Raw genomic sequence first — 41,088 nt, forward strand, 5'->3', positions numbered from 1 at the left:
CTTTCGAAATTCAGGATAAATATCATTATGGATGTGCGGATCGACAAGTATCTTTACCTTATATGTATCAAGAGATTCTCTCCCTGATTTAGGCGGACCTCTGAACTTTCATCACAAGCTGCTTGATCCATGATTTGCAAGGAGGCTCTAAAATGGAGAAAGAAGAAAAGGAAATCCTCACACCGGAAGAAATCGAGGAAATCATCCGCAAATTGGAATCCGATTGTTCACATTCGTCAAATACTGGACGAACCGAACGATCGACAGAGGACTAGTAATACGCATGAAAATGAAAAACAGGCCGAATGGAGGGCTGCAGCTCACCTATACGGCCTGTTTGCTTTATGTCTTTGCGGGAAAAATCGGGATAATCTTTGGTATAATGTTTGTGTCTTAGACGATAATACAAATCGGGAGGTTGAAAATGGTACGGTCGCCAAAGTATATTGAAAAGTCACAGGGAACGCTGTGGTTGACCGAGGATGAAAGGGATCATTTGAAAATCAGCTACCGGATCAAGGACATTCTGCACGAAGAAACGAGTCCTTACCAGCATGTGATGGTGTTGGACTCGCATGATTTCGGCCCTATGCTCGTACTGGACGGGGTCGTGCAGACGACTTCGATGGACGGTTATATATATAATGAGATGATTGCTCATGTCCCGCTGTCCGTTCATCCTCATCCTCGAAACGTGCTTATCATCGGAGGCGGCGATTGCGGCGCTGCGAACGAAGCTGCGAAATACGACCGGGTCGAACGCATCGATCTGGTGGAAATCGACGAGGCCGTCGTCCGGGCGAGCAAACGTTACATGCCGGAAGTATCGGGGGGCTTGTCCGATCCCCGCGTACGGTATCATTATGAGGATGGCGTGAAGTTCGTGCAGCAGGCCGCGGCCGAATATGACGTCATTATTGTCGATTCTTCCGACCCGGTCGGACCCGCGAAGCAGCTGTTCGAATTCGATTTTTATCAAAATGTGCACCGGGCATTGAAAGAAGACGGTTTGATGGTTTGCCAGAGCCAATCGCCGATTTTTCATGCGGACGTCATGCTGAAATCGTATGAACGGATCGGCCGATTATTCCCCCACCGCAAACTGTATACGACCGTCGTTCCTACTTATCCGGGAGGGCTGTGGAGCTTCACTATCGGCTCGAAACGCGCGCTTCCCGCTCCGGAGAGCATCCGCTTCGACAAGAAGGCGCGGTATGCCAATGAGGAAATACTGCGCCAATGCTTTGCTTTGCCCACTTTCTTGCAAGAAATGCTGAAAAATCAAGGGTAGCCGTATCCCTTGGAGATTGTAAAACAACCGACCCGATTGGGATCGGTTGTTTTGCTTTGGTTTTGAACTTGGCAGTTCCGTTGACGATTTTGCGATCAAATCATAATGTGCAGTGACTGTATATTGTAAATAAAACAATAAACTATTAATAAAAATATTAACAAAAAAATGAGGCGTTCCGAAAAATCCATTCAAATCGCGAGTTTGATTGAATTTTAGTTTGATGTTGGCGCAATGCTATTGACATATCATTAATATATAAATTAAAATGTTAATAACAACATAAATTATGTTTGCCTGGTTTCCTTGCCGACTCCGCCTATCCTTTTTTATAACAATGTAAGCGATTTCAGTCATAATGGCTTATCGGTACGGGACAGTACAAGCGAACGCGAGGAGGGACGCATAACTGCCGATTTCCAGAGGGGGCTGCCATTCGCAAGTTATCTTTGTTTCGGTCTTTTGGTTTACGTACGCAAGTCCACCAATTTCATGAGGAGCGTGTGAAGCATGAAATCCGCATTTATGGCAAGGACTTTGGCTATATTGCTGGCGATGGTACTGATCTTGACCGCGTGTTCGGGAGGAGGCGGCAGCAATTCCGAACCGCCAGCACCCAGCGCCCCTTCGGCGGCAGAGGAAGAGGAATCCGCTCAAGAGCCCGGGGAACAGACTGTCGTCCAAGACTTCGGGAAGGACGTCTCAGGTGAAGTGACGATCTGGGTGTTCAACGAGAATGTGTTTGAGGAAATTGCAGACGCTTTCATGGCGGAGTATCCGAAAATCAAAGTCAATACGATATTCGTTCCATTCGCGGAGCTGCATGACAAGCTGCAGACGGCTCTGGCGAGCGGCACAGGCGCGCCGGATATCGCGGAAGTGGAGCAAGGCCAGTTTACCCGCTATGTCACAGGAGGCGTACTGGAGAATTTGCTTGCAGAGCCTTACGATGCCGGACAATACAAGGATCTGGTTCCGGAATACAACTGGGAGAGATGGATGTCTCCGGACGGCAAGCAACTGCTGGGTATGCCTTGGGATTCCACGCCGGGCGTATGGTATTACCGTGCGGATATATTCGAAGAATTGGGACTGCCGAGCGATCCGGCGGAACTGGGCGAATATATCACGGACGGCGAGAACTTCCTTGCGTTGACCCAGGTGCTGACAAGCAACGGCAAATATCTGTTTGAATGGCGGGACGGTCCGATTCACTGGGCCGGCGATGAAATCGGTTACTTCGACGACAACCTGAACTGGATCCGCGACAATGACAGGCTGGTACAAATATTGGATTACACGAAGCGCGGTAACCAGATGAACTGGGCTCCGCATATGGGCATTTTTACCGACGAAGGCAAGCAGCTTGTCCTCTCCGGCCAAGTGGCCGGCGTAGCGCTGGGCTCGTGGGGAGCGCGCGAACTGGCCGTCAGCTTCCCCGAACTATCCGGCAAATGGAGGGTGACAAACCTGCCTTTCGGACTGAACTTCCCGATCGGCGGTTCCAGCTTTGTCATTCCGTCCCAAAGTCCGAATAAAGAAGCGGCTTGGGTATATTTGCAATGGGCTATGCGTTCCGAGAACGCCTGGAAAATTTGGACGAAGTACTCCATTCAACCGGGTTATTCGGATATCGCGCAGATGGAATGGTATGCCGAGCAAGCCAATGCATTTCTGGGCGGTCAGCAGGACTACAAGATGTATGAAGAGCTGGCTCACCTCATTCCGACCAAGCGTCTGAACCCGCTGGACGGCCGGGGCTGGGAGCTGTGGGTGCCCCGCATTCTGGATGCGCTTGACAAGAACATCGACTCCCGCACAACGTTGCAACTGGCCAAGGAGGATGCCGAGAACATCCTGAAGGAAGACATCGAGAAGCTGCGGCAGCAATTGCAGCAACCGTAAATTCCCGGCGTTGATTGACGGGATCCGAATCAAGCCGCACCGGCTTGGTTCGGATTCATTTATCCACCGATTACTTTGAGTAGGGGGAACGCCCTTATGCTCAGTTACTTGAAGAAATATAAAGGAACCATACTTATCATGATCCTGTTATCCGCTTTGCTTGTATCGTGGTACAACAATCGGGGGTTTGATGATGAGGCGATGGCGAGCGTCCCGAAGTATTCCGATGTAGACGAGCAATCGATTTTGCTTCAGGAGGATTCAAGCAGTTTGCTGGAGCCGTCCTACTATAAATATATGGAACGTCTGCGTCAGGAGGGGGCAAAGGATTCGGAAGGATTTCACGAAGTCATTCCATCCATGGACTACACGGCGGTCAGCCCGGTGGGAGTGAGCGTCGAATCGGACTTGGGCGATCGTGCCGGCAGCGTGTTGGCGCTGGTTGAAGAAGACAGCTGGGTAGAATATGAGATTATCGTCCCCGAGGATGGCTTCTACCAGATGGGGATGAGCTACTACGCAATGCCGGGCAAACGTTCCAGCGTCGTAAGGAACGTGCAGATCGACGGAGCGTATCCGTTCTTTCAGGCGAAGAAGATGGATTTCCAACGGATGTGGCGCGAATCGGGTAAATCGTGGTACGACAACCGGAACAACGAGTACAACCCGAAGAGGGAGGAAGCGGCAGGATGGCAATACCGGGATTTTCAGGATTCCGAGGCCAAGGTGGAGGAGCCTTTTCGTTTCTATTTGAGCAAGGGCCGGCATACCGTCCGCATCCAGGCGGTCCGGGAGCCGGCGGCGATCGGCGAGCTTCATGTCTATTCTCCGAAGCGATTGCCGGATTATACCGAGATTCAGAAAGAATATGAAGCGAACGGATATCAGCCCGTTAAAGGTCAATGGATCAAAGTGCAGGCGGAGACATCGACACTGCGCTCCGATCCGACATTGAAAAGAATCGAAGACCGCGAGCCGGATACCGAGCCGTTCAACAACAATGCCGTCGCCCTCAACAGTTTCGGCGGCTTGAGCTGGAGAGACGGCGGGCAGTGGGCTGAATGGGAAGTCGAGATTCCGGAAAGCGGCTTGTACAATGTAGGCGCCCGATTCGGGCAATGGTTTCTGAACGGCGTCCCGGTCCAACGCAAAATAACCATTAACGGCAAAGTTCCGTTCAAGGAGATGAACGCCGTATCGTTCCCGTACAAAGCGGAATGGCAGATCAGCAACTTCAGTCCGGAAGGCGAAGAATATCTCTTCTATTTGGAAAAAGGCAAAAACACGATCCGCATGGAGGTGCAGATCGGCAGGCTGGGGGAGATCCTGGAGAAGATCACGGATACGACCCGGAAAATGTCGCTGCTGACCCGCGAAGTCATACAGGTAACGGGCACGAATCCGGATCCGAACGCCGACTGGAAGCTGGAACGCAACATTCCGAACCTGGTGCCAAGGCTGCATATGATGGCCTGGGATCTGGAAGAAGCCATTCAGGCGTTGTACGCGTTCGGCGTCCAGAAAGGCAGTTCCGAGGTAAGCACGCTGTACGAGGCGCGGGATGTGCTGCTCAGTCTGGCGGACGACATCTCGTCGATTCCGGCTAGGTTGACGCAATTTACGGAATTGCAGTCATCGCTCGGTTTGTGGGTGAACGGATTGAGCCGCCACAGCCTCGTTCTGGATTATCTGATCGTCAAGTCTCCTGAGCTGGACTGGCCGAGACCGGCTGCGCCGTGGTACGTGCGTCTCGGAACGAGCATGGCGGACCTGGCCAGGTCGTTTACGAAAGAGTATGGCGGTGTCGGCACGGTGTACGGGAAAGACGAGGAAGTGCTCGATGTATGGGTGGCCCGCGGTCGCGATTGGGTCGAGATCATCAAGCAGATGATCGACGAGGATTTCACGCCGGAGACGGGGATCAAGGTCAATGTGAACGTCATTCCGGCTCAGCAGATGCAACTGCTCATGCTGGCCAACACATCGGGGCTTGCGCCGGATGTTGCGCTCGGTGTTGAAGGAGAAGTGCCGATCGACTTCGCGGTGCGCAATGCGCTCGTTGATTTGAGTCAATTTCCTGACTACGAGGAGGTCGCGGCGCGTTTTCGGCCGGGAGCGCTCATTCCATACCGATACAACGGCGGAAATTACGCGCTGCCGGAGAATCAGAACTTTTACATGCTGTTCTATCGCAAAGATATAATGGGCGAACTGGGCATTACGGAAGACAAGATTCCGCAAACGTGGCAGGAGGTCATGGATCTGATCCCGCTGCTGCAGCAGAACGGCATGGACTTCTATTATCCGCATGCGCCGAATATGCCGCAGCTTGCGATCAACGAATTCGCGCCGTTCCTGTTCCAGCACGGCGGTGAATTTTATGCCGGGAACGGCAGCCGCTCCGCGCTCGATTCGCCGGAAGCGATGCAGGCGATGACAATGTGGACGGGACTGTTCACCAATTATCGCATCGCGAAACAGGCGGACTTCTACAACCGGTTCCGAACCGGCGAGATGCCGATCGGCGTTGCCGACTATTCGACTTATATCCTGCTGTCGACAGCGGCGCCGGAACTGACAGGCTGGTGGGGAATGAAGCCGATGCCCGGCATCAGGCAGGCGGACGGCAAGATCAACCGTTCGACCGGAGGTCTCGCACAGACAGGTATTATATTCAAGTCCTCCAAACGGCAGGAGCAGGCTTGGCAGTTTCTGAAATGGTGGACCAGCGCGGATGCCCAGGAGCGTTTCGGCTCCGAATTGGAGGCTTTGCTCGGTGTGGAGGCGCGCTGGAATACGGCAAACGTCGAAGCGCTCGAAAGGTTGCCGTGGCAGCAATCCGACATCGAAGCGATTCTGGAGCAATGGGAATGGTTCCGCGAACGTGAAGTCGTGCTGGGCGGATATTATACGACCCGCCATGTGGCGAATATGTGGAACGAGATTGTGCTGAATGGACGCATTCATCGCGAAGCTGTGGAAGCGGGCGTCCGGGAGATCAACAAGGAACTGCGGAAGAAACGGGAAGAATTCGGTCTCGACGACGGTACCGGCAAGGAATCAAAGGGGGGATAACCGGTGATGGCCAAAATAAACGAGGCTGGTCGGGCACCCGTTCATCCCGTCTCTCCGAATCGTATGCGGATGAGCCTGCTGTGGAGGGATGTAAAGCGGCACAAGGTGTCATATCTGTTCGTCGCGCCGTTCCTGTTGCTGTTTACTTTTTTCATCATTATCCCGATCATCGTTTCAATAGCGCTCAGTTTTTCCTACTACAATATATTGGAACCGCCGAGGTTCATCGGGTTTTCCAATTACAAGCTGCTGTTCGTTGATGACGACATCTTTATCCAGGCAGTGGGGATTACGCTGAAATTCGCTTTCATCACCGGACCGGTCGGCTATGTCATGGCCTTCCTGCTGGCTTGGCTGATCAGTCAAATTCCGATCAAATACCGTTTTTTCTATACGCTGTGCTTTTATACCCCTTCCATCACGAGTGCGACGGCCATGTCCGTCGTCTGGCTATACCTGTTTGCGGGCGACCGCAAGGGACTGCTGAACCATTGGCTGATCCAGCTGGGGATATTGGATGAGCCATTCCTGTTTCTTCAGGATATCCGGTCCATTGTGCCCGTGATCATTATTGTGTCGCTATGGATGAGCATGGGAGTGGGCTTCCTCGCTTTTCTGGCGGGGCTGCAGAATGTGCCGAAGGATCTGTATGAAGCGGGTGAAATCGACGGTGTCGGCAACCGCTGGCAGCAACTCTACTATATTACAATACCGGCGGTCAAGCCGCAGTTGCTGTTTGGTGCGATTATGCAGGTCGTACAGTCGCTGCAGGTGTTCGATATCAGTGTCCAGCTTGTCGGACTTCCGAGTCCGTTGTACGCCGGCCATACGATTCTGACCCACTTGTTCGACTATGCGTTCATACGGTTCGAGATGGGCTATGCGTCAGCGATCGCGGTTGTGCTGTTCCTGATGATGATGGGACTGAACCGCTTCATATTCAACTTGCTCGGGAGGGATTGACGGGTGTCTCCTACTCTACTGATTCGCGGAAAAATCGACTGGAGCGGCATTATGCTGTATCTGTTCCTGACGGTATTCGGGCTGCTGATGCTTATGCCGCTTGTATATATGGCCTCGACGGCTCTGAAGCCGATCAGCGAGCTGTTCCTGTTTCCGCCGCGTTTTTTCGTGCAAAACCCGACGCTGCTCAACTTTCGCGATTTGCTGCTCATAACGGGAACGACGAATGTGCCCTTCTCCCGCTTTATTCTGAACAGCGTCATCGTGACGTCCGGCATCGTGATCGGCGGGGTGTTCCTCTCCGCGCTTGCCGCCTATCCGCTGGCCAAACACAATATGCCGTTCAAGAAGCTTATTTTCGACATGATCGTTGCTGCGCTGATGTTCTCGCCGATGGTTCTTCAGATTCCCCAATATTTGCTGATCAGCAAATCCGGATTGATGAATACGTACTGGGCGATGATTCTTCCTTATCTCGCCGCTCCGATCGGGATGTTCCTCATGACGCAGTTCCTGAGGCAAATTCCGGACGCGCTGCTGGAGGCCGCGCGGATCGACGGCGCTTCGGAATGGAAGGTGTTCTGGACGATCGTTCTGCCCATGCTGAAGCCGGCTGTCGCCACGTTTGCCTTGTTCAGCTTTATTACGGCCTGGAACGATCCGTACCCGTCGATGGTCTATACGACAAGCGAGAATATGAAATCGTTGCCGCTGGCCATTCAAACGATTCAGGGCGGCGCCGGGGTTATCGCCAGGGTCGGCACGTTCGCGGCTGCCAGCTTCCTGATGATCATTCCGACGATTATCGTATTCATCATGACCCAACGGATGGTTTTGCAGACAATGGCGCATTCGGGACTGAAAGAATAGGAGGTGCCGATCGGTGATCAGACATGGGAAGATACGGGTCTTCATTACAGCGGCCGTTCTGTTGTCCCTGTTCTGGACGGTCCCGGCACAAGCGTCACCGCCTTATTACGGCTATACGCACAATTCGTCGAACCGTGACGTGCGGTCTATCGTCGGGTACGTGTACGACCGCTCCATTGACGGGATCGATCTGTCCAGCGGCCCGTTCAACAGGCCGGAATCGCTGTTCATTGCCGAGGACGATTCCGTCTATATCGCCGACACGGGCAACAACCGGATCGTACAATTGGATCGTGAACACCGGCTGGTCCGGGTATATGGCGATGCGGATGGTCCGGGACGGCTAAGCGAGCCGAAGGGCGTGTTTGTGAAAGAGGACGGGACGGTATTTGTTGCAGATACGAAGAACGGGCGAATCGCGGAATTCGATTCCGAAGGCCGTTTCGTCAGGGATTATCCGAAGCCGGATAGCCCGCTGATCGGCGCGAGCTTCTCTTATTCGCCTTCCAAGCTTGTTCTGGATAAGCGCGACTACATGTACGTCGTCAGCGACGGCAATACGCAAGGATTGCTGCAGATCGACCCCAACGGAAACTTCAAAGGCTTCTACGGCGCCAACCACGTCGGCTTCAGCTGGAGCCGGCTGCTGACCCGGCTGATTGCGACGGAGGAGCAGCGCCGCAAGATGACGGCCATCCGGCCGGCAGAATTTTCCAATCTGGACATCGATGACGAAGGCTTCATCTATACGACTACGCTCGGCGAGGAGACCAATCAGCTGAAGCGCCTCTCGCCTGTAGGTGTCGATACGCTCAACTTCGGCGCTTCCAGACGGTACGGCGACGACTACAGCGTCGGTCCTTTTACGATGCCTTCATTTATCGGCATCAGTGTCAGCGACGACGGTATCATCACGACACTGGATCTGCAGACCGGAAAAGTATTTCAATACGACAAGCTCGGCAACTTCCTCTTCTCCTTCGGGGGAGTGGGCGAGCAGAACGGACTGTTCGCCACACCGTCCGACGTCGATCAGAAGAAGGACGGGGACATCTATGTCGTCGATCGGGGACGGAACCGGATCGACATCTTCCGAACGACGCCGTTCGCCGATCTGGTTCATCAAGCCTCTGTGCTGCATGTAGACGGAAGATATGAGGAAGCGGAAGCGCTGTGGCAGGATGTGCTGAAGGTCAATGGCAATTACGAAATGGCTTACCTGGCCATTGGCAAATCGCTATACAAGGCGGAACGGTACAAGGAAGCGATGGAATACTTCTCTCTGGCCAGGGCGCGGCAAGATTATTCCGTCGCCTTCAAGGAATATCGCAAGGAATTCGTTCGCGAGCACTTTGCGCTGATTGCGGTGGGGCTTATACTGCTGTTCGTGCTGCTTCGTTGGGGCGCGCCAAGGCTGATCCGCGCTGCGGCCCGCAGGAATTGGGGCCATCCGCACCTGAAATCCCGGCCGAAGGAGGGTGAACCGGTATGAGCGCCGTGCTGATGATGCGCAAAGTTATGCTTCACCCGTTCGATTTCTATGAGGACATCCAGCAACCGGGAGCCATCAAGTGGTCTCATCCGCTGATTTTGGTTGGCCTTACCTATATTGTCCGGATGGTGACCCTGTACGCGGCGGGATTCGCCTATCAGACCCGTGAGGCGTATCAGATATCCGCTCTGCAGGAATGGATATGGCTCGTCGTCCCTTGGGCGACCTGGTGCATCGCGCATTGGGCGGTAAGCGCGATTATGGATGGCGAGGGGAAATTCGCGGAGATTGTTTACGGCAGCGCATTCGCGCTTGTGCCCTATACGGTGTTCATGATTCCGATCACGCTGCTGACCCGTCTGTTGGCATTGGATGAATCCGGCACCATTACCGCGTTGTCTTATGCGGTATATGGCTGGGTGGCATGGCTTTTGCTTCTGAAGGTGAAAATTTTACATGATTTCGATTTGAAAAAAACGCTGTTCATTGCAGTCCTCAGCATCATCGGCATGCTGATCGTATGGTTTGTCGGCGTGCTGCTGTTCGGATTGTCCAACCAATTTATCCAGTTCATATTTGATATGGTTAAGGAACTGAGGCTGCGGGCATAGGAGGGCCATATGAGAAAACAGCGCATACGCAAGTTGTTTGCATATTCAGCCATCATGATGCTGGCAGCCGTGCTGGTGTTCCGGCAGTTGTCCCTCGCTGCTGTCGAGCAGGCGAACGCGCCGGCGCTTGCCGCATCCGGGAAAGCGGCGGAGACGCTGGCGGCGGAAGGCGCCGGAGCGGCGCCCGCATCGGACGAAGGGGAAGTGCCCGGGACGCCTGCGGAGGAGACGACGGCCGACGCGGCGCCCGCATCGGAGACGCCGAGCCAGTCAGCGGGGACGCCGGCAGTCCAGGCAGCGCCTGCCGCGGGAAACGCGCAGGGACAACAGGGCGCAGCCGGAGGGGACGTGCCGATGTATCCGGTCACAGCGGTGACCAAGGCGCTGGAGAACGAACAATTCGTTCTCTATATCGACGATGCGAACGGCAACGTCAGGGTTGTCAGCAAGCGCACGGGCGCGGAATGGCTCGGGGCGCCGGTCGTCCCGCGCACGACGATGCCGAACAACAAGAAATTTATGGATTCTCCCGTCCATATCAAGTTTACGGAGGGCGCCGACATCACCTCGACGTATTCTTTGAAAGACAAGGAAACGACCGTCGATGTTCAGGTACGGGACGATGCCGTTAGGCTGGAGTTCGCTTTCGGACCGGAGAAGATCTCGTTCGCTATGGAGTACCGGTTGACCGCGAGCGGGCTGGAAGTCACGATTCCTTACGACTCGATCAAGGAGGAAGGAAAGGCGAAGCTGATCAGCATCGAACCTCTCCCGTTCATGAACGCGGCGGCGGAAACGGACAAAGGGGCGATGCTGTTGCCGGACGGCTCAGGGGCGCTTCTGCATTTTCGCCAGAATCACCCGATGTATCTGAAAGGGTATTCCGAGATGATCTACGGGCCGGACCACACCTTCGTGACGCAGACGCATGATATGGTGACGGAGTTCGGAATGCGGGCGAATACGCCGAGGCAGTTGGTCGCGCTTCCCGTATTCGGCATATACCGGAACGGTATCGGTACGCTCGGTATCGTGACGGAAGGCGAATATGACGCCCGTATTAACGGGACGCCGGCAGGCATTCGCGCGATTCCGCTGTACCGGAGCTCCGTGGAGTTCCTCTACCGCAAAAACGACGTCATCTTCATCGGTTCGTCAGGACAAATCCCCTATTATCAGGGGGCCAGAATCCAGGGCGACCGCAAGGTGCGCTTTGACCTGCTGGAGGGGGAGAAAGCCGGTTATGTGGGCATGGCTACCGCCTACCGGGATTACCTGATGCGGGAACGGGGCGTTCAGCCTGTGAATAACCAGACCGCGACGCTGTCCGTCAAACTGCTGGGAGGCATTCTCCGGGAAGAAATTATCGGCAGCACGTTTATCCGTATGACGACGTTCCAGCAGGCGAAGTCAATTATCGATGCCTTGCAGGCCAAAGGGGCGGACCGGCTGGAAATAACATTGGACGGTTGGACGAAGAACGGTCTGTACGGCAATCAGCCGGATCACTTCCCCGTCGCCAGACAACTGGGAGGAGGGAAAGGGTTAGAAGAACTGGTGCGGTACGCGAAGGAACGCGGCGTGGAGCTGTACCTGAGAGCCAACTATGTCCGCGCGTCCGGGGACAAGGGGAGATTCAACAAACGCCAAGACGCGATCCGCGGCATCGACCGCGAAGTGCTGGACAGCACGAATTACAATGTGGCCACGAGATGGACGAACAACGATCAGCATTTCTATTTCATGAAGCCGAAGCGGGTGTATGAACGGCGCATTGCGAAGGAGCTTGACGACTTCGCTTCACTCGGCGTCAGCGGCATCCAGTTTCAGTATATGGGCGATCACCTGTATTCGGACGAAGATCCTGACGCCTTCTTCAGCCGGGCCCAAACGGCCGGCGTATGGACCGCGGCATTGCGGGAGGCAAGGCAGAAGGTCGGGAAGACGGCGGTCGATTACGGCTTCGCCTACACGTTTGGCGCCATTGACCGTATCGACAACGTGCCGCTGTGGCACAGCGGCTATGTATATACGGATGAGGCGGTTCCGTTCTACCAGCTGGCGATTCACGGGCTGATCCCTTACTACGCGAGCCCGGCGAATCTGCGGGAAGACAGCAGGAAAGAGTTTCTGCGGGCGATCGAGTACGGCGCGCTGCCGAGCTTCGAGCTGACCTATGCCCCGACCAGCGACCTGCAGCGGACGTTGGAGGATCGCCTGTTCAGTTCTAGGGCCGATGACTGGATAAACGACGCGGCCGCGGAATTCGGCGAGCTCCTGCCGCTGTTTGAAGCCGTGGCGGACCAGCAGATGACAGGCCACGAGCAGCCGCAACCCGGCGTGTACCGAACAACATATGCCAATGGCGTACAAGTCATAGTCAATTATAACGCATTCGCGGTTCAGGTTGGCGGCATGCAAGTGGAAGCCATGGACTTTGCGGTCACAGGGGTGAAGGATGCGCCATGAAATCAAAGATGAGCATGAGAAGCAGACATATATGGGAAGGTTACTCCTTTGTCGGGCTTTGGATTATCGGATTCTTTCTGTTTATGGCGATTCCGCTGGGCCGGTCTTTATATTTTTCGTTTCAGGATTTGAAGACGAGCCGGGAAGGCTTGATCGCCGAATACGTCGGCCTGCTGCATTACCGCGCCGCGTTTACGGTTGACGTCAACTTTTTACCGCTGCTCCGGGATACGATGAAGACGATGGTGTCGCATGTGCCGCTAATTCTGATTTTCGCCATGGCCAGCGCACTGCTGCTGAACCGGCACGCGAGAGGCCGGTTGCTCTTCCGCGGCATCTTCTTCCTGCCGGTCATTATCGCCTCCGGTTCCATTCTGAAGAAGCTGCTGGAGCAGGGCGCGGCCCAACTGCCGATTTTTATGGAATACGATCTGTACAGCAAGCTGAGGCTGTTCATTCCGGGAGACGTGCTGGTCCGGCTGCTGGAATATTCCGATTCTTTGACGCTTGTCATGTGGGATTCCGGGGTGCAGACGCTGATCTTCCTGGCGGGACTGCAAACGATATCGCCTCAGCTGTACGAGGCGGCCAAGTGTGATGGAGCCACAAAGTGGGAGAGCTTCTGGAAGATTACGTTTCCTATGATTTTGCCCATGATTTTCGTCAATACGTTGTTCACCATGGTGAGTTCCTTCACGAAAGCCGACAATCACATCATGAACCATATCCGGACAGTCGTGTTCGGCAACAATAATTACGGTTACGGATCGGCTATCGGGTGGATCTATTTCATCATCATCTTCTTCCTGCTTGGTATCGTGTTCCTGTTGTTCCGCAAAAGTCTGGCATCGATGGAAGGGAGGGGTTGAAAGGATGTACAGTTCCCGGCTGGAAACGGCAAGACGCCATCTTCATGTCCGGCTGCAATCCGGCATTAAGCATACGGCTGTCAAGCGCGGCAAAAGCGTCGTAAGCCATGTCGTATATTACTTCGTCATGCTCAGCTTGTCGTTCGTATTCATCTATCCGCTGCTCTATATGGTTTCCAAATCGCTGATGCAGAGCTGGGACGTGGCCGACGCTACCGTGCGCTGGATCCCGACCCGGTTCAGCCTGTTCAACTACCAGGTCGCCTTCTCCGAGATGAAATATTGGCAAGGCTTCATCAACAGCGTCATCATTTCGTTCGGAAGTGCGGCGCTGCAAATATTCAGCTGCTCGCTCATTGGCTATGGATTCGCCCGATACCGGTTCCCGGGTTACGCGCTGTGGCTCGGGCTGGTCGTGTTCACGTTTCTCGTTCCGCCCCAAACGATCGTGGTGCCGCTCTATATGTTCTTCAGCGATCTGGGCTGGATTAATACGCATCTGCCGTTCGTCATCCCCGCGGCGTTCGGCCACGGGCTGCAAGGAGCGCTGTTCGTTCTGATATTCATCCAGTTCTACCGGCGGCTGCCCCATGTGCTGGAGGAAGCGGCCCGGATCGACGGGGCCGGACACTTCCGGACGTACTGGCAAATTATGTTCCCGCTCGGCAGGCCCGCGATGCTGGTCGTGTTCCTGTTCTCCATCGTATGGCATTGGAACGACAACTTTCAGCCAAGCACCTATCTTCAATTGCCGCCCTTCTATAATCTCGCCCAGCGAATGTCCGGGTTTTACGGCCAGGCCAGCATGTCCGCGGAGCAGATGTCCCAATCCGTTACAGCAGATGCGATCGGCGTCGCTCCGACGCTGCTCAATCAGATCATGGCCGGCGTCGTGCTGTCGATCTTGCCGATTCTGCTGTTGTATTTGTTTGTTCAGCGTTATTTCGTGGAAAGCGTGGAGCGCTCCGGCATTGCGGGCGAATAAGACGGTGCATGCATGGGAGGGACTATGAGCAGAAAACGGATCATGATGTCATCCGTCATCTTCTTCCTGATCTGGATGTGCGCTTGCGCGAACGAGACGTCCGAGCGGCAGCAGCCGCCCCGGGAACCGTCAGCGGATCTGGAGGTTCGAGGAGGAGAGGAGGATCAACCGGTGAAGGACAGCGGGCAGCCGGCAGACTCGGCGGAGGCGGGACGGAAGCCGTCATTCACCAGCGCGACGGTGCACGATCCTTCCGTCATCCGGACGGACGACGGGATGTATTATGTGTTCGGTTCTCATCTCCAGGCGGCGAGGTCCCCGGATTTGATGCATTGGACGCAGGTAGCTTCCGGCGTAAGCAACGGGAATCCGCTTATTCCGAACGTGGAGGAGGAGATGGCGGAGGCGCTGGAATGGGGGCAAACCGATACGTTTTGGGCCGGGGACGTCGTCCGGCTTGCCGACGGCAAGTATTATATGTACTACAGCGTATGCAAGGGAGATTCGCCAAGAGCCGCGATCGGCGTGGCGGTTTCCGACCATGTGGAAGGGCCTTATCAACATCTCGGCATCATCCTGAAATCCGGCATGTGGGGGCAGCCGAGCGAGGATGGCACGATCTATGATCCCACCGTTCATCCCAACACGATCGATCCGCACACCTTCTTCGACCGCGAAGGCGTCCTGTGGATGGTATACGGTTCCTACTCCGGCGGCATTTACATTTTGAAGATGGACCCGAAGACGGGATTTCCTTATCCGGACCAAGGCTACGGCAAGAAGCTGCTGGGGGGTAATCATAGCCGGATCGAAGGGCCTTATATTCTGTACAGTCCGGAGACGGAATATTATTATTTGTTCCTGTCGTTCGGAGGGTTGGACGCATCCGGGGGATACAATATTCGGGTCGCGCGTTCGAAAAATCCGGATGGTCCTTATGAAGACGCGGAAGGCCAGGATATGATCGACGCCAAGGGCGCGGCGGGAACGTTCTTCGACGACGTCGCCATCGAGCCGTACGGCGTCAAGCTGATGGGCGGCTTCATGTTTCGCCGGCAGGCCGGCGAAGCCGGAGGCGGCATCGGATCGGGCTACGTCTCGCCGGGTCATAACTCCGCTTATTATGATAAGGAGTCGGGAGAATATTACCTGATCTTCCATACCCGATTTCCGTACAGAGGCGAAAGCCACGAAATCAGGGTGCATCAGATGTTCATGAATGCGGAGAAATGGCCGGTCGTCGCACCGCACCGTTACGCGGGCGAAACGATCGGAACCTATACGGCGGCTGAAATTGCCGGATCGTACAAACTCGTCAACCACGGCAAGGATATATCCGCCGGGTGGAAGGAATCGATCGTCGTCGGGCTGTCCGCAGACGGCAAGATCAGCGGGGATTCGTCAGGCGAGTGGAAACTGACCGGCGACAACGGCGCCGAGCTGCTGGTGGACGGCATTCGCTACAGCGGTGTATTTTTGCGGCAATGGGATGAGCTGGCCGGACAGGAAGTGATGACCTTTACCGCCTTGTCCGACGGCGGCACCGCCGTGTGGGGAAGCGGGATTACCGTTCGACCGGAATAATGCCCCGCGATTACGGGGGATAGTTGTAGAGCGACCGGCATTGATGTATATTAGTTCAAAGTTCTATTATTCCGAAGGACGGGACCAGTATGAAAATAGATATTTCCCAGCACTCCCTCCCGGTATACGAAGCGTTGGCCAGCAATGTGCGCATTGAAATGATTCGCCTGCTGGCCCAGAAGCCGATGAACATCAAGGAACTGGCGGAAGCGCTCAACCTGAGCAGTGCGATCATGACGATGCATGTCAAAAAGCTGGAGCGGGCCGGTATTATCAAAACGTCCATGCAGCCGGGCAAAGGCGGCGCCAAGAAGGTTTGTACGCTTGTCACCGATTCGATTGAAATTGTCTTTCCGGCGAAGATGGAGCAAGCGCTGCGCGAATGCCATGTAACAGAGGTCTCGGTCGGCCACTACACGGACTTCGAGGTGGCGCCGACTTGCGGCTTGGCGACGACCGTCAAGGTGATCGGCATGTTCGACGAGCCGCGGGCGTTTCTGGAGCCGGAGCGGGTGAACGCCAAAATTTTATGGTTCGGCCATGGGTATGTAGAGTATAAACTTCCGAATTATTTGATGAAGAACGAGGAGCCCGTCGAGCTGGAGATTTCGATGGAAATTTCTTCGGAAGCGCCGTTCGCCAACGAAAATTGGCCCTCGGATATCACCTTTACGCTTAACGGTGTCACCCTTGGCACCTGGACCAGTCCCGGCGATTTCGGAGGCGGCAGCAGAGGCCGTTACACCCCGGATTGGTGGTGGGACGAGATTAACCAGTACGGACTGCTCAAGGTTCTGAAAATTAACGAGGAAGGCACGTTCATCGACGGCAACCGGATATCGGAGGTTAAGCTGAGCGATCTTCATATCCAGCTCAAGCAGTGGACGTTCCGTATCTCCGTTCTGGAAGATGCGGACAATGTCGGCGGGGTGACGCTGTTCGGGACGGGCTTCGGCAACTACAATCAAGACATTGTGTTCAGATTGTATTACGAGAAGAAGGCAGCTATGGAAACCGAAGAGTAGAACGATCGGAAGCCGGTCGGTTCGTCCCTACCCCCTAGAGCAGCAAGGGCAGGGCGCGAATCGGCCGGCTTCTTATATTACGGATATGTGGCTGAAGCGGGAGCCGGCTTGCCGAATGCGGGCATGCCCTGATCGTCCCAGCCGAAAGCTTTCACGCAAGTGTGCCGGTTCGGATCGTACAGCGGATTGCCTTCGATAATTTTGTAACTGCGGGCATGATAGACGAGAATGTCCGTCTGACCGTCTTCGGCCACAGTAAAGCTGTTGTGACCCGGGCCATACTGTCCTACCGTTTCGTCCGACTGAAAGACGGGAACGGGTAACTTGTTCCAGGCAGCAGGCGACATCAGGTCGCTGTTTTCATCCGCCCATAGCAGCCCCATGCAGTAATGATGATCGGTGGCGCTGGCGGAGTAGCTGATAAAGACGCGTCCGTTCCGTTTCAGCACGGCCGGGCCCTCGTTGACCAGAAATCCGATTTTCTCCCACTCGTATTCCGGCACGGCAATACGCGATTGCGGTCCGCGCAGCGTCCAAGGATTGTGCATAGGCGCGATATACAGATTGGAATTGCCGGCAATGGCGGGATCTTTCTGTGCCCATACCAGATAGCGGGTTCCGCGATGTTCGAATGTGGTGGCATCCAGGGAGAAAGATTCCCAATCCGTTTGAATTTGCCCCTTTTCCACCCAGGTCCCTTCAAGGGGATTGGCGGAATCGTTCTCAAGCACAAATATGCGGTGGTCGAACATCCCGTCGTTCGTCTCCGCTGTTCTGGCCGCAGCAAAATAGATATACCACTTGCCGTCGATAAAGTGAATTTCCGGAGCCCATATATTGGCGCTCATCGGCCCCTGATCGTACTTTCGCCAGCAGACAACGGGTTCCGCTTCGGCGAGTCCCTGGATCGTTAATGATCTCCTTAATTCAATACGGTCATACTCCGGTACAGAGGCCGTAAAGTAATAGTATCCGTCGACATGCCTGTAAATCCAGGGATCGGCTCTTTGCGGAATGATCGGATTGATATACTTCTGCGTATAAGGTTGCAAGTCCATGGCGCCTCCATATCATTAATAAAAATATTATTATTTCGCATTAATATTAATAATATAAAAGCAGGCTCTTCTTGTCCAGTTCTTTTGCGGGAAACGCCCGGAAACACGACAGAGCTGTTCGCATCCGGTTTCGTGATATAATCGTTATAAAGTTGGAGCGAGAGGTAAGAGGAAGGGGACCGGCCATTTTGTTTGCGGAGCAGCGGCACCAGACCATACTGCAGAAACTGAACCGGGAGCAATCGGTCAAAACGGCCGAGCTGATCAAGCTGTTCGGCGTTTCCGTGGAAACGATCCGGCGCGATTTGGATTACCTGGAGAGGATGGGCTGTCTGAAACGGGTTCATGGCGGCGCGATTCCGGCCGAAATCGACTATACCCGGGAGCTGCCCTTTACGGTGCGGGAAACGCAATTTGCCGACCGGAAGCGGGAATTGGCGGAGACGGCCGTCCGCTATGTGGAAGAAGGGCAATCGATCGCGCTTGAGATCGGCACGACGAATACGGCGTTTGCCAGAGCGTTGAAGAAACGGGTGGAGCGGCTCACCGTGCTGACGAATTCGCTGCCGATCGCGAATGAACTGGTGAGCATGCCGAATTATACGATCATTTTCGCCGGGGGCGTCATCCGCAACCAGGAGCAATGTGTCGTCGGCGAACTGGCGGAAACGTTCGTGGAGCAGTTTCATGTGGATACGTTCTTTATGAATATGAGCGGGCTGACGCCGGAGCAGGGCGTGACCGACTACGGGATCGGCGAAGTGCAGCTGAAGAAGAAGCTGATGAAAATCGCGAAACGGACGATCGTTCTGGCGGACAGCAGCAAGTTCGGCGCCGTTTCGCTGCTGAAGGTTTGCGACTATGCGGAAGTGGACCTGTTCATTACCGATTCGAAAATCGATCCGGGCATCGTCGAAGCCTACCGGCAGCACGGCATCGAAATCGTCAGCCGCTGACAGCGGCAACAGCCGACCGTACGGTCCATTTTGAAGCGTTCCCTGGGAAGAGGGAACGCTTTTTTTTATGAAAATAGTCTCGCATCCGATTCGATTAGGTAATTTTACTTAGTGCTTGCGGTCCAGATGGGAATCTGTTACAATCAACTTGTACACATAAGTGGACAACTATATAACTGTATAATCGGTTGGGAGGTGAGCATCATACTCGACAAGAATGATTTCGCTCCACTCTATATCCAACTTCAAAGAATTATCAGAGAAAAAATTTTGAATGGGGAGTACAAGCAAGGCGAAGCCATTCCTTCCGAATCGGAAATGATGAAGATGTTCCAGACTACCCGGGGAACGGTACGGAAGGCCATTTCCATGCTGGTGACCGAAGGCCTGGTGGAACAGATTCGCGGGAAAGGCACGTTTGTCCGGTTAAATCCGCTAAAGTACAGCATTTGGAATTTCGGCGGATTTACGGATTATTTGAAAAGCCGCAACGAAGTCGCGGTATCCGAAGTATTGGAACAAACGACGGTCAATATGGGCGGCAAAGCGTACTTCAAGCTGGTCAGGGCGCGCGGGGTCAAAAAAGATACCGGGGTGTTGTACCTGACGGTCGATACGTCCTATCTTCCCGTATCCTTGTTTCCCGGACTGGAGCGCTACGACTTCGGAAAAGAATCCCTGTACAACGTACTGCGGAATGACTATCGCACTTACCCGGGACGCACGGAAATTACATTGTCGCCCGAGGAGGTCAATGACAAGATCAAGGAAATTTTGCAGGTCGATAAGAAGGAAACATCGCTCTTAAAGGCGGAAGGGGTCATATTCGACCAGAACAACACGGAAATCGAAAAGGTCAAGGTCGTTTACGGTCCGCATGTCGAGTTTAAAATTATGACCAATATGAACTGAATCCGGTTCATCAATCGATTAAGGAGATGATCAGAAACATGAAAAAGATATCGGCGGCGATTGCTCTTATATTGATTCTGACGGCTGTAAGCGCTTGCGGAAAAGCTTCTGACGGAGAAGAAAACGCGGCTGTGCCGAACGAAAAAAAGAAAACGCTGACAGTCGTAAACTGGAAAGACTACGGCTCCAATGATCCCGAGCTGATCAAAGAATTCGAAGAGACGTACAACGTGGAGATCGAACATCAATATATGGCTTCCGAAGAAGAATTGCTGACAAAAGTCAGAACGAGCAGTGCCGGAAGTCTGGATGTCATTCTGCCCAACGCATCGATTCTTCCCGTTGCGATCGAAGAAAACTTGCTGGAAGAGATCGATACCTCCAAGCTGAGCAACTATGACAAAATTTACGAGCCGTTCAAACATCTCCCCGAGAACGTAAAGGACGGCAAGGTTTACGCCGTGCCGTGGGTCTGGGGTTCGACGGCTATCGCTTACAATCCGGACAAAGTCAAAGACCCGATCGATTCCGTTCAAGTGTTCTGGGACGAGAAATATAAAGGGAGAATCGCGTTCCGGGACGATTTCAACGATGCGGTCATGATCGCGGCTCTTGCGCTTGGCCAGGATCCGAACGCGCCTTCCGATCTGGAAGCGATCAAGAAAAAGCTGATCGAACAAAAGGGGTATAACCTGACATACTGGAAAACCGGGGACGAATTCTCCAAGCTTTATGCCGGAAATATGATCGATATCGGCTTGATGTGGAGCGGTCAAACCGCCGCGATGAAAAAAGAAGGGCAAAGCATCAAATATGTCATCCCGAAAGAGGGCGCGATCGGATGGGTCGATAACTGGGCGATCGTCAAAGGCTCCGAAAACGTGGATCTGGCCCATAAGTTCATCGATTACATGATCGACCGCAAGTTCCAGGAAGCATGGGTCAATAAAGGCGGCCCCGCCCCGGTCAACAGTGAAGCGAGCGCCAACCTGGATCCCGAGTTCATTAAAGAGATGGGACTGGACGAATCGTCGATCGACAAATTGAAATTCATTTCCTACCGGAGCGACGAGGTCAAAAAACAATGGAACGAACTGTGGCAGGAAGTGAAGGCGCATTAATGCGCAGTTAAGGAGTGACCTCGCTTGAATAAAAAGATTTGGCTGATGAGTCCGGCGGCGTTCCTGCTTCTGTCCTTTTGCGTGGTTCCGCTCTTTATTATGGTCTATTTCAGCTTCCTGAGCGACGGAGCCGCCGGCCATTTTACCCTTCAAAATTATTTGGACTTCTTTCAGAAGGGCTTTTATCTGAAACTGACGTGGAAGACGATTCAACTGAGCTTCTACGTCACCCTGATTTGTTTGTTGATCGGTTATCCGATGGCGTATGTGATGGTCAAGATCATCAGCGGCGGAAAAAATCTGCTGCTGATGGCCATCATCATTCCTTTTTGGTCCAGTCAGCTGGTACGGGCTTATTCCTGGCAAAACCTGCTTCGGGAAGGCGGGATTCTGGAAATCGTGCTCCGCAAGCTGCACTTGATTGGCCCGGAGCCGTTGGGACTGATGTTTACCCAGTATGCGGTCGTGATCGCTTTGGTCCATATTTTCTTCCCGTATATGGTCATCACGATCTACATGTCGCTGGAGAAGGTGGACAACGCGTTGATCGAAGCGTCGAAAAGCCTGAAAGCCGGGCCTTTTACCACTTTCCGGCGCATCGTCCTGCCGCTGAGCAAGCCCGGTATCATCTCCGGGTGCATCCTGGTCTTTGTTCCTTGCCTGGGGGTATTTGTCGAACCCCGCATTTTGGGCGGAACGAAAGGCTCGGTCATCGGCATGGTCATCGAGGATCAGTTCTTTGAAATTTACGGATGGAATTTCGGAGCGGCAATTTCGTTTATTTTGCTGATCATCGTTCTCATTTGCATGGCCGTGCTCTCCCGGTTTTCGAAAGAGGAGGCGTAAAAAATGGTGAAAAAAGTGCTCGGATGGACTTACGCATCCCTCATTATGCTGTTTCTGTACGCCCCGATTCTCGTGCTTATGTTGATGTCGTTCAACGCCTCAAGGTACAACGCGCTGCCTATTGAATTCAGCATGCGCTGGTACAAGGATCTGGCCGGCAACGACACGCTGATCGGAGCGGCCTTGAACAGCGTGTATATCGCGGCGGCGACGGGCTTCATCTGCGTCGTGCTGGCCACGATGCTGATGCTGTGGGTTGTCCAGACCAACTCGAAGCTCAAGGAATGGATCAATTCGCTCGTCATCGTGCCGCTCACCATTCCATGGCTTATTCTCGGCTTGTCCATTTTGCTGCTGCTCAGCGCGCTCGGGCTCGACAAGAACTATCCTGTTTTGCTAATCGGGCATGTCGTCGTTTCGCTTCCCTATGCGGTGCTGGTCATCAGAGCGAGGCTGCAAAGCCTGGATCTCACCATCAACGAAGCGTCGGCCAGCTTGGGCGCGAACGAATGGACAACCGCTTTCCGGATTACGCTGCCTTTGCTGTTTCCGGCTATGCTGGCGGGAGGATTTCTCTCGTTCGTCATTTCTTTCGATAATTTCATTATTTCATACTTTCTCATTCCGAGCGGCTCCAGTACGCTGCCGATCGAGATTTATTCCTCCATCAAATTCGGTTTTACGCCGGAAATCAATGCGGTATCGACCATACTGCTGGCCGCAACCGCGAGCGTGCTCGTCATCATTTTCTTTATTATGAGAACTTCGCTGAAATACATTTTTAAGTAGGGGGTTGCCATGGCTTATCTGGAGATTAAAAATTTATCGAAATCGTTCCATGGGAACCAGGTGCTCGACCATATCGACATCGAAGTCGAAAAAGGCGCCTTCCTTTCCCTGCTCGGCCCGTCCGGATGCGGTAAAACGACGACGATGCGGATTGTGGCCGGATTCGAGCGGCAGGATGAGGGTACAATTTCCATAGACGGCAAAGTGATCGATCGGCTGCCCGCATACAAAAGAAACGTAGGCATGGTGTTTCAAAGCTACGCTTTGTTCCCGCATATGACGGTGGCGCAGAATGTCGCTTACGGGCTGGAACAACGCAAAATGTCCAGATCGGATATCCGGAAGGAAGTGGCGAAAGCGCTCGAGATGGTCCGGTTGACCGGATACGAGAACCGAAAACCGAAACAGCTTTCCGGGGGTCAGCAGCAGCGTGTCGCCCTGGCGCGGGCGCTGGTCATCAAACCGTCGCTGCTTTTGCTGGATGAAAGCTTGAGCGCGCTCGACAAAAATTTGCGAACCGCCATGCAGATCGAGCTGCGAATGATTCAAAAAGAGGTCGGCATCACGACGGTTTTCGTAACGCATGACCAGGAAGAAGCGATGACGCTGTCGGACCGGATAGCGGTTATGAAAGAAGGGAAAATCGTACAAATCGGTTCCCCGCAGGAGATCTACGAGAAGCCGGTCAATACGTTCGTGGCCGGATTTATCGGACATTCGAATTTCCTGAAAGGAACCGTGCTGGAGAAGTCCGGGGATAAAGCGGTGTTCCAGCTTGACAGCGGCGGGAAGCTTGTCGTGCCGGTCGAGCCTTCCGATTCCCGCGTCCAAAATGGAAAGCCGTTGATTCTGTCCATTCGGCCGGAACGGATTCGTCTTACGCAAGATGATTCCGCAAATACCGGCGTGAAAGGAACGATCAAATTCATCACATATGTCGGCAGCTTGTCCACCTATTTGGTCGAAGTGATGGGGCATGAATTGAAAGTGCAGCAGCAGAACGATGCCGATGCCCGCGCATTCCGCCAAGGTGACGAGGTATGTCTGCATTGGAGTGCTGAAAACCAAACCATATTAACGGAGTGAGGTTTATGCGATGGCGGACAAAACGGAAATCGTCATTTTCGGCGGCATAATCGTGGATCAGTATGTGCTGGTCGACCGTTACCCGGAAAGAGGCGGAGACGCCCTGATGACCGATTCTTTTTTCCGTATCGGCGGCTGCGCGATCAACGTCGGCTCGACCTTGCAAAATCTTGGCATGACGCCGCATATCGTCTCGACGGTCGGCGACGACGCATGGGGGCGCAAAATCAGGGAGTATTTGAAGCAGCGGCAATTTTCCGAGCTTGCGATCCGGTATGCGGAGCAGCGGAATTCCGGCTATTGCATTTCCGTTGTCGAGAAGGACGGGGAAAGAACGTTCCTGACGTACAAAGGGTGCGAAGCGGACTTTCAATCCGGCATGATCGGCGACGACCTGTGCGGGCGGGTATCCCATGTTTACGTAACCGGTTATTATTTGCTCGATCCGGAATATGACCGCGAAATTGTCCGGCAGTTAAAGAAGCTGAAAGAAGCGGGAGCCTTTGTGGTGTTCGATCCCGGGCCGCTTGCCAGCTCGATTTCGGAGGATACGTTGCTTGCTGTGCTGGGGCTTGCCGATCTGATCATCCCGAACGAGAGCGAATTGGACCTGCTCGAACGGAAGCTCGGGTGGAATCGTCGGGATTTCTCCGGATATTGGGAGCGCGGGATTCTGTATATCGTATTGAAGAAAGGAAGCCAAGGGGTAGAAGTGTGGACCGACGGCGATTACTTTACCGTTCCGCCTTACCCGGTGAACAGCATCGATTCGACGGGGGCGGGAGACAGCTTTGCCGGAGGGCTTCTGTACGGGTTGTCCAAAGGATACGACCTGAGGACTTCCGTTAAAATGGCCAGCGCATGCGGTGCGATCACAACGACGATCATGGGCCCGCATGGTCGATTTACATTGCAAGACGTGACGGACATGATGGAGAAAGCAAGGTGAGATAATTATGGAGAGAAACGACTCGTTGCTGGACAGGGCTTACGGAAGCTTGATCGCGACCGCGATAGGCGATGCGATGGGGATGCCCGCTTCTTTTATGCCGCCTTCCCAGATCAAAAGAATTTACGGAAGGCTTACGGATTTTGTAAGTCCCGATGCGGAGCAAACCGCGCACAGCTCGGTCGAGGCAGGCGGGATTACGGATGACACGCAGGAAAGCCTGATCGTTTCCTCCGTCCTGATCGAAGAAGGACGATTTGACACGGAATCGTTCGTCGAGAAGATGAGAGAGTGGGCCCGGCGGCATAAGATGCTGGAATCGACGGTAATCGGGCCCAGCACCCGCAAATTTCTGGAGACGATCCTTTCCGGCGGCGATTATATTGAAGCCGGGAAGAACGGAGATACCAACGGAGCGGCCATGCGGGTCGGGCCAATCGGCATTTTTTATCACGGCAACTTGCCGAAGGCGATCGAGGAAGCGGCAGCGTCCGCGCTTCCGTCCCATGGAAGCCGGGCCGGCGTTGCCTCCGCTTGCGCCGTTGCCGCGGCGATTTCCACAGCGGTGAAGGGAGACTGCAAGCCGATCGACGTCATGATGGCGGCCATCGCCGGCGCGGAGAAAGGCGAACAGCTCGGATTCGATCAACCGGCGCCTTCCATCGCGGCGAGAATTCGCTTGGCGGTCGAATTGGTGGATAAACTGCGGCATAAGCCGCTCCAGGAAATATGCGAGACTTTGTACGCTTATATCGGAGCGGGCATGAAGTGCTACGAATCGGTTCCGCTGTCGCTCGGCGTATTTTACGCCGCAGAAGGAGATGTGGCCGACGGTATCGTATCGGTCATCAATATCGGCGACGATGCGGACACGAACGGCGCGATCGTAGGGTCATTGTGCGGCGCATTCAGCGGTGCGTCCACCATTCGCCCGGACTGGATCGCCAAGATCGAGAGCACCAACGGAATTCAGTTTAAACAAATCGCGAACGATTTACTGCAAAAGGCTGCTGAAAGGACATCTCGCTAGAGGTGTCCTTTTCGCATTTCAGGTGCATTATCGGTGAATCGTATCGGTGCTTGCAAAGAGGATAATGCACAGGTTTATGCGAAGAATTATGCAATGTTGATTTAATAACGAATAGTTGTATTTGTGTGTATTTCCGTGATATATTGAAACTGCTCAATTCCCTTGATGGAGAGGATCATGTGGTTGCGATCGCGGTGCTTCTGGTGCTCTGTTCCGGCTTTTTGCATGCCGTATGGAATTTGTTCGCGAAGCAAAGCGGCAACAAAAGCGTGTTTTTATGGCTGATCATGCTCGTTTCGACCGTTGCGCTGCTGCCGTATTCGGTTGCGGAGCTCGCCGGCACGCCGTTGCCGGTTCGGGGGTACGTCTTCCTTGCCGTATCGATGGCCATGCAAGGCGGATACGCGCTGCTTCTGTCGGCTACCTACCGCCATGGCGACATGTCGCAAGTGTATCCGATTATGCGCGGGACGCCGACGCTGCTCATTCCGCTTCTCGGCATGACGTTGTTCGACGAGTCGTTATCATTCACGGGATGGGTCGGGCTCGCCTGTCTGTTTGCCGGTTTTGCCGTCATGAGCGGCTGGTCGCTGCGGCGCGGCGCAAGCGGAATGACGCTCAAGCCGGTATTGCTGGCTTTCGGCGTCGGTCTGTTCATAACCGGCTATGTATTGGCCGACAAAATTAACGTGGGCGCGATTTCGCCCGTCGCGTTGCTCGGGATATCCAATCTCGGCTTCGTACTGGCGCTGACGCCGGCCGTTTTGCGTTCCGGGGAGATCAAGCGGGAATGGACGAACGGCTGGAAAATCGTGTTGCTCGGTTCGCTGCTTTCGCCCCTGTCGTACTTATTGTTTCTCTTCGCGATGCGGCTCGCCCCTGTCGGATACATATCGCCGATCCGCGAAATCGGCACCGTATTCGGAACGCTGCTCGGTATCGTGGTGCTCAAGGAACAGCAGGGTATCCGGCGCATCGCCTCTTCCGCCGTCATTGCCGCGGGGATTATGCTGATCGGCATCGGAGGCTAAGCGCACGCCCGTTTCGGTCGAGGGGCCGATTAGACAAACGAGCCGTTCGACGGTACAATTATACTTTAATTTTGAAAACGATGGTCCCGACAACGGAACGTTGAAACGTCGGAGCGTGCAGGTGAACGGACAATGGAACGATTGAAACAAATATTGCAGCGCATTGACGGTAAAGGATACAAAGCGTACCGGGACATTGCCGGCTCCTATGCCGGCGACGGGTTCGTTCTGCACATCGATCATGTACAGGCGGACCCTTTTGCCGCGCCGTCCCGGATACGCGTCGCATTCGGCGGAAAGGAGGCGGCGGCCGAACCGGAATGGCTGCGCACGCGCTGCCGCCGGATTGCGGTGGAAGATTTCTTCGCCCGCAGCATCGCCGATTCGATTCGCCGTCACGGGGTTCGTCCGGTCGGACACGGCAAAAGCGGCATGATCGCGGTCGACCGCCCGGGCCAGGAAGTGCTGCCGCGGACCGCTGTCAAAGTGGAGGAGCACGGAATCGAGGTGCGGCTTTCGGTCGGACTGCCGGCGGCGGGCCGAACGGTGCTCGGCAAGGAAGCGGCGCGGATGCTGTGCGAAAGCGTGCCGGCCATTCTGCGGCAAGCGCTGTTCCGGTATGACCGGACGCGGCTCAGGGCGCACTGGGAGCTGGCCGATCAGCAGGAGGCGATACGCGCTTTCCTGCAGGCCCGCGGATACGCCGCGTTCGTGGCGAACGGCTCGGTTCTGCCGAGAGAAAGCGGCATCAGCGACCGTCCGATGCAAGGCCGGGAGGCGGTGCCGTTCCGCTCGCCCGCCTCGCTGGAGGTCGAGATTCCGCTCCCACACCGGGAGCCGATCCGCGGCATGGCGATTCGAAACGGCGTGACGCTGATCGTCGGCGGAGGGTATCACGGGAAGAGCACGCTGCTCAAGGCGATCGAAAGAGGCGTTTACAACCACATTCCCGGAGACGGCAGGGAATATGTCATTACGGACGATTCGGCATGCAAGATCAGGGCCGAGGACGGACGGCGGGTCGAGAAGGTGAACATATCGCCTTTCATCTCGAATCTCCCTTTCGGCAGAGATACGCGGCGGTTTTCCACGGAGGACGCAAGCGGCAGCACCTCTCAGGCGGCCAACATTATGGAGGCGCTGGAGATGGGAACCAAGCTGCTGCTGATCGACGAGGATACGAGCGCGACCAACTTTATGATTCGCGACGCCCGCATGCAGGCGCTGGTGGCGAAGCGGAAAGAACCGATTACGCCGTTCGTCGACAAAGTGCGGAAGCTGTATGAACAGCATCGGGTATCCACCATCCTCGTGCTCGGCGGATCGGGCGACTATTTTCATGCGGCGGACACGGTTCTGATGCTGGATGAATATGAGCCGGTCGACGTGACCGAAGAGGCGAAGCGGATTGCCCGCCGACTGGATGACGGGCGAAAGCCGGAAGGGGGCGACAGCTTCGGCGATGTGACGCCGCGGGTCGTGCTGCCCGGCAGCTTCGACGCTACGCGCGGGAAGCGGGAGAAGGCGGATGCCAAGGGATTGTCCAAAATCGTCTACGGTACGCATGAAATCGCCCTCGACCTGGTGGAGCAGCTCGTCGACCCGAGTCAGACGCGCGCGATTGCCTGTATGCTGACGGCGCTGGCGAAAACCTATGCGGACGGCCGCACGACGCTGCGCGAGATGGTGGACCGGCTGTATGCGGCCGTCGGGGAGCAGGGGCTCGAAGCCGTTTCCCCTTACGACGGCCATCCCGGCGATTTGGCGCTGCCGCGAAAATACGAGCTGGCGGCGGCGCTTAACCGGCTGCGCACGCTGAACGTCAAAGGATGACGGAACGCGGCGATGGAACGGATGGCCGTATCGTCATCGAAATAAAAAAGACACCGTATCAGGTGTCTTTTTCTGTCAATAGCGCGAATCACCGCGCGCGTGCGAAAAACATGATGCTGCCGCCCGTAATAAGGATGAACAGGACGATCAGTCCGAAAAAAGCGGGCAAAATATAGCTTTGGGGCAGCCATGCAAGCAGGATGAATGCGAACCCGAGCACAAGCATGACCCGGCCTTGAAAGCGGAATGCCTTGCGCATAATGCGCTCGGGAAGCTTCGGCCACTGCAGCGGCCCTTGCGTCAAACGCGGCGCCATGTTGCCCATCAGAATGAAGAGGATGCCGACGATTACGGCGGCAAAATGTGCGGCGCTCAAGTCGTATCCGAGATTGTAGGCGACGATGAACAGATGAACGGCGAGAAGCACGGCCGAAACGGCGGCGGCTATGGCGCCGATCGAAGCCTCGGTACGGCGCCGCTTGTTCTCGTCCTTCTCCAGCTTGACCGAGAATATGATCAGCGCAGACAGGAGCAGGATGAGAACCGGCAATGCGAAAGCGCCGAACGGTTTGCCGCCCCAGTTGTCGGGCGATCCCGACCGGGAGAAGTGAAGCGCCATCCGTTCCGGCAAGTCGGCATAAACAGTCAGGCTGACGACCGTTGCCGCAACGGCCGACAGAAGAGGGAAAGTCCATTTTCTCATCACGCATCATCCTTTCGATTGTTGCAGATCGATCAGCCACTTCATAACATCCTGGAACACCGTCGTATTCAGCGAGTACACGATCGTTTGCCCTTTCCGTTCATCCCAGACGAGACCCGCGTGCTTCAGAATGTTCAAGTGATTCGAAATGCTCGGTTTGGTCATATCGAAGTGCTCCGCGATTTGACCGGCCGTCAGGTCGCCGTCCTTCAACAAATCGAGTATTTTGCGGCGGGTAGGGTCGGCCAACGCTTTAAACGTATCATTCAAAGACATGCGGCACCTGACTCCTCGCTTCAAAATATATTTAGAAAATTATCTAATAATCAAATTATAGCCGGCCGACATCCAGTCTGTCAATGGCTGCTGCAAGGGCAGTACGAAACATATCGCGCCAATATTGTTTTTTCGACAGCGGATGACAAAAACATGATAGATTCAACCGCCGCAGTATTATGCTCTGTTTGACTCTCAAACCGGCGGAATTGTGACGTTTTTTGTTGACGCGATTCATGGAGAAAACATTCCGAGCGAAGCAGTACCGATCACAGTTGAAGAGTGGCAAACATACAGCGCGGAGCCGTGGACATGGAAGCGCGACGGCGATACGGTCCGGCTCAGGACGCCGGAAGAGCTGGAGGAAGAAAGGGCGAACCAACCGCCAGCACCGAAGACGCCGGATCAGGAAATGAACGAGCAAGTCGCTGCGCTGTTGATCGATTCTGCTGCCAAAGACATCCAAATTCAACAGCAGGACGCTATAATCGCCGACCTAATGCTCCAAGTGGCCGCCTTGCAATCAGCGTCGGGAGGAGGTGGGGCGTAATGCGTTACCAATGGATCAAAAAGTATTACGATGCCGGCATGCCTGGTTACGACAATGACGGCATTAAAGTGTTTGTCGCAGCCGGCTGGATTACAGCCGATCAATACAAGCAAATTACGAAAGTCGAATATGTAACTGACGGGCTCCGCTGATACCGGGTCCTTTTTTCTTTTCAAAAATATTCTATTAATAGAGTACGTCTAATAGAGTATGTCCTTTTAAGATCATTACGAGGAGCGAAGGAGGGAACGATCGGCATGACACAAATCAAAGATTTTATCGCCGCTACCGCCATCGGGGCTACCGGAAAAGAAGCGGCATTCGGCGTCGTGACGGCTCTGGCCGGTGTTGTCGCAAGCGCGCTTGGCGGCTGGGATATTGCGCTGCAGGTATTGATCGCTTTGATCGCTTGCGATTATATTACGGGCATTCTGGGCGCGGTCAGACAGAAAAAGGTTAATAGCGAAGTGATGTTTTGGGGCGGCGTCCGGAAGGCTGTCATTTTAAGCGTAATCGCTCTAGCAACCCTGCTCGATAAAATGGCGGGAGGTGAAAATCCGATTTTCCGCACATTGGCCCTTTACTATTATGCAGGCCGCGAAGGGTTAAGCGTCGTCGAAAATCTCGGCGTCATTGGCGTGCCGCTGCCGCCGGGACTTGTCAGTTGGCTTGAGCAATTGCGCCAGAAGGGGGAAGCAAACAAATGACCATCACCATCGTCCTCGACCCCGGTCACGGCGGACACGATCCCGGCGCCGTCGCCAACGGTTTGCAGGAAAAAGATGTCGCGCTGCAAATTTCTCTGGCCGCGGCCGAGCGGTTGAAGGCAAAATACGAGGGCATCCGGGTGCTGTTGACTCGCACGGCAGACGTCTTTGTTCCATTGCCGGAGCGTACAAGCATCGCGAACCGCGAACGGGCCGATGCGTTCGTCTCGGTCCATTGCAACGCCGGCGGCGGTGCGGGCGGGTTCGAAACGTACATGTACAGCCGTTCGGCAAACCCGAACACCAGCGAACTGCAGCGCGTGCTCCACAGCGAAATCTGGCGGCGGATTAACCCGCTTGGTGTCGATCGCGACCGCGGCCCAAAAAAAGCCGATCTGTACGTTTGCAGAGAGACGAACATGCCCGCCGTTCTGATCGAATGTCTGTTTATCGACGTGCCGGCCGATGCGGAACGGCTTCGGCGCGCGGATGTCCTGGACGCCTTGGCCGACGGTATCGCTGCGGGACTGGGCTCATATTTCGGCTTGACGAGCGACAATCAGCCTGTCTCGGTCCGCATCGAAGTCAACGGCAAGTACGTCGCGAACGGCGACGCGATCGACGGTCGAACGTGGGGGCCAGCGCGTATTGTCGGAGAAGAACTTGGCGCCAGTATCGGCTGGGTCGACCGAACCGTAACCGTCAATGGCGTAAAGCTGCCGACGCGATTGATCGGAACTGCCGGCTGGGTGCCGTTGCGGCCGCTTGCCGATGTCGTCCGGGCCCGCATCTCATGGGACGGCAAGAGCAATACCGTAAAATTGAAAATGTGAACCGGCCTCCGCCTGCAAGAAACCATTCGAAAACATGATAGTCGGCGGCGGAGGCTGCCCTTTTTAACTTTGTCTGCCGCATCGTTCCTCCCGTACTCCCTTCCTCTTTGCTCGCACCTCGGCTTCAACAAGCTCCAAGCATATTCCAGGCATATATTTCGATCATGATGATAGCGTATCATTTTTTCCAATCTATTATTCCGAACCATTGCTTGCCAAACGGCCAACAGCGTGCTACAATAGCTTCTGACTAAATGACTGATTTTGAATTTTGGTCATTCGGTCAGTCAGTCGGAGGTGGCGACATGTCAATTGACCGGCGGAAGATGATCGTGGATGCGGCGGCCAAGTCGTTTGCCTTGTTCGGGTATAAGGCGACGACGATGGATCAGGTGGCGAAAATCGCCAATGTCGGCAAAGGGACGATCTACACGTTTTTCTCCAACAAGGAAGAGCTGTTTCAGGAGATTATGAAGAGCCTGCTTACGGAGATGAAACAGGTGGCCGAAGCGGCGCTTGACCCGAATCTTACGTTTTTCGATAATTTGAACCGGGTGCTGCACAAGCTGCTCGATTTTCGGGAGCAGCACGAGCTGGCCATCAAGCTGTCCCAGGAGGTGCGGGACATCGGGACGCAGATGGCGCAGGAAGGTTTGCAGCTGATCGAAAAGTCGGTCATCGGCTATATTCGGCAGCAGGTGCAGAAAGCGATCGACAAAGGCGAGATCAAGCCATGCGATCCGGAGTTGACGGCTTTCGTTATGCTGAAGCTGTATATGGCGCTGGCGGCGGACTGGAGAAAGACGCACGAACCGCTCGATAAAGACCGCGTCGCAGAGCTGCTTTGCTTCTACTTAAAGGAAGGATTGGCTCCGGCATAGTGTCGGGAGCCGAATTTTTCGCCATAAATGACTAAATGACCATAACGGTCATAATGAACAAAACTGGTTGATAAATGCAAGAGGAGTGAGGTTTTATGTTTGCAAGCTTGAAGCAGTTCGGCAAAGAGCTGGCTTCGATCGGCCGCAACCCGAAGGTGTTGATTCCGGTTATTGCCGTTCTGATGGTCCCGGTCATGTATACGGCGATGTTCCTCGGCGCATTCTGGGATCCGTACGGACGGCTCGAAGATTTGCCTGTGGCGGTCGTGAACGAGGACAAGGGCGCCGAATTTAACGGGAAGCAGCTGAAAATCGGCGAGGAGTTCGCCGGTCAGCTTAAAGAAAACCGCCAGTTCGACTGGAGGTTCGTGACGAAGGAAGAAGCGAAGGCGGGCTTGGAAAACAATACTTATTATATGGCCATTGAAATTCCGGAAGATTTCTCCGAGAAAACGACGACGCTGACGTCGGACCATCCGACTGCGGCAAAGCTGAAGTTCCTTCAGAACGAAGGCTACAATTTCCTGGCATCCCAGATCGGTAACTCGGCCGTAGAGAAGATGAAGGCGATGCTCAATAAAGAAGTGACGCAAGCCTACGCGCGCGCCGTCTTCGAACAACTGGGCGAGATGGCCGGCGGCATCAGCGCCGCAAGCGAAGGAGCCGGACAGCTCGCGGACGGAACGGCGCAGGCGAAGGACGGGATGGCCCAGCTTGTGCGGCATTTGAATCGGCTTGCATCAGGTTCCGTCTCGCTGCAGGACGGCGTTGCGGAGCTCCGAAATGGAGGAGCCGGCCTGAACGACGGCGCCGCTTCGCTTCGCGATGGGGCGAACGGTCTAGCGGCCGGCCTTGACTCGCTGTACGAAGCGCATGGGCAGCTTGAATCGGGGGCGGCGTCGCTCCGGACGGGCGCCGAATCGCTTCACGGCGGTGCGGCTGAGCTTAGCGCCGGGCTGGATCAGCTCGCCAAGGCGGGCGGCGAGCTTGTCGCGGGCGCGAGCGACGCGGAACAGGCGTCCGGCCGGCTGGCCCAGGGGCTGGCGCAATTGACGGACGCCTCGGCGAAGCTGGAAGCCGGATCGGACAGCCTGGCCCAAGGGCTGGCGCGTCTTGCCGAGGCCAATCCTCAGCTGGCGGAGAGTGAAGAATTTCAAGCGCTGCTTGCGGCCGGCAAACAGCTTGCCGCCGGTGCGGCCGACGCGAAGCAGGCTCAGCAGCAGCTGAGCGGCGGCGCCGAAGAGCTGCATAACGGGCTTGCCGAATTGACAAACGGCTTATCCGCGTTTGACGGGAAGCTCAAGGAGGCGCAGGCGGGCGGCCGGAAGCTTGCTGAAGGCGGCAAGACGCTGTCGGCGGGAGCCGAACGGCTGGCAGCGGGCATGAAGCAGTTCGGCGGCAAGCTGGCCGAAGCCAGAGATGGCGGCAAGTCGCTTGCCGCCGGTGCGCAACAATTGGCGGGCGGCGCCGGCAAGCTGGAGCAAGGACTGAATTCGCTTGCCTCCAGCGTCGTACCGTTCGTCGACGGTTCCGAACAGCTGGAGAGCGGAGCGAAGCAGGTGTTCTCGGGACTGATCAAACTGGACGACGGCACCCATGAGCTGTCCGGCAAGCTGGGAAATGCGGCATCCAAAGCTTCGGATCTGCAAGTCTCCGATGCGATGTACGACATGTTTGCCGAGCCGATCGAGCTCGATGTGCAAAAAGTGAGCGAGGTGCCCAATTACGGCACAGGCTTTGCGCCATATTTCCTGTCGCTTGGGCTGTATGTAGGGGCGCTGCTGCTCAGCATCGTCTATACGATGCGCGAACCGGCTGTTCCTCCGGTGAACGGCCGCAGCTGGTTTATTAGCAAAGCGCTGACGGTCGCGGCTGTCGGCATTATCCAGGCATTGATCGCGGACGCGGTGCTGCTGTGGGTGCTCGGTCTGGAAGTGAAGAGCGTCCCGCTGTTCATCCTGTTCTCGATCATCACAAGTCTGACGTATATGATGCTCATTCAGTTCCTGGTGACGACGATGCAGCATCCCGGACGCTTCATTGCGATCGTCCTGCTGATCCTCCAACTGACGAGCTCGGCCGGTACGTTCCCGCTCGAGCTGATTCCGGGCTGGCTGCAGCATGTAACGCCATGGCTGCCGATGACTTACTCGGTCGCCGGGCTGAAAGATGTCATTTCGAGCGGCGATTTCGGCTCGATGTGGACGCAGGCCTCCTGGCTTGGCGTATTCGCGGCGTCGTTTGCGGCGATGTCGTTGGTTTACTTCGTCATGGCGCATCGCAGCAGCCGGCGATCCGCTTCGGAGGACCACACATCCGCAGCGATTTGAGTTCGCAAAAATTTGGCGGCAGAAGTCCGGTCTTGACGGCTGACGGACTTCTGCCGCTTTCGTTTGCGGCCGGTTGCCGAGCGGCGTCCCGCCGTCCCATCGACCGCTTTTACTGCAACGATGTTGCCGGATACGGGAACTGGCTCGAGTAGCCGCTAAACTGCTGGTAAGCCTGATCGAGCTCGGTCTGCTGCGCCGCTTCGAGCTTGTAGTACCCGTTTCTGAACATGACCTCGAACAGCTCGTATTGGCATTGGTGCGTTTCGTTCAGGATCGTCATAATATCCTGATGAAGCGCCGGATGGCTTGCTTCTCTGGCGGAGACGTTAAAGCTGTCGGTCAAATACTTTTCCAATGCCAGGATGTCGTTGATCCGGTCGCGATCGTTCATTTCCGGACCTTTCACTTGCGGTTCGCCCGGCGGCTTCGGGTTCTGGATCGTCATCGGGTTTTGATTTTGATTTTGGTTTTGATTCATGGTCGCTCCTCCAATTTATGATGTCATCTGCGGTATTTTCGCCAGCGCCGCGTTATTATTGTTTTGCAGATGCTTGAGCAGCAACTGGTAGTGCCGCTGGTGCATCTGTCCCGCCTTGTCGATCGCCTGCCGGATTTCCGGGTTGGTGCATTGTTGGGCGGCCTGGCGGCATTTTTTCATTGCGATCAGCTCCCAGGAAAGCTGGTCCTTTAAATACAGACAGTCTTTCGTCGTGACGACCTGGGGCGGCTGCATCATGACAGGCTGCTGCTGTTGTTGGCCTTGCATTTGATTTTGCTGCATTTCTCATCCCTCTTTTTCACCAAAGTTTGCCCTCGCCGAGTAGGATTCCCTATCGCTTGAACGGATATCCGCATCTGGAAAACGGGTGGATTAGGGGATGATTCCCGGAATGATCTCCAGCAATCGAGTTTGTTACAATTAATTTACATAAATTAACTTAAGTACAATTTATTACAATTCAATCAAAGTTACACTTCGTAACTTTTTCTGGCGATTCAATATTGACAACACATATTTTATAATTTAGTCTGAAATAAGTATAAATATATATGCAGCGAATCGAATAAGTCTGCAATCTTGAGGAGGAAACGGCAAGGTGCGCGCAGGTGGCAGAAGAAAGTATACAACAAAAGCAATTTTATCGATTATTTTGGCCTCTGTATTGATGATTGCGGGCTGCGGAGATTCGAAATCGTCCGAAGGGTCGGGGAACGGTTCGGAATCGTCGGGCAAATCGGAGCTCGTCGTCACGTCGTTCGGGGGCAAATATGACGAAGTATTCAAGAAATATGTAGTAGAACCGTTCGAAGCGGCAAATCCCGGCGTAAAAGTTACGCTCGCGCCTTACACCGGCGTTGCGAAGCTGGCACAGGGCGGGGGCGAGCAGATCGACGTTGTGCAGCTGGACGACTTCGATCTGATCGAGGCCGGCAATAAGCAATTGCTGCAGCCGCTGAAGAAGGAGGCGTTCACGCAATGGGACAACCTCTATCCGCAGGCGTTCCTGAACGGCTCCGACAACGAAACGTACGGTTTGACGAATGTGTTCGGTTCTTGGGGCATAGCGTACAACCCGGATAAAGTGGACAAGCCCGAGTCGTGGAACGATCTGTGGGCGCCGGAAGTACAAGGCAAAGTCGCGCTGATGAGTCAGTGGATTCCGGATATTTTGCTGACGGCCAAAGCGGTGAATGCGACCGAAGACAATATGGACCCGGTATGGGAAGCGTTCAAAGCGATCACACCTTCGGTGGCCCAGTATTATTCGTCGTTCTCGGCGCCGGAGTCGCTGTTCGGCACGGGCGAAATTACGATGGCCGCCTGGTTCGACGGCCGCGCCATCGCGCTCAAGGAAGCCGGGCAAAGCGTCGATTTCGTCATTCCGAAAGAAGGCGGCGTGCTCATTCGCAGCGGTCTTGGCGTACTGAAAAGCAGTAAAAATCAGGAGCTCGCCCAGAAGCTGATCGACTTCAGTCTGACGCCGGAAGCGCAGAAAGGCTTCGCCGAAGAGCTGTTCTACGGTCCGACCAACGAAACGGTCGAGCTGGAGGCGGAACTGCAAAAGAAAGTCGTATACGGCAAAGAAAGCCTTGATCAGTTGCTGGCTCCGGATTGGAACTCGCTGCTATCTAAGAGAGAGGATTGGCTGACCAAATGGACAGAGGCAACCATGCAATAAAAGGAATCAGTCTGCAGCAAATCAAAAAAGTCTACCATGACAACGTCGTCGTGGAAAGCGTCGATCTGGAATTGGCCGAAGGCCAATTCCTTTGTTTGCTTGGACCGAGCGGATCGGGGAAGACGACGCTGCTCCGGATGATTGCCGGTCTGGTCAAGCCCGACGGAGGACGGATGCTGCTGAACGGAGAAGATATTGTTTCGGTTCCCGCGAACAAGCGCAATTTCGGGATGGTCTTCCAGCAGTACGCGCTGTTTCCGCATATGACGGTCTGGGATAATGTTGCGTACGGCTTGAAGGCGCGCGGCGAAAAAAGCGCGGTCATCAAGGAGAAGGTCGAAAAGTACTTGAAGCTGGTCGATCTCGAGCATTTGGCGAAGCGGAAGCCGAGGGCGCTCTCCGGCGGCCAGCAGCAGCGGGTCAGTCTCGCGCGGGCGCTGGCTGTGGAGCCGGTGTTGATGCTGTTCGACGAGCCGCTGTCCAACCTGGACGCCCGTCTGAAAGAACTGATGCTGAAGGAAATCCGCGCGCTGCATCGTTCGCTCGGTTTCACCGCCGTCTTCGTCACCCATGATCAGAACGAAGCGCTGTATCTGGCCGACAAAATCGCGGTGCTGAACAAAGGCCGCATCGAGCAGCTCGGATCGCCGGAAGAGATTGTGAGCCGGCCGGCCACGCCGTTCGTCGCCGATTTCTTCGGCTATACGAACCGGCTTGCCGACGCCCGCCTGATCGAACCGGGCAAAGCGCAGGTCGGACCGATGACGCTGCCGGTCGGACATACCGGAAGCGGCTGCAAGCCCGGCGATCGGGGCGTCGTGCTATTGCGCCCGAACGCGGTGCAGGTCGAAGACGGTGGTTCGGGGCGCGATGCGGTGGCGGCGACTGTGCTGGACAGCCGTTATTATGGCGGTGTAACGGAATACCGCTTGCGGCTGGAAGGGTATTCCGCAGACGATATAACGGCGGTCGTGCCGCGGCTCGTTCAACCTTTGCCTGCCGAAGGCACGCAGGTTCGGGTTCATTTTGTCCCGGATTCCATCGCTTTTTTTCATGAATAGTAGGTGAGCTTGATGCCGAGGATGAAACGGTTTTACAGTGTGCTGGGATGGATCGCCATCATCTATATGGCGGCTTTGTTTTTATATCCGCTCGCGAACGTTTTGACGACGAGCCTGAACGATAACGGGTCGTTTTCCCTGGAGCAGTACGCGAAAGTATTCTCTTCCGACGTTTATATGAAGGTGCTCGGCCGGACGATGTGGATCGCCGCGGTCAGCACCGTCATTTCGATCGTATTGGGGTATGCGCTCGCTTATTTCATCGCCACGAGACGCCCCGGGTCGCAGGGACTGTGGCTCATGCTGATCATTTCGCCGATGTTCATGAGCCTGACGGTGCGGCTTTACGGCTGGATGATCGTGTTGAGCAACGAAGGTCCGGTTGCCGCGGCCTCGAAGCTGCTTCATTTCAGTCAGGAAGTATCGCTGTTGTTCTCCAATTTTTCCGTGATCGTCGGCATCGTCCATTATGTGCTGCCGTTCGTCGTACTAAATATTTATACATCGCTGAAAAAGCTGAATCCTGCCGTGCTCGAGGCGTCGATGATGCTTGGGGCATCGGGGGCGCGGACGTTCTGGCACATTACGTTCCCCTTGTCGTTGCCGGGCGTTTTCGCCGGAGGATCGATCGCATTCGCGCTCGCGGCCAACACCTTCCTTGTGCCGGTTATGCTTGGCGGGCCGAAGACGAACCTGCTGTCCAACATGGCCTACAACGCCACCGTTACGATCGGCAACTTCGGATTGGGTTCGGCGCTGTCGATCGTGCTGCTGATCATCGTCGTCATCGTGCTCGTGCTGTTCGGCATTTTGGAGAGGAGGGGGCATCATGCGTAGCGGTCTCAAAGCGGTTGGCTACGTCATTATCGCGCTTCTCCTGTTGTTCATATTGGCTCCGATGCTCGTTATTTTGCCGGTTTCGTTCGGCAGCTCGGGGATGTTTCAATTTCCGCCCAGCGGCTTCTCCATAGACCGGTACAGCGCCCTGTTTGCGGACGACCGCATCATGTCCTCGATCTGGCTCAGCTTGACAATCGCCCTCGTATCCACCTTGATCGCGGTGCTCGTCGGCGTGCTGGCCGCGGTCGGCATCGTACGCGGAGGCATGCCGTTCAAGGGAATGCTCGAGTCGTTCTTTCTCGGGCCGCTTATCGTGCCGCTTGTCACGACAGGGATCGGCTTTCTGATCATATTCGTGCCGATGGGCATTGTCGGTTCGCCGGTCAGCATCGCGCTGGCGCACTCCGTCGTCATATGCCCGTATGTGGTCCGGATCGCGACCGCCACGTTGCGGCAGCTTGATCCGGCGCTGGAGGAAGCGGCGATCGTCCACGGAGCCAAGGAAGGCTATGCGTTCCGCACCGTCGTGCTGCCCCAACTGGTGCCGGCGATGATATCCGGCGGGATGCTTGCGCTGCTCGTATCGATCGACGAGTACACCGTGACCAGCTTTCTGATCCAGGCGAATACGATTACGCTGCCGATCCGGATCTATCAGCTCGTTTCGCTGGATATCAATCCGGTCGTGACGGCGCTCGCGGGCTTGACGGTCATTCTGTCCTTTATCGTCATTTTTGTGTTGGAGAAAAAGTTCGTCATTCACAAATATCTGGAAATGTAACCCGGCTCGGCTCGAGCCGAAGAAAGGAAGCGCATCACAGTGAACAATCAAAACTTCGGCATTATCGGATTTCCGTGGGACGGCGGCGCATCGCTGGGAAGACCGGGAGCACGGTACGCGCCGAAAGCGATTCGCGAGAACGCGCAGTGGCTGATCAACCGGATTCAGGACGGCAAAGTGTACAACGTGGAGAAACGGGAATTGATCGACCTGAACGAATCAAAAATTATCGATTACGGCGATATCGACATTGTGGCTTACAGCACAGAAGCGACATTTGCCAACGCCGAGAAGCGGATCGGCGAGGTGCTGGACAAAGGCGACTTCCCGTTCATTCTGGGCGGCGATCATTCGATCTCGTATCCCGGCATCAAGGCGCTGCATGACCGGACGGAAGGCAAAGTCGGCATTATCCAGTTCGACTCGCATCTCGATCTGGTCGACGATTCGCCTGTTCAGGGCAAATTTTCGCAAAGCAGCCAAATCCGCAGAGCGCTTGAGCTGCCGAGAGTCGCGCCGGAGAATATCGTCCAGATCGGCGTCCGGAGCTACAATTATCCGTGGTACGGGCAATATTTGCAAGAGACAGGCATTGTGCAAATTACGGCGCGCGAAGTGCACGGCATGAGCGCGGAGGAAGTTGTTCGGATCGCCCTTGAAGCATGCAAGAACGTCGACCGGATCTATCTGACGTTCGATATTGACGTGCTCGATCCGGCATTCGCGCCGGGGTCCGGCGCCAATGAGCCGGGAGGACTGACGTCGGCGCAATGCTTCGCCATTCTGGACGGATTGTATCCGCACATCCATGCGATGGACATCGCGGAAGTCAATCCGCTGTACGACCCGCAGCAAATTACAAGCAGCATGGCGGCCCGCCTGCTGTTCGACTGCCTGACCGTGAGAGCGAAAGGCTGACGGACGCCGAAGCTTCGATATGAGCTTGTTTCGGCTTGCGCGAGCCAGGGCGAAAAGACATCTTGACGAAGACGATAACGGAGACGCCTTAACTGAGGCAACTTAACAGAGGTAACTTAATAGAGATTCTAAACGGAGACGTCTTAACAGAGACACCTTAACGGAGACTCTTACATGGAGGCAACTTAACAGAGGCAACTTAACAGAGATTTTTAACGGAGACGTCTTAACAGAGGCACCTTTACGGTGTCTTTTTTTACATATAAGAATTTATAAGT

Annotated in this window: 38 protein-coding genes and 1 pseudogene; 34 read left to right on the forward strand and 5 right to left on the reverse strand. The window is 55.0% G+C overall.

Annotated elements, in window-relative coordinates:
* The first annotated feature begins 152 nt into the window (after positions 1-152).
* From ABEV74_RS18345 to ABEV74_RS18405, 13 genes are all read left to right on the forward strand, one after another.
* Complete coding sequence (locus ABEV74_RS18345; protein WP_256364509.1) at positions 153-275, forward strand: hypothetical protein; 123 nt, start codon at positions 153-155, stop codon at positions 273-275.
* Positions 276-424: 149 nt separating this feature from the next.
* Positions 425-1,291, forward strand: coding sequence for a polyamine aminopropyltransferase (speE, locus tag ABEV74_RS18350; RefSeq protein ID WP_430148255.1), 867 nt, complete (start codon positions 425-427; stop codon positions 1,289-1,291).
* Between the two features lie 510 nt (positions 1,292-1,801).
* Positions 1,802-3,196 carry an ABC transporter substrate-binding protein gene (locus ABEV74_RS18355; RefSeq protein ID WP_430148258.1) on the forward strand — a complete coding sequence of 465 codons (1,395 nt, stop codon included), beginning with the start codon at positions 1,802-1,804 and terminating at the stop codon, positions 3,194-3,196.
* A 96-nt stretch (positions 3,197-3,292) separates the two neighbouring features.
* Positions 3,293-6,271 (forward strand): extracellular solute-binding protein, encoded by a 2,979-nt coding sequence (locus tag ABEV74_RS18360; RefSeq protein WP_062489238.1) that lies wholly within the window; start codon positions 3,293-3,295, stop codon positions 6,269-6,271.
* Between the two features lie 6 nt (positions 6,272-6,277).
* Complete coding sequence (locus ABEV74_RS18365) at positions 6,278-7,234, forward strand: carbohydrate ABC transporter permease (protein ID WP_082654981.1); 957 nt, start codon at positions 6,278-6,280, stop codon at positions 7,232-7,234.
* A 3-nt stretch (positions 7,235-7,237) separates the two neighbouring features.
* Positions 7,238-8,104 carry a carbohydrate ABC transporter permease gene (locus tag ABEV74_RS18370; RefSeq protein ID WP_062489237.1) on the forward strand — a complete coding sequence of 289 codons (867 nt, stop codon included), beginning with the start codon at positions 7,238-7,240 and terminating at the stop codon, positions 8,102-8,104.
* A 13-nt stretch (positions 8,105-8,117) separates the two neighbouring features.
* Positions 8,118-9,596 carry a hypothetical protein gene (locus tag ABEV74_RS18375; protein ID WP_430148262.1) on the forward strand — a complete coding sequence of 493 codons (1,479 nt, stop codon included), beginning with the start codon at positions 8,118-8,120 and terminating at the stop codon, positions 9,594-9,596.
* Complete coding sequence (locus ABEV74_RS18380; RefSeq protein WP_062489233.1) at positions 9,593-10,207, forward strand: YIP1 family protein; 615 nt, start codon at positions 9,593-9,595, stop codon at positions 10,205-10,207. The genes ABEV74_RS18375 and ABEV74_RS18380 overlap by 4 nt, the downstream gene beginning before the upstream one ends.
* Positions 10,208-10,216: 9 nt before the next feature.
* The gene (locus ABEV74_RS18385; RefSeq protein ID WP_430148265.1) at positions 10,217-12,676 is read left to right on the forward strand and encodes a DUF5696 domain-containing protein; all 2,460 of its coding nucleotides are present in this window, start codon (positions 10,217-10,219) and stop codon (positions 12,674-12,676) included.
* Positions 12,673-13,545 (forward strand): carbohydrate ABC transporter permease, encoded by an 873-nt coding sequence (locus ABEV74_RS18390; protein WP_430148267.1) that lies wholly within the window; start codon positions 12,673-12,675, stop codon positions 13,543-13,545. Before ABEV74_RS18385 ends, ABEV74_RS18390 begins: the two co-directional genes overlap by 4 nt.
* 4 nt (positions 13,546-13,549) lie before the next feature.
* Entirely contained in the window at positions 13,550-14,530 is a 981-nt protein-coding gene (locus tag ABEV74_RS18395; RefSeq protein ID WP_062489228.1) for a carbohydrate ABC transporter permease, read from the forward strand.
* A 24-nt stretch (positions 14,531-14,554) separates the two neighbouring features.
* Positions 14,555-16,114, forward strand: a complete 1,560-nt coding sequence (gene abnB, locus ABEV74_RS18400; protein ID WP_430148270.1) for an arabinan endo-1,5-alpha-L-arabinosidase AbnB — start codon at positions 14,555-14,557, stop codon at positions 16,112-16,114.
* A gap of 89 nt (positions 16,115-16,203) precedes the next feature.
* Positions 16,204-17,139, forward strand: coding sequence for an ArsR/SmtB family transcription factor (locus ABEV74_RS18405; RefSeq protein WP_062489226.1), 936 nt, complete (start codon positions 16,204-16,206; stop codon positions 17,137-17,139).
* 77 nt (positions 17,140-17,216) lie between these two features.
* Here ABEV74_RS18405 and ABEV74_RS18410 read toward each other — a convergent pair whose 3' ends face one another.
* Complete coding sequence (locus ABEV74_RS18410) at positions 17,217-18,197, reverse strand: glycoside hydrolase family 43 protein (RefSeq protein ID WP_430148273.1); 981 nt, start codon at positions 18,195-18,197, stop codon at positions 17,217-17,219.
* Between the two features lie 188 nt (positions 18,198-18,385).
* Between ABEV74_RS18410 and ABEV74_RS18415 the strand changes: the two genes are divergently transcribed.
* The 10 genes from ABEV74_RS18415 (at position 18,386) to ABEV74_RS18460 (ending at position 28,750) form a co-directional block, all read left to right on the forward strand.
* Complete coding sequence (locus ABEV74_RS18415; RefSeq protein ID WP_062489223.1) at positions 18,386-19,153, forward strand: DeoR/GlpR family DNA-binding transcription regulator; 768 nt, start codon at positions 18,386-18,388, stop codon at positions 19,151-19,153.
* A 195-nt stretch (positions 19,154-19,348) separates the two neighbouring features.
* Complete coding sequence (locus ABEV74_RS18420; RefSeq protein WP_430148275.1) at positions 19,349-20,065, forward strand: GntR family transcriptional regulator; 717 nt, start codon at positions 19,349-19,351, stop codon at positions 20,063-20,065.
* Between the two features lie 38 nt (positions 20,066-20,103).
* A complete protein-coding gene (locus ABEV74_RS18425; RefSeq protein ID WP_430148278.1) occupies positions 20,104-21,186 on the forward strand; it encodes an ABC transporter substrate-binding protein in 1,083 nt (360 codons plus the stop codon).
* Between the two features lie 24 nt (positions 21,187-21,210).
* On the forward strand, positions 21,211-22,032 hold the full coding sequence (locus ABEV74_RS18430; protein ID WP_062489219.1) for an ABC transporter permease: 822 nt from the start codon (positions 21,211-21,213) through the stop codon (positions 22,030-22,032).
* 3 nt (positions 22,033-22,035) lie between these two features.
* A complete protein-coding gene (locus tag ABEV74_RS18435) occupies positions 22,036-22,821 on the forward strand; it encodes an ABC transporter permease (RefSeq protein ID WP_430148281.1) in 786 nt (261 codons plus the stop codon).
* Between the two features lie 9 nt (positions 22,822-22,830).
* Positions 22,831-23,907, forward strand: a complete 1,077-nt coding sequence (locus tag ABEV74_RS18440; protein ID WP_430148283.1) for an ABC transporter ATP-binding protein — start codon at positions 22,831-22,833, stop codon at positions 23,905-23,907.
* A gap of 10 nt (positions 23,908-23,917) precedes the next feature.
* Entirely contained in the window at positions 23,918-24,856 is a 939-nt protein-coding gene (locus tag ABEV74_RS18445) for a carbohydrate kinase family protein (protein WP_430148286.1), read from the forward strand.
* Between the two features lie 7 nt (positions 24,857-24,863).
* Positions 24,864-25,886: an ADP-ribosylglycohydrolase family protein gene (locus ABEV74_RS18450; RefSeq protein ID WP_430148289.1), complete on the forward strand. Its 1,023-nt coding sequence runs from the start codon at positions 24,864-24,866 to the stop codon at positions 25,884-25,886.
* 179 nt (positions 25,887-26,065) lie between these two features.
* Positions 26,066-26,917 (forward strand): DMT family transporter, encoded by an 852-nt coding sequence (locus tag ABEV74_RS18455; RefSeq protein WP_213527410.1) that lies wholly within the window; start codon positions 26,066-26,068, stop codon positions 26,915-26,917.
* 132 nt (positions 26,918-27,049) lie between these two features.
* Entirely contained in the window at positions 27,050-28,750 is a 1,701-nt protein-coding gene (locus tag ABEV74_RS18460; RefSeq protein WP_430148292.1) for an ABC-ATPase domain-containing protein, read from the forward strand.
* A 592-nt stretch (positions 28,751-29,342) separates the two neighbouring features.
* On the opposite strand, the pseudogene ABEV74_RS18465 reads toward ABEV74_RS18460, so the two are convergent.
* Both ABEV74_RS18465 and ABEV74_RS18470 read right to left on the reverse strand, forming a co-directional pair.
* Positions 29,343-29,453: pseudogene (locus ABEV74_RS18465) on the reverse strand (hypothetical protein); the annotation flags it as partial.
* Positions 29,454-29,459: 6 nt separating this feature from the next.
* Positions 29,460-29,729 (reverse strand): autorepressor SdpR family transcription factor, encoded by a 270-nt coding sequence (locus tag ABEV74_RS18470; RefSeq protein ID WP_062489204.1) that lies wholly within the window; start codon positions 29,727-29,729, stop codon positions 29,460-29,462.
* A gap of 211 nt (positions 29,730-29,940) precedes the next feature.
* Here ABEV74_RS18470 and ABEV74_RS18475 point away from each other — a divergent pair, with 211 nt between their 5' ends.
* The 6 genes from ABEV74_RS18475 (at position 29,941) to ABEV74_RS18500 (ending at position 35,030) form a co-directional block, all read left to right on the forward strand.
* Complete coding sequence (locus tag ABEV74_RS18475; protein WP_430148295.1) at positions 29,941-30,279, forward strand: hypothetical protein; 339 nt, start codon at positions 29,941-29,943, stop codon at positions 30,277-30,279.
* Positions 30,279-30,431, forward strand: a complete 153-nt coding sequence (locus ABEV74_RS18480; RefSeq protein WP_430148298.1) for an XkdX family protein — start codon at positions 30,279-30,281, stop codon at positions 30,429-30,431. The genes ABEV74_RS18475 and ABEV74_RS18480 overlap by 1 nt, the downstream gene beginning before the upstream one ends.
* Positions 30,432-30,536: 105 nt before the next feature.
* Positions 30,537-30,986, forward strand: coding sequence for a phage holin family protein (locus ABEV74_RS18485; RefSeq protein ID WP_062489169.1), 450 nt, complete (start codon positions 30,537-30,539; stop codon positions 30,984-30,986).
* Positions 30,983-31,819, forward strand: a complete 837-nt coding sequence (locus ABEV74_RS18490; protein WP_430148300.1) for an N-acetylmuramoyl-L-alanine amidase — start codon at positions 30,983-30,985, stop codon at positions 31,817-31,819. Before ABEV74_RS18485 ends, ABEV74_RS18490 begins: the two co-directional genes overlap by 4 nt.
* Positions 31,820-32,124: 305 nt before the next feature.
* Entirely contained in the window at positions 32,125-32,700 is a 576-nt protein-coding gene (locus ABEV74_RS18495; protein ID WP_430148303.1) for a TetR/AcrR family transcriptional regulator, read from the forward strand.
* Positions 32,701-32,795: 95 nt separating this feature from the next.
* Positions 32,796-35,030, forward strand: coding sequence for a YhgE/Pip family protein (locus tag ABEV74_RS18500; protein ID WP_430148306.1), 2,235 nt, complete (start codon positions 32,796-32,798; stop codon positions 35,028-35,030).
* Positions 35,031-35,139: 109 nt separating this feature from the next.
* On the opposite strand, the gene ABEV74_RS18505 is transcribed toward ABEV74_RS18500, so the two are convergent.
* Positions 35,140-35,508, reverse strand: a complete 369-nt coding sequence (locus ABEV74_RS18505; RefSeq protein ID WP_430148309.1) for a spore coat protein — start codon at positions 35,506-35,508, stop codon at positions 35,140-35,142.
* 15 nt (positions 35,509-35,523) lie between these two features.
* The gene (locus ABEV74_RS18510) at positions 35,524-35,811 is read right to left on the reverse strand and encodes a ferritin family protein (RefSeq protein ID WP_430148312.1); all 288 of its coding nucleotides are present in this window, start codon (positions 35,809-35,811) and stop codon (positions 35,524-35,526) included.
* A 316-nt stretch (positions 35,812-36,127) separates the two neighbouring features.
* Between ABEV74_RS18510 and ABEV74_RS18515 the strand changes: the two genes are divergently transcribed.
* The 5 genes from ABEV74_RS18515 to ABEV74_RS18535 are packed head-to-tail and all read left to right on the forward strand — an operon-like array spanning position 36,128 to position 40,810.
* Positions 36,128-37,210, forward strand: coding sequence for an ABC transporter substrate-binding protein (locus ABEV74_RS18515; protein ID WP_213530572.1), 1,083 nt, complete (start codon positions 36,128-36,130; stop codon positions 37,208-37,210).
* Entirely contained in the window at positions 37,186-38,271 is a 1,086-nt protein-coding gene (locus tag ABEV74_RS18520; RefSeq protein WP_062489158.1) for an ABC transporter ATP-binding protein, read from the forward strand. Before ABEV74_RS18515 ends, ABEV74_RS18520 begins: the two co-directional genes overlap by 25 nt.
* Positions 38,272-38,283: 12 nt before the next feature.
* Positions 38,284-39,108 (forward strand): ABC transporter permease, encoded by an 825-nt coding sequence (locus ABEV74_RS18525; protein ID WP_062489155.1) that lies wholly within the window; start codon positions 38,284-38,286, stop codon positions 39,106-39,108.
* Entirely contained in the window at positions 39,101-39,892 is a 792-nt protein-coding gene (locus tag ABEV74_RS18530; protein ID WP_062489153.1) for an ABC transporter permease, read from the forward strand. The genes ABEV74_RS18525 and ABEV74_RS18530 overlap by 8 nt, the downstream gene beginning before the upstream one ends.
* Positions 39,893-39,931: 39 nt before the next feature.
* Complete coding sequence (locus ABEV74_RS18535; protein WP_235593303.1) at positions 39,932-40,810, forward strand: agmatinase family protein; 879 nt, start codon at positions 39,932-39,934, stop codon at positions 40,808-40,810.
* The last annotated feature ends 278 nt before the right edge of the window (positions 40,811-41,088 follow it).

Source organism: Paenibacillus cisolokensis (assembly GCF_050481165.1).
Taxonomy (GTDB): domain Bacteria; phylum Bacillota; class Bacilli; order Paenibacillales; family Paenibacillaceae; genus Paenibacillus_AH; species Paenibacillus_AH cisolokensis.

Bases quoted from the DNA above. Each gene is read 5' to 3' on its own strand.
- ABEV74_RS18425 (WP_430148278.1), top strand. From the start codon at position 20,104: ATGAAAAAGATATCGGCGGCGATTGCTCTTATATTGATTCTGACGGCT.
- speE (WP_430148255.1), top strand. From the start codon at position 425: ATGGTACGGTCGCCAAAGTATATTGAAAAGTCACAGGGAACGCTGTGG.
- ABEV74_RS18480 (WP_430148298.1), top strand. From the start codon at position 30,279: ATGCGTTACCAATGGATCAAAAAGTATTACGATGCCGGCATGCCTGGT.
- ABEV74_RS18445 (WP_430148286.1), top strand. From the start codon at position 23,918: ATGGCGGACAAAACGGAAATCGTCATTTTCGGCGGCATAATCGTGGAT.
- ABEV74_RS18345 (WP_256364509.1), top strand. From the start codon at position 153: ATGGAGAAAGAAGAAAAGGAAATCCTCACACCGGAAGAAATCGAGGAA.
- abnB (WP_430148270.1), top strand. From the start codon at position 14,555: ATGAGCAGAAAACGGATCATGATGTCATCCGTCATCTTCTTCCTGATC.
- ABEV74_RS18530 (WP_062489153.1), top strand. From the start codon at position 39,101: ATGCGTAGCGGTCTCAAAGCGGTTGGCTACGTCATTATCGCGCTTCTC.
- ABEV74_RS18520 (WP_062489158.1), top strand. From the start codon at position 37,186: ATGGACAGAGGCAACCATGCAATAAAAGGAATCAGTCTGCAGCAAATC.
- ABEV74_RS18495 (WP_430148303.1), top strand. From the start codon at position 32,125: ATGTCAATTGACCGGCGGAAGATGATCGTGGATGCGGCGGCCAAGTCG.
- ABEV74_RS18385 (WP_430148265.1), top strand. From the start codon at position 10,217: ATGAGAAAACAGCGCATACGCAAGTTGTTTGCATATTCAGCCATCATG.
- ABEV74_RS18355 (WP_430148258.1), top strand. From the start codon at position 1,802: ATGAAATCCGCATTTATGGCAAGGACTTTGGCTATATTGCTGGCGATG.
- ABEV74_RS18505 (WP_430148309.1), bottom strand. From the start codon at position 35,508: ATGAATCAAAACCAAAATCAAAATCAAAACCCGATGACGATCCAGAAC.
- ABEV74_RS18380 (WP_062489233.1), top strand. From the start codon at position 9,593: ATGAGCGCCGTGCTGATGATGCGCAAAGTTATGCTTCACCCGTTCGAT.
- ABEV74_RS18390 (WP_430148267.1), top strand. From the start codon at position 12,673: ATGAAATCAAAGATGAGCATGAGAAGCAGACATATATGGGAAGGTTAC.
- ABEV74_RS18405 (WP_062489226.1), top strand. From the start codon at position 16,204: ATGAAAATAGATATTTCCCAGCACTCCCTCCCGGTATACGAAGCGTTG.
- ABEV74_RS18410 (WP_430148273.1), bottom strand. From the start codon at position 18,197: ATGGACTTGCAACCTTATACGCAGAAGTATATCAATCCGATCATTCCG.
- ABEV74_RS18490 (WP_430148300.1), top strand. From the start codon at position 30,983: ATGACCATCACCATCGTCCTCGACCCCGGTCACGGCGGACACGATCCC.
- ABEV74_RS18395 (WP_062489228.1), top strand. From the start codon at position 13,550: ATGTACAGTTCCCGGCTGGAAACGGCAAGACGCCATCTTCATGTCCGG.
- ABEV74_RS18440 (WP_430148283.1), top strand. From the start codon at position 22,831: ATGGCTTATCTGGAGATTAAAAATTTATCGAAATCGTTCCATGGGAAC.
- ABEV74_RS18470 (WP_062489204.1), bottom strand. From the start codon at position 29,729: ATGTCTTTGAATGATACGTTTAAAGCGTTGGCCGACCCTACCCGCCGC.
- ABEV74_RS18460 (WP_430148292.1), top strand. From the start codon at position 27,050: ATGGAACGATTGAAACAAATATTGCAGCGCATTGACGGTAAAGGATAC.
- ABEV74_RS18365 (WP_082654981.1), top strand. From the start codon at position 6,278: ATGGCCAAAATAAACGAGGCTGGTCGGGCACCCGTTCATCCCGTCTCT.
- ABEV74_RS18435 (WP_430148281.1), top strand. From the start codon at position 22,036: ATGGTGAAAAAAGTGCTCGGATGGACTTACGCATCCCTCATTATGCTG.
- ABEV74_RS18510 (WP_430148312.1), bottom strand. From the start codon at position 35,811: ATGCAGCAAAATCAAATGCAAGGCCAACAACAGCAGCAGCCTGTCATG.
- ABEV74_RS18360 (WP_062489238.1), top strand. From the start codon at position 3,293: ATGCTCAGTTACTTGAAGAAATATAAAGGAACCATACTTATCATGATC.
- ABEV74_RS18450 (WP_430148289.1), top strand. From the start codon at position 24,864: ATGGAGAGAAACGACTCGTTGCTGGACAGGGCTTACGGAAGCTTGATC.
- ABEV74_RS18500 (WP_430148306.1), top strand. From the start codon at position 32,796: ATGTTTGCAAGCTTGAAGCAGTTCGGCAAAGAGCTGGCTTCGATCGGC.
- ABEV74_RS18485 (WP_062489169.1), top strand. From the start codon at position 30,537: ATGACACAAATCAAAGATTTTATCGCCGCTACCGCCATCGGGGCTACC.
- ABEV74_RS18525 (WP_062489155.1), top strand. From the start codon at position 38,284: ATGCCGAGGATGAAACGGTTTTACAGTGTGCTGGGATGGATCGCCATC.